This window comes from Aequorivita sp. CRS11 (assembly GCF_059693805.1).
Genome location: NZ_JCATIG010000003.1, coordinates 115,343 through 173,013 on the forward strand (window position 1 = coordinate 115,343; position 57,671 = coordinate 173,013).

A 57,671-nucleotide genomic window follows, 5' to 3' on the forward strand; every position below is an offset into this window, starting at 1 on the left:
ATTTACCATCACCCACTACATTTGCCGGTGTGCGCTTGGCAGCGGCCACCAAAACATTGTTTATAACCAACAAGCGATAATCTTCGCCAGTGATATATTTTTCAATAATTACTTTTGAAGAAACATTTTTTGCGGCGTGAAATGCCACTAAGGCATCCTCATAATTTTTAATGTTAACGGTAATTCCACGGCCATGGTTTCCACCCACTGGTTTAACCACCAAAGGAAAACCAACATATCTGCACGCTTCTTCCAAGCTACTTTCGCGACCAATAATATCACCACGCGGAACGAGTACTTCAGCCTGTTCCAAAAGGTATTTTGTGTCTTCCTTATCGCAGGCTAATTCAACGCCTATACTACTGGTCTCGGAAGTTACGGTAGCTTGAATTCTTTTTTGGTTTGCTCCGTAACCCAATTGGCAGAGCGAATATTTATTCAAGCGAATCCACGGAATGCCGCGGGCTTCGGCTTCTTCTACAATGGAACCTGTACTGGGCCCGAGGCGTTCATCCTCACGAATTTCACGCATTCGTTGTATATCGGCTTCTAAATCATAACTATCGCCAGAAATAAGTGCTTTACAAATATCAACCGATGCTTTAGCCGCATAACGCCCCACATTTTCTTCAATATAACTAAAGACCACATTGTAAACACCCTTTTCACCATAACCGCGCGTTCTTCCGAAACCCGTATCCATATCGGCCAAAGTCTGTATCTCCAAAGCTATATGCTCAATAACGTGGCCCATCCAAGTGCCCTCTTCCACACGCTGAAAAAATCCGCCCGGTTCACCCACGCTGCAACGATGGCTATACATGCTGGGGAACATCATTTTTAGTCGGTCACTAAAGCCTTCAATTTTATTGGAAGGAAGTTCTTCCATTTCCTCAAGATCAAGGACCATTACTATTAATTTATGACGACGTATAGACCAGTAATTTGGCCCTCGCATGGCGTTGATTTCTCTAATTCGCATAAGTTGACGGATTTGTTTGTTTGGTTCGAATTTGATAAATATATGATTAATTTTTATAACAATTAGCGTATTTTTGCCCGCAAATCAAATAAATTCATGAGCGTAAAAGGCACACTGATCCCCATAGGTGGAAATGAAGATAAGGGCATTGAACAAAGTGAAATATATACTCTGGAATATATTCAAGAAGGAATTTTATCCCGCGTGGTTCGTGAAAGCGGTGGCAAGGAAGCTTTAATAATAGTTATTCCAACTGCTTCCAGTATTCCGAATGAAGTGAGCGAAAACTACCTGCATGCGTTTGGAAAATTGGGCTGTAGCAACGTTCGCATTATGGATATCCGCAATCGTGAGGAAGCTGAAGATCCGCTGCATTTAACCTTGATGAAAAAAGCAGATTGCGTTATGTTTTCTGGAGGTGACCAATCTAAAATCGTACAATATATTGGTGGAACACTGCTCCACAAAATAATTCAAAAGCGTTACGAAAAAGATAACTTCGTAATTGCCGGAACCAGCGCTGGTGCGATGTGCATGAGCCAGGAAATGATAAAAGGCGGTGGCATCAAAGAAGCGTTTACAAAGGGTGCGGTTTTAATGGGAGAAGGCATGGGTTTTATTCCCAACTTGATAATCGATTCACACTTTATACGTCGCGGACGGTTTGGAAGACTTGCCGAAGCTGTAGCACGCTTTCCCAAACTTATAGGTATAGGTTTGGCGGAAGATACTGGCCTCGTTATCAAAAACTGTAATATAGTTGAGGTTATTGGTTCAGGGATGGTTATCCTTTTTGACCCGCGAAAATTAAAACATAACAATCAAGCCGTGGTTGCTGATGGTACGCCAATGTCCCTCAACAATTTGAAAACTCACATTTTAGCACATGGTGACCGTTTCGATATAAAGAAAAAGAAACTTAAAATTTCACCGCATCACATTCGGGTGATTGAATCTCAAACTTTGTGATTGTTGATTGTTGATTGTTGATTGTTGATTGAAAATACAATAGTATCCACAGAATCCATAGTATCATTCCCGATATATACCAATATCTTTTTTTCCTTCGGAAGTTTTAAAAGCGCGGTACATCCCTTCGGTATTGAAAGGCATTGCAATATTTCCTTCGGAATCGACGGCAATCAAACCGCCGTCGCCGCCAATTTCCAAAAGTCTTTTGTTGATTACTTCGGAAGCGGCTTCTTCCACGGTCATTTCTTTGTACTCCATTAAACAGGACACATCGTAGGCTACAACTCCTCGAATGAAGTATTCGCCACTGCCCGTGCAACTCACGGCACAGGTTTTATTATTTGCGTAATTTCCGGCTCCTATCATCGGACTGTCGCCTACGCGGCCCCATCGTTTATTGGTCATTCCGCCCGTTGAGGTTGCGGCGGCAATGTTTCCGTTTTTATCACAAGCAACAGCGCCAACTGTACCAAATTTACCTTCCTTTTTCATACTGTGGTCCAACTGAAATTTGTCACTGTCCTTTATGTTTTGCCACTGTTGATAACGATGCTCGTCATAAAAATACTCTGGGGTCTCTAGGGTGTAGCCCAAACTTTTTGCAAAGCGCATTGCACCTTCGCCCGCCAAAAAAACGTGATCTGTTTTTTCCATTATATCGCGAGCCAGTGAAATTGGGTTTTTAATTCCAGTGATCAATGAAACTGCGCCAGCATCCAATGTTGTTCCGTCCATAATAGCGGCATCCATTTCGTGGGTGCCATCATTGGTGAAGACACTTCCCCTACCAGCGTTGAAAAGCGGAGAATCTTCCAAATGTTTCACTGCAGTTTCCACTGCATCCATTGCATTTCCGTCTTTTTCCAAAACAGCATACCCTTTTTCCAAAGCTTCATTGAGCGCAGCTTTGTATTGTTCTTCCTTTTGGGGCGTCATAAGCCCTTTTACCAATGTTCCTGCACCGCCGTGGATTACTAAGGAGTATTTTTTCATCTGAAATATTTTAGGGCGGAAAAATACGAATTGCCTTTCACAATAAACTGCTTCATTTATAATTTTCTTTTTCACGGAAAACCCTTCGTATCTGAAGTGTTATTTTTATTTTTGATAACAAGATGAATCTCCGTTTGAGTGTCGTTGAATCGTTTTCAATTTATGAACTCGCTTCGGCCTTTGTCCCGATAGCTATCGGGAGCTCTCGCTGAGACATTTCCCAATAAAATAAAATTATGTCCACCCAAAAAAAACGCCTTTTCCTTCTTGATGCTTACGCCCTTATTTTTCGCGGGTATTACGCACTTATAAAAAATCCAACCATTAATTCCAAAGGGCAGGATACCTCTGCCATTATGGGGTTTCTCAATTCACTTTTTGACGTTATCCGTCGCGAGCGTCCCGACCATTTGGCCGTTTGTTTTGATAAAGACGGAAGCGCCGAACGCACCGAAATGTTTGCTGATTATAAAGCAAACCGTGACCAAACGCCCGACGTTATCCGCCAATCCATCCCTATAATTCAGGAAATAATCAAAGCCATGCACATTCCCTGCGTTGAACTTTCAGGTTTGGAAGCCGATGATATTATTGGAACGCTTGCGCAACAAGCAGAAAAGCAGGGCTACCAGGTTTTTATGGTTACGCCCGATAAGGATTTTGGACAATTGGTAACCGAAAATATTTTTATGTACCGTCCCGCGCGTATGGGCAACGCCATTGAAATCTGGGGAATTCCCGAGGTTCAAAAACGTTTCGGTGTGGAGCGCCCCGAACAGGTGATTGATTATCTGGGAATGATGGGCGATGCCAGTGATAACATTCCCGGACTACCCGGCGTGGGTGAAAAAACGGCTAAGAAATTTATTGCGGAATTCGGCTCGATGGAAAATCTTTTGGCAAATACAGATAAGCTGAAAGGCAAAATGAAGGAAAAGGTTGAGGAAAATGCCGAGCTCGGCCTGCTTTCCAAAAAACTCGCTACCATTTGCACCACCTGCGATGTTACCTTTAACGAAAAGGACTACGAACTCTCCATTCCCGACGGCGAAAAAGTACAGCAGATTTTTGAGGAACTTGAATTCCGTAGACTGAAAGACCAGTTTTTAAAGTTGTTTTCTGAAGAAGGCGCTTCGGAAAAAGTTACACAGATTTCAAATTCTGAAAGTGCAAAAAAAGCAACTTCTTCTTCTGCAGGAAGTGGACAGTTTTCACTTTTTGGCGGCGATGGTGAAGCTGCCGAAGAAATAAAAAACTACAATTCCCGCGCCACCATTGAAAACACGGAACATTTTTACCAAACCGTGCAACCAGGGATGGGTACGAAGTTGTTTCTTCAGAATTTAATGAAGCAAAAAAGTGTGTGTTTTGATACTGAAACCACCAGTTTGAATCCGTTGGAAGCCGAACTTGTTGGCATCGCTTTTTCCTGGGAAAAAGGAAAGGGTTTTTACATTCCTTTTTCTGAAAACAAAGAGGAAACCCAGCAACTTTTAGAGGAATTGCGTCCGTTTTTTGAAGATGAAAGCATCCAAAAAATTGGTCAGAATTTAAAATACGATATTAAAGTTTTGGCGAAATACAATATTTCCGTCAAAGGAAAATTGTTTGATACGATGCTCGCGCATTACCTGATTAATCCAGATATGCGCCACAATATGGACGTTCTCAGCGAAACATATCTTAATTACACGCCAGTTTCCATCACGGAATTAATTGGCAAAAAAGGCAAAAACCAGTTGAATATGCGCGATGTGGAAGTTGAAAAGCAGACCGAATACGCCGTGGAGGATGCCGATGTAACCTTTCAGCTGAAGGAACATTTTGAAAAAGAACTGGGCGAAGCCAATACCCAAAAACTGTTTGACGATATTGAAGTGCCATTGCTTCGGGTTTTGGCGGCTATGGAACTGGAAGGCATCAATTTGGACGAAGATTTCCTCAAAAAACTTTCCGAAGAATTGGACAAAGACATACTTCAGCTTGAAAAAAACATTTACGAAGAAGCCGGGGAAGAATTCAATATTGCTTCACCAAAGCAATTGGGTGATATTCTTTTCGGAAAAATGAAACTGATAGACAAGCCGAAAAAAACCAAAACGGGACAATATTCCACCGCTGAGGATGTGCTTTCCTATTTGGCAAAAGACCATAAAATAATCCGCGATGTTTTGGAATACCGAGGGCTCACCAAACTGAAAAGCACCTATGTGGATGCGCTTCCGGAGCAAGTTGAAAAATCTACCGGCCGTGTACATACCGATTATATGCAGACCGTTGCCGCCACTGGCCGATTGAGCAGCAACAATCCAAACCTTCAAAATATTCCGATCCGCACCGAACGCGGACGTGAAGTTCGAAAAGCGTTTATTCCGCGAAACGAAGATTACGTTTTGATGGCAGCGGATTATTCGCAAATAGAGCTACGAATAATTGCTGCTTTAAGTGAAGAAACCACGATGATCGAAGCTTTTAAAAATGGTGAGGATATTCACGCTTCCACTGCTTCAAAAGTTTTTAATGTTCCTTTAAGTGAGGTTACTCGCGAGCAAAGAAGCAATGCCAAAACCGTAAACTTTGGGATTATTTACGGCGTTTCAGCTTTCGGCTTGAGCAACCAAACTGACCTGTCCCGAACAGAGGCAAAGGTTTTGATTGACACCTATTATAAAACCTATCCAAAACTTCGGAATTACATAAGCGAGCAAATTCAATTTGCACGTGAAAATGGTTATGTGCAAACCGTTTTGGGACGAAGACGCTATTTAAAAGACATAAACGGAAGCAACCAAGTGGTGCGTGGCGCCGCAGAGCGAAATGCGGTGAACGCACCAATTCAAGGAAGTGCTGCGGATATTATTAAAATAGCGATGATAAACATCCACAAAAAACTGGAAGCTGAAAACTACAAAAGCAAGATGTTGCTTCAAGTGCATGATGAATTGGTCTTTGACGTCTATAAGCCTGAGCTCGAAAAACTAAAAACCATGGTTAAACACGAAATGGAAAATGCCTATACGCTGAGCGTGCCATTGGATGTTGACTTAGGCGTGGGTGAAAATTGGTTGGAGGCGCATTAATTTTGCTACAGTTTTCAAGGCTTTATGCCGTGAAGTAGATTGTGTATTAAGAATTTCTTAACTTTTTTATGTTATGGATTATGGGAAATCAGTATTTTGCTGCCAAAATATTGAAGCACTTACTATGAAAAACTCCTTTACACTTTTATCACTTTTCTTTTTTGTATTTACCATCCAAGCCCAAGACCCAAACATTCTTTGGCAGCGGACTATTGGGGGGAGTGATTGGGACCAACCATCTTTTATTTCCAAAACTAATGATGGGGGATTTGTGGTTGGTGGTTTTTCAGAATCTAACATTTCGGGAGAGAAAACCGAAAACTCAAGAGGTGGATATGACTATTGGGTGGTGAAATTTGATAACTCAGGCAATATTCAATGGCAAAAAACCTTAGGGGGCGATCAGGACGATTATTTAAGAAAAATTATCCAAATATCCGATGATGGCTACATTGTATTGGGATATTCCAGTTCCGGGATATCTGGTGATAAAACTGAAAATTCACAGGGAGGCACAGATTACTGGATACTAAAATTGGATGTGTCCGGAAATATAATGTGGCAAAAAACAATAGGAAGTGATGACAATGATACTGTTGCTGACGTTGAACAAGCGGCCGACGGAGGTTTTTTAATTGGCGGCACAGCTTCTTCAGGTGTATCTGGGGATAAAACAGTTGTTGGCGACGTATGGATATTAAAATTGGATGTAAATGGGAATATTCAATGGCAGAAGGGTTACGATTTTTTTGCCAATTCAAATCTAAGCAATGCTCGGTTAACCGATGACGGTGGTTTTATAATAGCTGGCTCGGGTACGGGCGGTATTTTTAGTGATTATGTTGTCTCAAAATTGAATATGAATGGAAACTCCGTGTGGGAAAAAATTTACGGAGGGGACGGAGAAGATTATTTAACAAATTTGATACTTACAGATGACGGTGGATATATGGTCATTGGGCAATCAAATTCTGATGCTTCTGGAGATAAGACGGAAGATTCACAAGGGTATCAGGATTATTGGGTATTAAAATTAGATTCAGCAGGCAATATTGTCTGGCAAAATACCATAGGGGGAGACTCTGGAGATATTCCTCTTACGGTTATAGAATCTTCTGATGGAGGATATTTTATTAGCGGTAGCTCTCTTTCAAATATTTCCGGCGATAAAACAGATAATACTTTTGAAGATTCCCAGAGCTTTTGGATAATGAAGCTTAATTCTGTGGGCATAATTGAATGGCAAAATGATATAGATGGCTCATTGGGGGAAAGACTGCCAAAAGCAATTCAGAATGACGATGGCAGCTTTATGATTTGTGGCCAATCCAGTTCCAATATTTCAGGCGATAAAACAGAAAACAGCAGAGGGGAAGCCGATTTCTGGATAATAAAACACGCTGCAACTTTAGGGTTGGAAGATAATTCATTCCTAAAAGCAATAAGCCTCTACCCCAATCCTACAAAAAACACATTACAACTAAACACCCAAGACAAAACCATAAACCAAATAAACATCTACACAATGACGGGCAGCAAAGTTTTGCAATTGGATGTTGAAACCGTTTCCCCAACCGTGGATGTTTCCAGCTTGGCTGCTGGCGTTTATTATGTGCAGTTTTACTCGGGAAAAAATGTGGCTTTGAAGAAGTTTGTAAAAGAATAAAATCATTTATTATGAAAAGAAATATACTTAGCAGTTTAGTTTTAGCATTTATTACAATTTCGTTGTACGCCCAGGATCTAAATATAATATGGCAAAACACCATAGGGGGAAGTGAGCAAGATATACTTTATGGAATGGACAAAACCCTTGATGGAGGATATATAATTGGGGGCAGGTCTGAATCCGAAATATCTGGTGATAAAACAATAGCCAATCACGGAAATGGAACTGGGGATTTTTGGGTTTTAAAACTTGATGCAAATGGAAATATCCTTTGGCAAAATTCCATCGGAGGAACATTGGACGATCATCTTTATTCCTTAACAAGTACAGCAGATGGAGGTTATTTATTAGGAGGGCTATCAAATTCTAATATCTCGGGAGATAAAACTGAAAATTGCATGGGAGATAGTGATTTCTGGGTAGTTAAAATTGATAATAATGGAAATGTGGTATGGGATAATACAATTGGAGGTGATGATTATGATAGTCTATCTTCGCTAAAACAAACTCCAGATGGAGGCTATATATTGGGGGGATTTTCAAATTCAAATATTTCAGGAGATAAAACAGAAAATTCTATGAATGGAGATATATGGATTGTTAAACTTAACTCAAACGGTATTGTGGAGTGGGATAATACTATTGGTGGTGACAGTGGTGACGGATTAAATCAAATTTCTATTACCAATGATGGTGGATATATAATTGGAGCAGAATCAAATTCAAACATTTCTGGTGATAAAACTGAAGATGCCTTTGACGCTTCTGGCGATTATTGGATTTTAAAACTTGACGCTTCGGGAAACATACAATGGCAAAACACAATAGGCGGCACAGGGTATGATTCTATAGAAAGTATTTCCCAAACTTCAGACGGTGGGTACATCCTTAGTGGATTTTCTGATTCTCCAATTTCAGGTGATAAAACAGAAAATTCAAACAGTTTTGATGCATGGGTTTTAAAACTTGATTCTTCTGGAGATATTGAATGGCAGAATACAATTGGTGGAAATGACTATGATTTAGGAGGTGAGATTATTGAAACAATTGATGGAGGCTATATACTAGGATGCACATCAAATTCAAATATTTCAGATGATAAAGACGAAAATTCTATTGGAGAAAATGATTTTTGGATTGTAAAGCTAAATATTAATGGCATTATTGAAGGACAAAATACAATTGGCGGCACAATTCAGGATAGCAGTTCTTCAGTTATACAAAATACTGACGGAACATATATTGTTTCTGGAATTTCAAATTCTAATATCTCGGGTGATAAAACAGAAAACTCCCAAGGTGATTATGATTATTGGGTATTGAAGCTAGATAATATATTAAGCATCAAAGAAAACCCCTGCTCCTCAGCAATAACCCTCTACCCCAACCCAACAAAAAACACATTACAACTCAACACCCAAGACAAAACCATAGACCAAATTAACATTTACACAGTAACGGGCAGCAAAGTTTTGCAATTGGATGTTGAAACCGTTTCCCCAACCGTGGATGTTTCCAGCTTGGCTGCTGGCGTTTATTACTTGCAGTTGTATTCTGGGAAAAATGTGGCGTTGAAGAAGTTTGTGAAAGAATGATTTAAATTCATAATTCTGAATTCAGAATTATGAATTATGAATTTTCCAGTCTTGGTTCTTGGCTCTTTATTCTTTCAGCAAAGCGATCTTTTTTCAAAGAAAATTTATTTCCCACCCCTTGCTTTTCAAATAAATAACATTACATTTGCACCCCTCTTAGACAAAATTTGTTTTGTTTGAGGGTGAGAAAACAATGATTTATTAACGATTGACAAAAAACTAAATGGATACATTAAGTTACAAAACAGTATCTGCTAACAAGAATACCGTTGTAAAAGAATGGTTGGTAGTAGATGCGGACGGGCAAGCATTGGGTCGTCTTGCAAGCGAAGTTGCTAAATTACTTCGCGGTAAGCACAAACCAAGTTTCACCCCGCACGTAGATTGCGGTGATAACGTGATTGTTATCAACGCCGGAAATGTAAACCTTTCCGGAAACAAATGGAATGACAAAACGTACATTCGCCACACAGGCTATCCTGGTGGACAACGTAGTCTTACCGCTACCGAAATGTACAAAAAAGACCCTGCAAGGCTTGTTGAAAAAGCTGTGAAAGGTATGCTCCCTAAAAACAAATTGGGCGCAGAAATGTTCAGAAACCTAAAAGTGTATGCAGATGCAAACCACGGACAGGAAGCACAGAAACCTAGAACTATTAACCTTAACGACAACAAGTAATGGAGACAATTCACAAAATAGGCAGAAGAAAAACCGCTGTTGCACGTGTATACCTTAAAGAAGGTAAAGGAAACATTACCATCAACAAGCGCGAGTTGGAAAACTACTTTCCAACTGGAACACTTCAGTATAAAGTAAAACAACCTTTGACACTTACAGATAACGAAAAGACTTTCGATATTTCGGTAAATGTATTTGGAGGTGGAATCACAGGACAGGCAGAAGCCATCCGTCTTGCAATTTCCCGCGCTATGTGCGAGCTTAACGATGAAAATCGCGGCATCCTGAAACCAGAAGGTTTGCTTACAAGAGACCCAAGAATGGTAGAGCGCAAGAAATTTGGACAGAAGAAAGCGCGTAAGAAATTCCAGTTCTCTAAACGTTAATATTACTCAACTAGATTGGGTATCTCTTTGGGGATACCCAATTAAAGTTGAAAAGTTCATATTCATTATTAATTAAAAAAGCTGTTATCCGTCTTTGGCGGAGTTAGTTTAGCATCTAAACCAAATCCATAATTTAGGAACAGGTTGCTATCCTTTCACAGAACGTAAACTAAAACAAAATGGCAAAAAAAGTAGAAGTAAAAGACTTACTTGAAGCTGGTGTGCACTTTGGCCACCTAACCCGCAAATGGAACCCAAACATGGCCCCGTATATCTATATGGAGCGCAACGGGATCCACATTATCAACCTTTACAAGACCGCTGCAAAAATCCAGGAGGCCAATGAAGCCCTAAAGAAAATTGCGGCCAGTGGACGCAAAATCCTTTTTGTAGCTACCAAAAAACAAGCAAAAGACATTGTTGCTGAAAAAGCAAAGAACGCAAACATGCCCTACATCACTGAAAGATGGCCAGGCGGTATGCTTACCAACTTTGTAACTATCCGTAAAGCCGTTAAGAAAATGGCTTCTATTGATAGAATGAAGCAGGACGGAACTTTCAACACCCTTTCAAAGAAGGAGCGTTTGGCCGTAGATCGTCTTCGTGCTAAATTGGAAAAGAACTTAGGTTCTATTTCTGATATGAGCCGCCTTCCGGCAGCACTTTTTGTAGTTGATACAACTCGCGAGCACATTGCAGTTGCAGAGGCTATGAAATTGAACATCCCGATCTTCGCAATGGTAGATACCAATAGCGACCCACGCGTTATTGATTACGTAATCCCATCTAATGATGATGCTTCAAAATCTATCGAAAGCATTATGAGTTTTGTTTCTGAAGCTATTATTGAAGGGCTTTCTGAAAGAAAAGCTGGTAGTGATGACGATAGCGATGATGAAGAAGGAATGGCAAAAAAAGCTAAAGCTCCCAAAAAAGAGAAAGAAGCTAAAAAAGTAAAAGCCGAAGTTCCTTCAACTGACGAAGAAGACGTAGAAGATATGAAAGAGGCAAAGAAGCCTGTGCGTCAAAAATCAAAGAAAGAAGTTCTTAACGAAGAAGAATAAATAACTTTATCTTAAAATCTAAAAGTCGTTTGGTTCTTTTCTTTGCTGAAATTAATTTGAACGACTTTTTTTAATATTAAACTTAAAAATTTATAAAAATGGCAAACATAACAGCCGCAGAAGTAAATAAACTAAGACAAGCCACCGGCGCCGGAATGATGGACTGTAAAAAGGCATTGGTTGAGGCAGACGGAAATATGGAAGAAGCAATCTCTATCCTTAGAAAGAAAGGACAGAAAATTGCAGAAAAAAGAGCAGACCGCGACTCTAGCGAGGGTGTGGCTACAGCAAAAGTGAACAGCGATAACACAAAAGGTGTGGCTATTTCATTAAACTGTGAAACTGACTTTGTTGCCAAAAACGATTCTTTCGTTGAAATGGCAAACAAAATGGCCGAGATTGCACTGAATACATCCTCAAAAGAAGAGTTTTTGGCAGCAGATTTTGGCGGAATGACCGTTGCTGAAAAATTGACTGAGCAAACTGGTGTTATAGGTGAGAAGATAGAAATAGGCGGTTACGAAATTTTGGAAGCTCCATTTGTAGGTTCTTATGTTCACGTAAACAAGATTGCTGCTTTAACCGGTCTTTCAAAAGCTGTGGATAATGCTGAGGAATTGACAAAAGATGTTTCTATGCAAGTGGCTTCTATGGGTGCTACTACCCTTTCTTACAAAGACTTTGATCCCGCTTTTGTAGAATCTGAAACTGAAGCGCGTATTGCAGCTATCGAGAAAGACAATATCGAGTTAGGCCGTTTGGGCAAGACACTTAAAAACGTTCCCAAATTCATTTCAAGAGCGCAATTGACTCCTGAAGTTTTGGCACAGGCCGAAGCTGATGCAAAAGCTGAATTGAAAGCTGAAGGCAAGCCAGAGCAAATCTGGGACAAAATCCTTCCGGGGAAATTGGAGCGCTTCATCAGCGATAACACTACGCTTGACCACGAAAAAGCGTTGCTTGACCAGAACTTTATTAAGGACGACAAAAAGAGCGTTGCAGAGTACGTAAAAACGTATGGCGATGTAGAAATTGTAGGCTTTAAGAGAGTTTCTTTGGCGTAAACTACAAGCATATTTTAAATGAAAAGAGGCTGATTGATTTCAGCCTCTTTTTTTTGTGAAATGCCCGACTGATTTCTTAGGCGGCGCTCAGGATAAACTGAAGTCGAAAACTTATCTATTCTTTAATAAATTTTTTGATTGTTGTATTCCCGCTTTCATCCTCAACATTCAAAAAATAGATGCCGCTTAGGAGTTGGGAGACATCTATTGCTTTTTGGTCTTGAAGCGTTATGCTTTGTGCGCTCAACAGTTTGCCTTCTATGTTGAAGATTTTGATTTTTAGATTTTGTGTGGTGTTTTGGGCAGTAATAAAGAGTTCGTTTTTGGCGGGGTTGGGGTGGATGGAATATGTAGAAGAGTTATTCTCAGAGACTCCTAAAATACAATCTTCGGAATAAACAAAATTTGCTGCCAAATACCAGCCATTGTATGGGGGTTCGTTATTGTTTGCGGCTAATTCATCATCTACTTTTACACAGTCAAGCTCTGTAAGTTGGCAGGGCTCTCCCTCAAACTCGCAGGGGAGCGTAATATTGAGTATGCCATTGTTTCCGTTTTTTGCATCAAGGGATTCCAAAAAGATTAAATTTTCACCATATAAAATTTCTAAATTGGTATTATTGGTTAAATCTAAAGAACTAACCGGCATATTAAACCCTGCCGAATCACTACTACAATAGAGTTCCTTTAACTGGAGATTATTGCTAACATCCAAAACCAATAGGTAGTTTCCGGTGACATCTAAAATTTCCAGTGCTGCAAAGTCTTCAATGCCTGTTATGTCATCTATACCTTTATGATTAAGATTAAGTGATATGACTGTTTCTACATCACTTGTAAGCACCTGGCCGTTAACGATGCCATCACTGTCGATACCAAGGTCAATAAGGGCCTGTTCAAAAACAGGATCTGGAATTTGGGTTATTTGTGCAAAAGCGTTTGTGCTAAGGGCCAGGATGAATATGGTTATAAAGGTTTTCACTGCTTTATGAATTTTTTGGTAGTGGTGTTGCCGTTTTCATCTTCTATGTTTAGAAAGTAGATGCCGCTTGTTAAGCTTGAAACATCTATGGAGGTTTTATTTGCAACTTCTAAAGTTTGGGTGCTTAATAGTTTGCCTTCAATGTTGAAGATTTTTAGGGTTAGGGTTCCTGATGTGTATTTTGAAGTTAAGAACAATTCGTTTTTAGCGGGGTTTGGAAGGATTGCGAATTGAGAACTGTAAAAATCTTGACTAGATAAAATGTGATCGCCGTAAATGGCTTGGTCGCCAGTATTTGATATTACTACCAAGGTTTTGTTTTCATTGGAATCTGTTGTTATAGTATAATTATATAGATTCCCTGGCCCACTATAATAGTAGTTAAAGTAAATAACTTCAAAATCTTCGTTAACTTGAAATTGGCAATCAATAAAAGTAGTTTCCAAAGGTTGTGGAAAACTGAAGCTATTAATTTCATATTCTATAAACCCCGTCAATTCATTGCATACAGAAGTAAAAAATCCATCTTGGCTAAATTCTGCGGGAACAGAGATTAATTCATCATTTGATGGAGGGAAATTATTCTGCCCGTTAATTATAACATTTTGGAGATACCAAGTATTTTCCAAAAGTTGAGGGTCTTGTGCAGAACTTGTTTGAAAAACAAGTATAGCTAGAAATAAAATTATGTGTTTCATATTGTGGGTTTTTATTATTGTTTTGCCAAAGTTCTTGATTGTTGAATCTGTCCGTTACAGACCAATGCTACTGAATATAGCCCCATGGGATAAGAGGAAATGTCCAAAGTTTGGATCTGGGATGTTCGTTACTTGTGCAAAAGCGGTTGTGCTAAGGGCCCATATGAGTATGGTTATAAGAGTTTTCATTGTTTAATAAACTTTTTGGTGGTGGTGTTGCCGTTTTCTTCTTCAATATTTAGAAAATAGATGCCGCTGACAAGTTGGGAGACATCTATTGCTTTTTGGTCTGGAAGCGTTATGTTTTGGGTGCTTACTAGTTTGTCTTCTATATTGAAGATTTTGATTTTTAGGTTTTGGGTGGTGTTTTGGGCAGTAATAAAGAGTTCGTTTTGGGTGGGGTTGGGGTGGATGGAGAATTTGGAAATTTCAAAATTATCCCTCGATAATAACTGATTACTATATATTGCTTCATCTCCACTTGAGGAAGTTATAACCAAAGTTTTACTGTTGCTCTCGTCAATAATATTATAATTGAAGGGATCGTCAACATTACCAACAAAAAAAGTGTCAAGATAAATACCCTGGAAAAGGGTGTTTTCTTGTGCAAATGGTCCAAAACAACCACCAAGAGTCATGCTCCAACCATTAACTAAAAATTCAGAATTAGTATAAATTACTGTGCCTTCTAATGCATCACATACATAAGTGCTAATAAAAAAATTATTTTGAATAAAGGTGATAGTAATAAAAGGCACATCATCATTTGAGGGTGGAAAATTATCTTGTCCGTCAATTATTACGTTTTGAAGATACCAGTCATTTTCAAAAAGTTGTGGGTCTTGGGCAAAAGCGTTTGTGCTAAGGGCCAGGATGAATATGGTTATAAAGGTTTTCATTGCTTTATGAAAATTCAATGACTGTAAGTGAAGCCTTGTGGCGTGTGGGCGTGTGGGCGTGTGGGCGTGTGGGCGTGTGGGCGTGTGGGCGTGTGTTTTCATACTTTGGTCGATTAAAGTTAGTTGAATTCCTAAAATTATCCTAAAATTATTACATATAAAACAGGATTTTCCCTGTTTATTACACAGGGTTTTCCTGTACTGTTGCATTATTTTTCCTACAAAAAAGAAAACCTTTGGAAGAAGTATCTACCAAAGGTTTTAATGTGTTTTAAAATAAAAAGGTCTCGACTCTAGTTTACCCTGAGCGAAGTGGAAGGACTCGACCGGACATTTTTTTCAGAAATTTATTCCTTCACGATTTTTCTAACCGTTTTTTTCCCTTCGGAAGAAATAATGGCTAGGTACATGCCCGTTTTTAGGGATGCTATGTTTAGCTCGGCATTTTTAGCTAAAGGAGCGGTTTCCACTACTTTTTTTCCCAAGAGGTCATAAAGAATAATACTTTCAATTTGTGAATTGGCTTTAATATATAATTGGTTGGCTGTAGGGTTTGGGTATATTGAAATATTTGAACGATCCAACTCTTCAATACCCAAATTTGTATTCACTCCAAAAATAGTTTCATAGGTGTTTCCTCCAAATTCAGCAGTAATGGTATAGACACCATCTGGCCAGCTGCCATCTACCGGGTATTCCCATTGGGCATAGGCCCCTGTGTAAAAAGGCCAAGGCGATGTAAATACATAATCATAAAGTACTGAATTATCCGGTCTTTTTACTATAATATGGGTATCGCTATCTGTTTGTAGGTCTCGGTAAAAAATTCGAAAATAAACCGTTTCTCCAGGTTCAAAATTAAGTTCTTCATAGGTATTCTCTACCACGCCACATTCATCATCAAAGTTGGTGGAATTATGGGTGGAAAGTTTATTAATTTCGGGAACGTAATAGTCTGGCTGGTCTACAAACCAACTCTCGGCATTCATACTGTTACAGGGACCTTCATAAGGGTCTATTAAGTTATTGTTTGCATCATAAATTTCAAAATGCAAATGTGGAATGGTACTGCTGCCGGAGCTACCCGCAGCGCCCAAATATTCACCTTCTGCAACGGTATCACCAATATTTTTAGAGGTGATGGCACCGTCCTTAAAGTGCCAATACCATGCTTGGGAACCATCGGAATGTTCTATGATGATGCCATTCCAGTTGGGGTTGCCGTTGTTTACACAGTTTAAGTCAAAATGCCCGTCGCGTTTATCGATAATGGTTCCCGGGGCGGCGGCCACTATTTCCATAATTTCTTCTTGCATCCGTTTCCAGGGGTAGGGCCAAAGTACATAGTCTGTACCTTCATGGTTACCGTTTCCCCAATCATACGTACGATCGCCACATTCATAATCCAATAGGTTTCCATTTGGGGTCAAATTGTGATCCACTTGGTTATTGATTATGTAATAACCATAATCATCAAATCCAGCTTTGGGCCTAATGGGCAGGATAAATAAAGGATGTCCACCCTGATGTTGAAATGCATTTGGGTTTTTCTGGAGTATTAATTGTTTATTTAGTGTGATTTTGTCGCGTAATTCTTGCCGTTGTGCATCTGTAATACACTCGTTTTTTTCAATATTGGCAAGGTGAAACGAAGGATTTGAGGGCGGTAGTATTTTTCCTGTGTTTTGGGAAATCATGAATGTAGAGATCCCAAGAAAAAAATAAAGTAATATTGCTTTCATAGTTTTGAAATTTTAAGGATTATATCTTTCTGAACATTCTTACATCGTATTGCAAAGCGTGATGTCATCACTAAACCGAAACTTTTTTTGCAGATGGATACTTATAAATAGAAAAACTACTTTTTTAATTCCTTCCATAGCATCAATAATTTTCTTTATTTTTGCCACAGCAAACCCAAACTATGCAGTACAAAAGAATTCTTTTAAAACTATCCGGCGAGGCCTTGATGGGCGAACAGCAATACGGAATAGATGCCGTTCGACTTAAGGAATACGCTCACGAAATAAAACAGATAACCGATAAGGGAGTGGAAGTGGCCATCGTTATTGGCGGCGGAAATATTTTTAGAGGTTTGGCCGGAGCCAGCAGCGGGATGGACCGCGTGCAGGGCGACCATATGGGGATGCTCGCTACCGTAATCAATGGTTTGGCATTGCAAAGCGCCCTTGAGAATGAAGATGTGCCCACACGCCTGCAGAGCGCCATTAACATTAATGAGGTTGCGGAGCCGTTTATCCGCAGGAAAGCAATAAGACATTTGGAGAAAGGCCGCGTGGTTATTTTTGGCGGCGGCACCGGGAATCCTTATTTTACTACAGATTCGGCGGCGGTTTTAAGAGCTATTGAGATAGGTGCCGATGTTATTTTGAAGGGAACCCGAGTAGATGGAATCTATACCAGCGACCCAGAAAAGGATAAGCTGGCAACAAAATTTGATTTTATCAGTTTTGAGGATGTATTGCAGAAAGGGCTGAAAGTGATGGATACAACGGCCTTTACCCTAAGCCAGGAGAATGAGCTGCCAATCATTGTTTTTGATATGAACACGAAAGGAAATCTACTAAAAGTTGTTTCCGGTGAAAAGATTGGAACTAAAGTGAATTTGTAAAAAACTGCCACGAATACACTAATAATTTATTCGTGCATTCGTGGTAAAAAAATATTGAATTTTGAATACTGAATCTTATGGAAGACGAAATAGATATTATAATTGAAGGCACAAAAGAAGCTATGGGCAAGGCGCTAAAGCATCTTGAAAAGGAATTGGTAAACATTCGTGCCGGCAAGGCTTCACCATCTATGGTGGGTAGCGTAATGGTAGATTATTATGGCAGCCCAACGCCATTGAGCCAAGTGGCAAACGTGAGCACGCCAGACGGGATGACCATTAGTATACAGCCTTGGGAAAAGCAAATGATTCCAGAAATAGAACGCGGAATCCATCTTGCCAATATAGGTTTCAATCCTATGAACAATGGAGAAAGTGTGATCATTAACGTACCACCACTGACCGAAGAGCGCAGAAGGGAGTTGGCAAAGCAAGCCAAAGCTGCTGCAGAAGAGGCAAAAATTGGTGTACGTAATGATAGAAAGGTAGCTAACCACGATTTAAAAGGGTTGGATATTTCGGAAGATTTGAAAAAAAGCCTTGAGGACGATATCCAGGAAATGACCGATGCGCACATCAAAAAAATTGATGAAATCTTGGCCAAGAAAGAAAAGGAAATAATGACGGTGTAATACACATTTCGTTAAACTAAATATAATAAAGCGGCATAATAGCCGCTTTCTCTTTACTTTTAAATGGTTACAAACCAAGCCTTCCGAATGCGAAAACTTCTTTTTCCTGTCTTTTTCAGTATTGCCTTTTTTGCCTTTGCGCAGGAGCCGGCAATAAAAACAGATAAGGACACCATCGCAGGAGTTGAGGACAAAAAAGACCATCCACTTTCCTCAGGATATTATCCTATAGGTTTTTTTGACATTGATCTAAAGACCCTAATTAAGCTAAATAATTATGAAGGCCTGCGTTTGGGCATTGGGGGATTGACCAATGACAGACTTTTTAAGAATTACAAATTTGGCGGGTACTATGCTTATGGTTTTAAGGACAAAACCTCTAAATATGGGGTAGGTGTTAGCGCTCGAGTTAACAAAGAAAAGAAGGCTTGGCTAAGTGTATATTATGCCGATGATGTAAAAGAAATTGGAACTTTTGATTATTTGACCGATGCGCGTGTTTATTCCATCTTTGAACCTCGCCTTGTTAACATCACCCAATTTTATAAATACCGAAAATGGTATACGAGTATTGCGAGTGAACTTTCACCCAAACTATTGGCAGAAGTTCGTTTGGAACACAGCAATGTGGAAAATATTGAAAACTATTATTACATACACGACGGTGTACCCTACAGAGATTACCAGTTGGCAGAGGCTACGGTTTCTGTCAGGATAAGTCCGAAGACAAATTTCTTTACTAATGAAGATGGCACCAAGGAATATTTTGATGGTTTTCCAAAGATAAGTGCGCAGATTACCCAAGGGGTTAAAGGTGTGGTGGAAAGCGATTTTAACTACACGAAATTTGGGCTAAAGTTGGATTATTACATTAAGCGCACCGATCTATCTTCTACCAACATTCTCTTGGAAGGATCGTTGGCAACGGGCGATGTTCCCCTTACGCATTTATTCCACTCATATCCCAACCAACCTACGAAGGACGAGGTGTTGCAGCGTTTTTCGGTGGCGGGCGTACAGAGTTTTGAAACGATGTATTTTGGTGAATTCTTTTCAGATAGACTTACAACCTTACAGGTAAAACACAGCTTGCGCAGGTTCAAGTTAACGGAAAAATGGAAGCCCGAACTGGTACTCATTACGCGCCACGCTTTGGGCGATATGCGTAATAGGGATCAACACTTTGGAATTCCTTTTAACACGCTGGATCAGCTTTATAACGAAACTGGTTTTGAAATAAATAAAATTCTCTTTGGGTTTGGGCTTAGCGGGGCTTACCGTTATGGGTACTACAACCTACCTAAATTCTCAGATAATATTTCTTTTAAGTTTACTTTTTATTTAAAGGTTTAACCTGTTTTTAGTTACCATTTGTGGGTTGTGTGATTTTTATGGACGGCATCATTTACTTCGAAGGACGGCATCTTTGGGTAAAAAAATGCCGTCCTTTGAAAACTGCGGTTCTTATAAAGGTTTTGAAAGACTTCATATAACATTTTCCTCCTCTTAAATTACCCTCAAAATAAATTCCTTACTTATTGCAAATACGTACCTTTGCCAAGTCTATAAAAAATTGCTTTGAACAAACTTTTCAGCATTGGGTTTTGGAGCTGGGTGGCCCGCTTTATTTTACGGAACCGTACCGGGATTTTAATAGTCATTGCAGGTCTTACGGTGCTGTTGGCCCTACAGTGGAAAAACATGCGCTTCACCTATACGGAGGCAAATTTACTTCCGGATGACCACCCCATTAACCTTGAATACGATCAGTTTCTTTCGCATTTTGGCGAGGAAGGCAACTTGATTGTTATGGGAGTGAAGGATTCTTCCATTTTTACACCTGAAAAGTTTAAGGCGTGGAACCAACTTTCCAAAGACATAAGTGAGTATAATGAGGTGGAGCTTACCCTATCGGTTGGCAACCTCCAAAAACTGGAAAAGAAAACCGATACTACCGGCTTTGCACTGGTGCCTTTTATGAAGGATTCGGTTTTTACGGATGCCAAGCTTGCTACGTATAAAGACGAGCTTTTTAACAGGCTTCCATTTTACGATGGGCTTATTTATAGCCCCGATAAACAGAGCATTCGTTCTGCTATTTACATGAAGAAAGATATTGTAAATACGCCTGCGCGAAAGGATTTTGTGATAAACGATTTAATCCCGCTCATTAAAAATTTTGAGGAAAAAACGGGCGTAACAGTATATACTTCGGGGATGCCGTATATACGCACCTTGAATTCACAGAGTATAATCGACGAGATCGGGTTGTTCATTGGCGCAGCGCTTTTTGTTACCTCTCTTATCTTTTTCTTCTTCTTCCGCTCTTGGCGTGCTACGTTTATATCTATGTGTACGGTAATTATCGGGGTGATGTGGGCTTTCGGCTTTTTGGGCCTGATGCATTATGAAATTACAGTGCTTACGGCCCTTATTCCACCTTTGATAATTGTAATCGGGATTCCGAACTGTATTTTCCTCATAAACAAATACCAGCAAGAGATAAAACTTCACGGAAACCAAGCAAAATCATTACAACGGGTAATTGCAAAAGTAGGGAACGCTACCCTAATGACAAACCTTACAACAGCATCGGGGTTTGCTACTTTTATTTTGGTGAAGAGCGAGCTGTTGAGCGAGTTTGGTATTGTGGCCTCCATTAATATTGTAGCCATCTTTTTACTGAGTTTGCTTATTATACCGATTATCTACAGTTATATGTCGGTACCCAAGGACAAGCACTTAAAACACTTAAACAAAACGTGGATAAATGGTTTTGTGAATTGGATTGAGCGTATGGTGAAGGAACGTCGCATCACCATTTATATTTCGGCGGTGCTATTGCTTTGCGGAAGCATCATTGGAATTTACAATATTAAAATTTCCGGTAGCCTTATTGAGGATATGCCGAAGAATACTGGTTTTTTTGAAGATATCCGCTTTTTTGAGAAAGAATACGAAGGCATTATGCCTTTGGAAATAATGGTGGACACAAAGAAGAAAAAGGGCGTTATGAGCCTTTCCACCTTAAAACGAATTGACCAACTTCAGGACCATATTAAGGAAATCCCTGAGTTTGCGAAGCCACTTTCCGTAGTTGAATTGGTGAAATATTCCAAACAAGCGTATTACAATGGCAACCCCGAATATTACCAATTGCCCAACAGCCAAGAAAAGAATTTTATACTCAGCTATGCGAAAAGCAGCAATACAGATACGAACCTCTTGAACAGTTATGTGGACAGCACAGGCCAGTTTGCGCGCATCACTACGTTTATGAAAGATACTGAGCCAGACAGGTTTGGACGCATTGAAGAGGATCTGCATCGGGAAATTGACAAAGTTTTTCCGCCGGAACGTTACGATGTTTCAGTAACTGGCAAAGCTTTGGTGTTCCAAAAAGGAACGCATTATTTGGTAAACAATTTGATACTTTCCCTTTCGCTCGCCATTTTCCTGATTGCCTTGTTTATGGCGTGGATGTTTCGCAGTTTTAAAATGATTTTGATTTCTCTGATCCCAAACCTGCTCCCATTGATAATAACGGCTGGAGTCATGGGCTTTGTGGGCGTTCCCATAAAACCCTCTACAATTTTGGTATTCAGTATTGCCTTTGGAATTTCGGTGGACGATACCATTCACTTTCTCGCAAAGTACAGACAAGAACTAATAGCAAACAATTGGAAGATCAAAAAATCTGTTTTTGCGGCTCTGCGCGAAACTGCGGTAAGTATGTTTTATACTTCCATTGTACTTTTCTTTGGTTTTTCAGTATTTACGATATCCAGTTTTGGGGGAACGGTGGCCTTGGGCGCGCTAGTTTCCATAACCTTACTTTTTGCTATGCTTTCCAATCTTTTGTTATTGCCCACGCTCCTACTTTCTTTGGAAAGAAGCATTGCAAACAAAGAAACGATGAAAAAACCTGCCATCGAGATTTTGACAGATGAAGAAGATGACCAATTCTGAACCTAGAATTCAGAATTCAGAATTAAAAAATTTATATTTGCTCCTCTTAAAATAAGACTATGCAATACAAAACTATAGTTGAGTTATTGAACAGCGACCCGACCCACCACGAAGTTATGGTGCGCGGATGGGTGCGCTCTTTTAGAAGTAATAGGTTTATCGCACTAAACGATGGTTCTACCATAAAAACACTACAATGTGTAGTGGATTTTGAAAATTTTGACGAAGAACTTCTCAAAAAAGTAACCGTGGGCGCCGCCATTGAAGTAAAGGGTGCGCTAGTAGAAAGCCAAGGGCAAGGGCAAACTGTGGAAATTCAAGTTTCAAAATTGACGGTTTTGGGTGAGGCCAATCCTGAAGATGTAAAGCTGACCATACTTTCACCAAAACGACACTCCCTGGAGACTTTGCGTGAACAGGCCCATTTGCGAATTAGGACCAACACATTTGGCGCAGTAATGCGTATGCGCTCCAAACTTGCGTTTGCAGTACACGAATATTTTCAGAAAAACGGTTTTTATTATATGCACTCTCCCGTAATCACTGGAAGCGATGCCGAAGGTGCGGGTGAAATGTTCCGCGTTTCCACTTTGGATGCCAAAAATCCGCCGCTTGATGAAAACGGAAATGTAAATTACAAAGAAGATTTCTTCGAAAAAGAATCAAATCTTACTGTGAGCGGACAATTGGAAGCCGAAACCTATGCGATGGCGCTTGGAAAGGTCTATACCTTTGGGCCAACATTTAGGGCTGAAAATTCAAATACCAGTCGCCACTTGGCGGAATTCTGGATGATAGAGCCAGAGGTTGCATTCAATGATCTGGATGCAAATATGGATTTGGCAGAAGATTTCATCAAGTATGTAATAAATTTTGCCTTGGAAAACTGTGCAGACGATCTTGAATTTCTTGAGAGCCGCTTGTTAGAGGAAGAAAAGAACAAGCCACAGGACGAGCGCAGCGAAATGAAACTTCGCGAGAAGCTTCGTTTTATTTTGGAGAACAATTTTAAAAGAGTAAGCTATACCGAAGCGATAGATATTCTGAAGCGTTCCAAGCCCAACCAGAAGAAAAAATTTAAATATATAATTGAAGAATGGGGAGCCGATCTGCAAAGTGAGCACGAGCGCTTTTTAGTTGAAAAACACTTTAAATGCCCTGTTATTCTGTTTGATTATCCTGCAAATATCAAGTCATTCTATATGCGTTTAAATGATGACGGCAAGACCGTTCGCGCAATGGATGTGCTTTTCCCTGGCATTGGTGAGATTGTGGGCGGATCGCAACGTGAGGAACGTTATGATGTTTTATTGGAAAAAATGAAGGCCATGAATATTGATGAAAAAGAACTATACTGGTATTTGGACCTTCGTAAGTTTGGAACCGCCGTGCACAGTGGCTTTGGCCTTGGTTTTGAGCGCTTGGTACAGTTTACCACGGGAATGGGAAACATTCGTGATGTGATTCCTTATCCACGTACTCCGGGCAATGCGGAATTCTAAGCAACAAAAACATAAGATTGTATTAAAACTGGCTACTTAATCATTTTAGTAGCTGGTTTTTTTTAACTTTATGAAGTAGTAAATAGATTTATGTTAAAGCAGCAATTAAATTTTAAACTTTCCCAAAAATTATCTCCCCAACAGATACAGTTGATGAAGATGATTCAACTGCCCACGCAGGCTTTTGAGCAACGTATTGCACAGGAACTTGAGGAAAATCCTGCTTTGGAAGGCGGAAAAGAGGAAAGCGAAAACTTTGATGATGAATTTAGCAATGATGAATTTGACGACAACTATGACGAAGGCAATGAAGTAATTGAAACGGACATAAACGTTGATGATTATTTAAGTGATGATGAGGTGCCAAGTTATAAACTCTCCGCAAACAATTACAGCGCAGATGATGAGGAACGGCAAATGCCTTATGCTGCCGGAACATCGTTTACACAATATTTAATGCAACAATTGAATACCTATAGGCTCGACGAAGAAGAAAAGGAGATTGCGCAGTTTTTGGTGGGCAGTGTGGACGAAAGCGGTTACATACGTCGTGAGCTTCAAGATATTGTGGATGATTTGGCATTTACTCAAAACGTTTATACATCGGAAGATAAGGTTGAAAAAGTTTTAAAAGTAGTTCAAGAGCTAGACCCCGCTGGAGTTGCGGCACGCGATCTTCAGGAATGTTTGTTGATTCAATTGGAGCGAAAGGAACAAACACCTTCTGTGGCGTTGGCCATTGATATTTTGGATGATTCTTTCGATCATTTCAGCAAAAAGCATTATAAAAAACTTATTCAGAAGTTTGATATTACCGAAGACCAACTTAGGGATGCGATTCACGAAATAGAAGGACTGAACCCCAAACCGGGCGGCACCTATTCTGGAAACAATAGAATTGTGGAGCATGTGGTGCCTGATTTTGCCATAAAGATTGTTGACGGAGAGCTTGATTTAACTCTAAACGGAAGAAATGCCCCAGAGCTTCACGTGAGTCATGATTACACAAATATGCTAAAGGGCTACAAAGAGTCTAAAGAAAAGTCAAAAGCGCAGAAAGACGCTGTTATGTTTATTAAGCAGAAGCTTGATGCCGCCAAATGGTTTATAGATGCCATAAAACAGCGTCAGCAAACCCTCTTTGTAACTATGAATGCCATTATGCACCATCAGGAGGAGTATTTTTTGACCGGGGACGAGCGCAAGCTAAAACCGATGATTTTGAAAGACATTGCTGATAAAATCAATATGGACGTTTCAACGGTTTCGCGTGTAGCAAATAGTAAATATGTTGATACGCCCTACGGAACAAAATTAATAAAGGAATTTTTCAGTGAATCGATGAAAAACGATCAAGGAGAAGATGTCTCTACAAGAGAGATAAAGAAAATTCTTGAGATAACCATTTCCGAAGAAAACAAAAGAAAACCCCTAACTGATGATAAACTGGCAAAAATATTATTGGAAAAAGGATACCCCATAGCACGCCGCACCATTGCCAAATATCGAGAACAGCTGGATTTGCCAGTAGCTCGCCTCCGAAAAGAAATTTAATGAGATTTTTCCTAAAAGCTGCATCTTATATATTTCATCCGCTGTTGATGCCGCTTTTGGGCACTCTGCTCTATTTTAATGTTACTCCGCGATACCTTGAGCCAGAATTGATGCGTGCCAATTTGTTCGCTATTGCCATAATAACCATTTTTATACCATTGGTTGTTTTTTTCCTTCTGAAAAATTTAAGAATAGTAGAAACTATTTATTTAAAAGATGTTAGGGAGCGTAAATTTCCTTTAATGATCCAGTGCATTCTATTATTGCTTATCATAAAAATGATATTTGATCCTTATGAGGATCCGGAACTGTATTATTTCTACGTCGGTATGTTATTCTCAGCCTTTAGCGCACTAGTAATGGTTCTTTTTAGAATAAAAGTGAGTTTACATCAAATGGGTGTAGCTGGTATTTTGATGTTTCTTGTGGGGCTTAGTGCTCACTTTAAAATAAACCTCTTGGTAACCATAAGCTTCTTCTTATTTGTAAATGGATGGGTAGCTTCATCGCGACTAAATAGTGATTCCCACACCTATTCTGAACTGGGTATTGGTCTATTGCTGGGCGCTATCCCACAGCTGATACTTTTCAATCTTTGGCTATAGGATATAAAACAGCAATCCAACCTTTAGTGCTCTAAAATCAACACTTTCCCCATCTACCGTAACAGCATCCTTAAAGAAAGGATTTATACTATAAGAAGCAAAGAAATTAAAGGAATTGTATCCTAGACTAATCGTAGCTGAGAGCCTTAAAGGGTCAAATTCTGGAATTTTAGTTTGATTTACATTATTATTGGTTTGTTTGAAAGTTGCCTTGTACCAATATGCATATCCTACTCTAAAACCTGTATACACTCTCCAAAACTTATAAGTTGATGGTGTTGATGTTCGCCATCTAAACTCTACAGGAGCTTCTATTATTGCCATATTAAAGCGGTTTCGGGTATAATCTACATTATCATCGAGAACCCTAAAAATGGTTTCATCATTGGCTGTTTCACCTATAAAAAGATTTTGCCCCAATTGATCAATTGCCAACCCTGCACCAATAGCAATTGCAAGGTTTCGTTGCTTATTAATGGGCATATCCCTTAAAAAGCCAAATTGTATTCCTCCCGAAAGACCACGAATATTGCCATCTGACGGAAGATTAAGGGGGAGATTATAGGTAACCCCTATATAAAACTGGTCCTCTCTATATAAAGAATCAACTGCGGGAGGTGGAATGGTGTCCTGCGCCATGGTTTCAAAAGAAACTAGAACCAAGAAAAGTGTGAAAAATATTTTTAACGCTCTTTGCATACGTATCAAAGATAATTGTATTTTAAAAATATGAAGAATAAAAAACGCCTTGAACCAAAATATTCGGCACAAGGCGTTTTTAAAATAAGTCGATTGTTATTATGGATTTATTTCATTTCCAGGGGTAGTAATGTAAATAATCTTAAGCATATTTAAATCACGTAATTCCTGTTTAATATCAGTTACCATTCCAGTATTTGTTTTTTCATCTACTTTAAGGGCCACCATTACTTTATCCTGAAGTTCAGGGAGTAATTTTTGTCGTGCTTCGGTCAAAGCGAATTTGATATTGGATAAATCTGTGTATTTATCGCCAATTTGAATTTTAGCTTCGGAACCATACTTGTCCTGATATCTTGAACTTGGCTTTCCTGCATAAATATATACAGAACGGTCTTTTTTCAATTTCTCAACCTGATCTGCTTTTGGCAATTTGTTCTGAACAAGCAAATTGTCGTCGCGCAGTACTGTTACAACCATAAAGAAGAACAGTAGCATAAATACAATATCCGGAAGGGATGCTGTAGAAATGGCTGGCAATCCGCCGTCTTTTTTCTTTTTAAATTTTGACATACTCTTTGTGTTATTGTCCAGATTTTTTTGGTTCCGCTTCTGAAAGTTTTAGTGGGAATAATTTTTGTACGTTCTCCAATTTTTCCTGTAATGCTTCCTTGGCAGCTTCCCCTTTTATCTTTCCTTCATCAAGATCTTTACTCTTTTCGGTAAATTTCCATCCGTATAATCTTTCTGATTCCCTATCTCTTAAAAAATTGTATGCTGCCACCAATTCATTTTGAACGGCAATGTACATTTTATAGGAGGTAAGTCTATCGTTCTGAACAGATATTACTGCCTTATCTGGGTTATCAGATGATTCTGGGTCACGTTTCCCTTTGCAATAATTGCAATATTCTGGGCTTCCGGAAGGAGCTCCGCCATTGTCAAGAAAAGCGATTGCGGCCTGACGGAGATCTTTAAGCTCCATCAATTTTTCTTCAACCAATAATTGATCGCTCCTGTTTACATTTACTATGAACAGGTTTTTTTCTTTAATTTTTGGCGGGTCAACAACATCTTCCTTAGGGGGCAGCTGTCGCGCAATTCCTTTATCTTTTTCAATGGTAGTGGTTACCAAGAAAAAGATAAGCAATAGGAAAGCGATGTCAGCCATCGACCCTGCGTTTACTTCGGGTGTTGCTCTTCTTGCCATTATTTTGTTACTTTTTTAATTCCGCTGAAAACCATGGAGCCTACAGCAAGTATTGCTAGTATATAAAAAGCATATAGTCCTGTTCCAACCCATTTTGAGCCGCTTTCTGAAAGCATTTCGCCTTCCTGCATTGGCATTGGGTTTCCGTCTGCCAGAACGTATGCAATTACTACTATAAGTAGAAAAGCTCCAACAGATATTAATGTGTTTTTTATGTTTCCTGCGAAAATTCCTTTTAGTACAAAGAATAAAACAAATACAATTGTTATAGCAAATGTAATATAAGCAACATACAAGAAACCATCAACGCCTTCGCCGGTTGCTGATACAGCCTCATCACCTTTGGCGATGATCATTGCAAGAAAAATAACTCCCGCAACGCCTAGAAGCAACGCTACTATTTTTAAAATTTTATGTAATGCCATCTTGTGGTTTGTTTAGATTTTGTTTTTTTGTTTGTAGTCGAACAACATATCGATCAATGTGATAGAAGCATCTTCCATACTGTTTACGATACTATCAATTTTAGCGATAATATAGTTGTAGAAAATTTGAAGTATAATAGCCACGATCAAACCAAATACGGTTGTTAAAAGCGCCACTTTAATACCTCCTGCCACAAGTGATGGGTTCATATCACCAGCTGCCTGAATTTTATCGAATGCAATAATCATCCCGATTACCGTACCCATGAAACCAAGCATAGGAGCCAAAGCGATGAAAAGTGAAATCCAAGATACATTCTTCTCCAATTGACCCATCTGTACGCCACCGTAGGCAACAACAGCTTTTTCAGCAATGTCAATACCTTCGTGGGCACGATCTAGACCTTGGTAATAAATGGAGGCAACAGGACCTTTTGTGTTTCTGCACACTTCTTTTGCAGCTTCAATTCCGCCACTGTTTAATGCGTCTTCCACATCCTGAGCCAATTTTTGAGTATTGGTGGTAGAAAGGTTAAGATAGATAATTCTTTCAATAGCAATTGCCAATCCAAGAATTAAACACAGCAATACGATTCCCATAAATCCAGGACCACCCTCTACAAAACGTTCTTTCAGTTCTTGGTGAAATCCTTTTTCAGGTTCTGCTGCAGTAGTAGTTTCATCTTGTATAAAAGAAACTGTGGCTGCTGTTACCAATGCTTGAGAGCTAGTTGGCATTGTTTGCGCTGTTGCAGCGTTCGCGTTTAATGTGCCTACAAATACCATTGCGGCAACCGCCATAATAGAAAATAATTTTTTCATTGCTATCGACTTAAAGTTTGTTTTTAGTTAAAGGTTTAAAGATATAAAATAATTTAGTTAATCTGCAAGAATATTAATTGACAGTACAAATGAGTTAATTAATACACTGTTACGTTTGTTGCAGAGAGGAAGGGATTCGAACCCTCGATACGCTTGTGGCGTATACACACTTTCCAGGCGTGCGCCTTCGACCACTCGGCCACCTCTCTCTATAATTTCAGCCATTTTTTTGAATGGAGTGCCAAATATCAAAAAAAAAACAACGCTATAAAATAATTTAAGCGGTTAATTTATTGCATTTCTCCACGTAAAGAGGTTTCAAAGATGGTTTTGAAGCTATTAGCCGAAATTTTCTGACCCAACAAATACATCAATTTTGCCAAGGATGCTTCTGTAGTACAATCTTTTGCGCTTATTACACCTATTTTTTTTAATTCAGTACTGGTTTCATATAGCCCCATATTCACGCTCCCGCCCGAACATTGGGTAACGTTTATAACGGGAATGCCCTTTTTTATTACGGCTTTTAGCGAATTAATAAACCAATCGGCGTTGGTAACATTGCCTGCTCCATAGGTTTCCAGCACCAATCCTTTCATATCTGGATAGTCAAAAAGATATTTAATTGTGGCCTCATCAATGCCTGGAAACATTTTAACAAGCAGAATGTTGCTCTCCAAACTTTTATGGACCTTCAGTTTTTTTCTTCTATTCGGCCTGTAAAGTGCTTCGTTGTTTACAACCAAATGTACACCGCTTTGCACCAGCTCAGGATAATTTAGCGAAGCAAATGCCTCAAAATGCTCGGCATTAATTTTTGTGGTCCTGTTTGCACGATATAATTTGTATTCAAAATAAAGACAGACCTCAGCAATTTTTGAAACTCCTTTTTCTTGAAGCGATGCAATTTGAATAGAAGTTATCAAATTCTCCTTTGCATCTGTGCGAAGATCGCCAATGGGAAGCTGAGATCCTGTAAAAATCACAGGTTTTCCCAAATTTTCTAACATAAAACTTAAAGCCGAAGCGGTGTAACTCATCGTATCGCTCCCGTGTAGTACCACAAACCCATCCATCTTTTCATAATTCTCTTCAATGATAGTTGCAATATCCACCCAGTATTCGGGATTCATATTTGAACTGTCAATTGGTTTTTTAAAAGAAGTAGTTGTAATACTGCAATCCAAGAGTTTCAGTTCGGGAATATGGTTCAGCAGTTCATCAAAATTGAAGTTGCGCAACGCACCGGTTTCAAAATCCTTTATCATCCCGATGGTTCCACCTGTATATATAAGGAGTATGTTGGGTTGGGTTTTCATTTTGGCATACAATTTATATTTATGAAATTCCAAATGTTAAAATTCCAAATTCCAAAGTTCAACTTTTTTGGAATTTGGTACTTGTTTTTTGGAATTTAAATTTTAAATACCACTTTAGAATTTTCAGTGGTGATTTTTGCTATCTCTTCTTCCGAAACATTATAAATCTCCGAAAGTTTTTTACAGACCAATGTCAAATAGCTACTTTCGTTACGCTTTCCGCGAAAGGGTGCGGGGGCAAGATAAGGCGAATCGGTCTCCAAAACGATATGCTTTAAAGGGATTTGATCCAAAAAAGTATCCATTTTTCCGTTTTTAAAAGTAACCACTCCCCCAATACCCAGTTTCATATTAAAAGACAATGCACGTTGCGCCTGTTCAAAAGTTCCGGTAAAGCAATGAAAAATTCCGAAGAGATCATCGCCCTTTTCGGTTTCCAAAACTTCAAAAATTTCATCAAAAGCATCTCGGCAATGGATTACAATGGGCAGCTTGTATTTTTTGGCCAATTGTATTTGCCTTTTGAAAGCAATCTGCTGTATTCCCAAAGTAGATTTATCCCAATAAAGATCAATGCCTATTTCGCCCACGGCGTAAAAATTTCTTTTTTTAAATTGTTCTTCAACGTGCGCCAATTCTTCTTCAAAATTCTCTTTCACCGAAGTGGGATGCAGCCCCATCATCAAATAGACATTTTCAGGATATTGTTTTTCCAGTGCATACATCGCTTCCGTATAACCAGAATCAATTGCCGGGATGAAAAAACGTTTTATGCCAGCATCAAAGGCACGTTGCATTATTCTCTTTCGGTCCTCGGCAAAGGCATCGCTGTATAAATGGGTATGGGTATCTGTAAGCATAACTGCAAAGCTACTTATTTTGTTTGCTATCTTTACACAAAAAAGCTGATGCAGTTACGCAAATTTATTGAAGCCGAGGGTTTTTACCGTATACCGTTAAAAAGGCTTGCCACCGGCCATTATCTTTTTTCGGCAAAAATCAATGGTGTTTCGGGCAACTTTATTTTGGACACCGGTGCTTCCACGAGCTGTGTTGGCTTTACCGATAGCGCCCATTTTTTATTGATAAGCGAGGAGAGTATTATTAAAGCTGCCGGGGCCGGGGCCATAAATATGGAAACCATGCTCTCTCGCGGAAATAAATTTAACATTAAGGACTGGAACGTTAATAACATGGATTTTGTACTCTTTGATCTTTCACACGTAAACGCCGCACTTCAGCAAGTAAATGAAAACGCCATTCACGGGATAATTGGCGCAGATTTTTTAAAACAGCACAGAGCGGTAATTGATTATGGCAGAAATTGTTTTTACGTTAAATAGAATGATTGCCGATATGTTTATTTCCAATAATTTAAGTACTTTTATCTTTCCTCTGAAATAATCTTTTTTGTGCTGAAAAAAATTTTTGCATTACTTTTTCTTTTTACGCTTTACTCAATTTTAGGGTATGGCCAGAATATTTCACATTATGAAAAGATTGTAAATACGACACCTGACAAACAGAAGAAGCTTACAGCGCTGGACAGTTTATTAAAACGTACTTACTCAAAAGACACAGATGCCTTCATTAAATACAGCCTACAATATATAGATCTTGCCCAAGAATTGGACAGCATAGAACTGGCGGCAAAAAAAGCAATGAACCTTCAGTATCCGCTTACCAATTATGCGAATGATCCACTAAACGCAATTACCGTTATAAACAGCGTTTTGGCCCGAAAATATAAAATAGAGGACAGCCTTTTATTAGGTGGATTATATATGAAACGCGGTAGCGCCAATACTAAGGTAGACTTTAAAAGAGCCATTGAAGACTATAACGTGGCATTAGAAAATTTTTCATCAAAAGATACTATGAATATTGCGGATACTTATCTTTTTAGAGGGCAGGCATATTCACAGATGGGGAAATTTGTACTTGCCGGTGAAGACTTCACCCGAGCCTATACCTTGTATGAGCTTAAACAGGAATACGATTATATGGTTTATGCCCAACAGGGCATCATCAGCATGTTCAGTATGAATGGTTTTCACCAAAAAGCCAAGATAGAGCGCGATGCATTAATTGAGAAAATGAAGAGCTTGGGGCTCAATCGATTTTTATCCTATGAATATTACAATCAAGCCCTTGATTATAAAAAAATGGGCAATCGCGATTTGGAGCATAAGGCACTACTGATGGCCGAAAAGAGCTTTGAGCGTGACAATTCAAATAAATCTACCTATATAGGAATTCATTCTCGGCTTATTGAATATTATTGCGAACAAAATCAAATCATTGAAGCCAAAAAACATCTGGATCAATTGGAAGCCTTAGATTTTGACCTTTCAGGAAATCCCGCTGCCGAACTGAACTTTTTGGGTGGAAAAGCCAAATATCTACAGACCATCGGCAACTATGAAGTTGCATTAGCGCTGGCAAAGAAAAAACTAGAGATTGCCAAAAGTTTGGGAGTGGAGGATGAAATTATGGGAACGTATTCCTTTTTGTCAGAAATCTATTATGATATGGGAGAATACAAAAAAAGCATTGAAAACAACCAAGCTTCCGCCGCCATAAAAGATTCCATTTACAACCGAAGTACCGCAAATGCCCTCGCATATTACCAAACGCTTTATGAAACTGAAAAAAAAGAAAAAGAACTGGTAGAAAAAACAACCAGCATAAGCCTTTTGGAAAAAGATAATGAAAGTTTCAAAAAAGCGATGCTTTTCGGGGGTATTGCCATTCTTCTGGGTTTTGGACTTATTCTTTTGTACAGAAACCAAAGACACTTAAAAAGCAATAAAGTTCTTCAGGAAAAATTTAGCCAGGAGCTTCTCATTTCGCAGGAAGGCGAAAGAAGAAGAATTTCAAAAGACCTCCACGATGGCATTGGCCAACAATTGTTGGTGATAAAAAACAAGTTGATGAGCAGTGGCGATGCAGACACCAAAAAAATGGTTGACCACACCATTGAGGAAGTTCGGGCCATCTCGCGCGATCTGCATCCTTTTCAGTTACAGGAACTCGGCATCACCAAGGCAATTGAGTATACCATAAACCAAATAGATGAAAACACAACACTTTTCATTTCTGCTGAAATTGACAACATAGATGATATATTCTCAAAAGAAGACGAAGTGAATATTTATAGAATCATTCAAGAAAGCCTGAGCAATATCCTTAAACACGCAAATGCAGAGGCAGGCAAGGTTTCAATAAAAAAGTTTGCCAACAATATCCTGATATCCATACGTGACAATGGTGTAGGTTTTGATTTTGCCGAAAAATATCAGGATGTAAAATCTTTAGGTTTAAAAACACTTTTGGAACGTACAAAATTCTTAAAAGGCCAAATGAAGGTAACTTCTAAAAAAGACACCGGCACTGTGCTGGAATTTCAATTTCCATTATGAGCGAAACTACACCATCCATCATTATTGCAGACGACCATCCCCTTTTATTAAAAGGACTAAGCGACTTTTTGATAGAAAAGGGTTATAATCTATTGGGAAGCGGAAACGATGGAAGAGAAGCTTACAATTTAATCACCCAGAAAAAACCAGACATAGCCATCTTGGATATTCAGATGCCGTACATGTCTGGACTGGAGATTGCCCAACAATGCAAGGGAACCGACATTCAGACCAAAATTGTATTGATAACACTTCATAAAGAAAAGGACCTATACCAAAAGGCGCAAGAGCTTAATATCTTTGGATACATCTTAAAAGAATTCGCGCTTGAAGAAATTGAAAACTGCATTAAAACCGTTAAAGAAGGTGTTCCTTTTTTTAGCGAAAAGATAAAAGAACTTATTGGCGTGGTACTTGTGGAAGATAGCGAACTCTCCACACTTACTCCTTCAGAAAAAAAGATTTTAAAACTAATTGCCCAGGATAAAACAAATAAGGAAATAGCCTCACAACTTTTTATTTCATACAGAACGGTTGAAAAACACCGTAGCAATATCATCACAAAACTCAATATTGAACCAAAGACCAACAGCTTGCTTATCTGGGCAAAAGAGCATCATGACAAGCTGTTATAGAAACAATTATATTCTAATTGACAAAAATTACGTGTTACCACGTATTTTATTTTCCTCAGAAATTTTGGATATTTACACTATGAAAGATACAGTTTATATAAAGGATGAAGAAAAGGATTTTTCTACTACGGAAACTTCAAAAAAACCTTTAGTCGTCGCGCTGACTATCTCAATAGTATTGATTCTTTTATTAAACTTAATTACAACTATTATTTTTTATTGAGAAGATGTTTCCTAACTAACCAAAAAAATCCGGCTCTACAGGCCGGATTTTTTATTTTCATCCTTTGGTTGGAATTATAATTCCAAAGCACGCTTAACGTCATTGTCCATTAAAAGTTCTTCGGGACTTTCCAAAGCTTCTTTTATTGCCACAAGGAATCCTACAGACTCACGGCCATCAATAATTCTGTGATCATAAGAAAGTGCCACATACATTACTGGCGCTACAACAATTCCACCATCACGCACAATAGCACGCTCAACAATATTGTGCATCCCCAAAATTGCAGATTGCGGTGGATTAATAATTGGAGTTGAAAGCATACTTCCGAAAACACCTCCGTTAGAGATTGTAAAAGTACCGCCGGTCATTTCATCAACAGTAATCTGTCCATCTCGAGCTCTAATTGCAAGTCTTTTCACTTCATTTTCAACACCTCTAAAGCTTAGATTTTCAGCATTTCTTATTACAGGGACCATCAATCCTTTTGGTCCTGAAACAGCAATTGATATATCTTTAAAATCATAGGTGATCATATAATCACCATCAATCATTGAGTTTACGTCTGGATAAAGCTCCAGCGCGCGAACCACTGCTAACGTAAAGAATGACATAAAGCCAAGGCCTACCCCATGCTTTTCTTTAAACTGCTCTTTGTATTGGTTTCGCAATTCAAAAATAGCAGTCATATCTACTTCGTTAAAAGTAGTAAGCATAGCGGTTTCATTTTTTGCTGAAACCAAACGCTCGGCAACTTTTCTACGTAGCATAGAGAGTTTTTTACGTTCACTGCCACGGCTACCAGTACCTGGAGTTCCCATAGAAGGTGTAGCATTTGAAGCGTCGTCTTTAGTTATTCGTCCATCGCGGCCACTTCCTTTTACATCTTTTGAAGAAATCCCTTTTTCATCAAGAATTTTCTTAGCTGCAGGCGAAGGCGACCCTGTTGCATACGTTTTTTTATCTTGCTCTTGGTTGGGAGTTGATGGTTTTGAAGGAGTCTCCTTTTTGGCTTCTGCTTTTTCTGGAGATTCTTCCTTTTTCTCAGATTTTTTATCAGCATCATCGCCGCCGGGCTTTTTCGCATCTGTGTCGATTAGGCAAACTACATCGCCTACAGCAACTGTGTCACCCTCTTCAGCTTTTAAAGTGATGATTCCGCTGGCTTCTGCCGGAAGTTCAAGTGTTGCTTTGTCACTGTCTACTTCAGCGATTGCTTGATCTTTTTCAACATAATCGCCATCTTTTACTAGCCAAGATGCTATTTCAACTTCGGTGATGGATTCTCCCGGGGATGGGACTTTCATTTCTAATGCCATACGTTCTATAATTTATATAAACCCTGGGTTTACAATTCTTTAAATTTAATTTCTTTTTTTCTTTCTGTAAAAATTTTCAGAAAAACTATTCCATATTTTTATCAAACACGTTTTCAATCACTTTAGCGTGACGTGCTTTTGATCTCACGGTACTGCCCGCTGCAGGAGCTGCATACATTTTTCTGCTGCAAACCCTGAAATTCCTCGCTTCTTCAAAATGCATTAAAATATGAGAATAGGCACCCATATTTTTAGGTTCTTCCTGCGCCCATACTACATCGTCTGCATTTTTATACTTTTTAAGGATTTTTTTCATTTGGTCTGTTGGCAATGGGAATAATTGCTCAACACGTACCAAAGCCACATCGTCTCTTTTCAATTCTTCTCGTTTTTCAAGCAGATCGTAATAGAATTTACCGGTAAGGAATACCAATGTTTTCACTTTCGCAACTTTTGCCTCGGCATCGTCAATCACCATTTGAAAACTTCCGTTGGCTAATTCTTCTTTAGTGGAAACCACTTTTGGGTGGCGCAGCAAACTCTTGGGCGTAAATACGATCAACGGCTTGCGATAATTTACTTTTAATTGTCGTCTGAAAAGGTGAAAAAGATTAGCTGGCGTTGTTACGTCTGCCACAAACATATTATCGGTTGCACATAATTGAAGGTAGCGCTCCATTCTGGCTGAAGAGTGTTCTGCTCCCTGTCCCTCATAGCCGTGTGGCAAAAGCATTACCAAACCGTTCTGCAGTTTCCACTTGTCTTCAGCCGCAGAAATATATTGATCTATCATTATCTGCGCCCCATTACTGAAATCGCCAAACTGTGCCTCCCAAAGCGTTAACGTTTTCGGGCTTGCCATTGCGTAACCGTAATCAAATCCAACTACGCCATATTCCGAAAGAAGGGAATTGTATATGTAAAAATCGCCTTGGTCGCCTTTCAAATGGTTTAAAAGAACTACCTCTTCTTCACTGTCTTCTACTTTTATAACGGCGTGGCGATGTGAAAAAGTTCCGCGTTCCACATCCTGCCCGCTCATGCGCACATCGTGGCCCTCTTTTAAAAGGGTTCCGTACGCAAGCAATTCTCCCATCGCCCAATCCAACTTGTTGTCTTCAAAATACATTTGGTGTCTTGCATCAACAAGTTTGGCTATTTTTTTTAGGAATTTTTTGTCTTCTGGCAATTTGGTAATGACTTCGGCAATTTCATCCAACTTTTTCAAATCAAAAGTTGTATCAACATCTTCCATCATTTTATCTTCTTCGGCATAATCATATCCATCCCATTCATCCTGCATAAAGGGAGTGATGGTGGTTTTATCTTCTTTTCTGGAATCTTCAAGATTTTCTTCCAGCTTGTCTTTAAATTCCTGCTCCAGTTTATCGGTATATCCCTTGTCAATTACACCTTCGGCAATAAGTTTTTCGGCATAAATGTCTCTTGGATTGTTATGCTTGGCAATAGCCTTATAGAGTTTGGGCTGTGTAAAACGCGGTTCATCGCCTTCATTGTGACCATATTTTCTGTAGCCCAACAAATCGATGAATACATCGCGTCCAAATTCCATTCTGAAATCCAAAGCAAAATTCATAGCGTGTACCACAGCTTCCACATCATCGGCATTTACGTGCAATATTGGTGAAAGTGTAACCTTTCCAACATCGGTACAGTAAATTGAGGAGCGCGCATCCAGATAATTTGTGGTGAAACCTATTTGGTTGTTAACGACAATATGAATAGTTCCCTGGGTCTTGTAGCCATCCAGCTGCGCCATTTGTACAATTTCATACACAATACCCTGTCCTGCAATTGCCGCATCGCCGTGGACGATGATAGGCAAAACCTTGTTTGGATTGTCTTTGTGATGGTCGTCCTGTTTGGCCCTTGTTATTCCTTCAACCACCGCGCCCACGGTCTCCAGATGTGAAGGATTTGGAGCAATATTTAAATTTATTTCTTTTCCAGATTCAGTTTTTCTTTTGGAGGTCCAACCCAAGTGATATTTTACGTCGCCATCAAAAATATCCTGCGCATAATCCTTTCCATCAAATTCGCTGAAAATATCCTTTGCGCTTTTGCCGAAGATATTCGTCAGTGTGCTCAAACGGCCGCGGTGAGCCATACCCATAACAAATTCCTCCACTCCTTTTTCAGCGGCATTTTCAATTAGGGTGTCTAAAGCAGGAATCAAGCTTTCGCCCCCTTCCAGTGAAAACCTTTTTTGCCCCACGTATTTTGTATGAAGAAAACTCTCAAAAGCTACAGCCTCGTTGAGTTTTTTTAAGATGTGTTTTTTATGCTCCGTAGAAAAGTTGGGCTGATTATCATTTACATTCAGTTTCTGTTGTATCCATTGAATCTCGTCCGGTTTGCGAATGTACATATATTCAATTCCAATAGAATCGCAATAAATGCTTTCAAGATGATTTATGATTTCTTCCAGCGTAGTTTCGCCTATTCCTAAAATTTCACCTGCTTTAAAAGTAGCTTTTAGATCGTGCTGTGAAAGCCCGAAATTTTCTAAAGCAAGCGTTGGCGCATATTTTCTACGTTCACGAACGGGATTTGTTTTTGTAAAAAGATGCCCGCGGGTTCTGTAACCATCAATAAGTTTCACAACCTGAAATTCCTTTACAACATCCTCGCAATTATCACCCTCTGCAAGTCGTGGTGCTTCCGATGCTTCGTCTATACCGAAAAAATCGTGTGCACTATTTTCCGAACCAAAATCAAAACCTTGGAAAAAGGCTCTCCAACTAGGTTCAACGCTGTCGGGGTATTGTAAATATTTTTCGTAAAGTTCCGCGATGTAGGATGGGTGAACCGCGTTTAAGAAGGAAAATTTATCCATGATAAATATACAAATGGGTCTTTTTGATAAAACGGTACAAAAATACAATAATTAAAGTAACTAGCTGACTGTATTGCCCAGATTTATACGGTTTGAAATCTTAAAATATTCCCAAATGGATTCTAGGGTAAATTTGCTTTTGTGAATGGATTTTAAACGTTTCGTTGCATTAAATTGTGGCCAAACTCACGAAACATTTCTTTCTTTTCTTCAGAAATATTAATGCCATCTAGTAATGAGTAAGCGTGATTACTGTATTTTTCAATCTCTTTTCGGGTGGCTTCAGCTGCACCGGAGTTTAAAAAGATTTCTTTTACAGTCAGAATTTTATCCGTTGGGTCTTTGGGGTTTATGCTGAAAAGATGATCCAGTTCTTCCGCTTGCGCCAAAGTTCCCTGCCCTACAGCCATTATGTAAAGAAAGGTTTTTTTATTTGAAATAATGTCGCCGCCTACTTGCTTTCCGAAAGTTTCCGGATTGCCGAAGACATCCAGATAATCATCCTGCAACTGAAAGGCGACACCTAAATTTCTTCCGAATTGATAGATTTTTTCTTTATCACTTTCTGCAGCTGCTGCAACAATAGCCCCCATTTTCATTGCTGCGCCCAATAAAACCGCAGTTTTGTGATCTATCATTTGTATATATTCCACGAGCGTAACATCGTCACGGGTTTCAAAATCCATGTCGTGCTGTTGGCCTTCGCAAACTTGCAGCGCTGTTTCACCGAAGAGTTTTGCAAGCTCTTGGAACATTTTCGGTTCATAATTCTCAAAAAATTGATAGGCCAAAATAAGCATTGCATCTCCCGAAAGTATCGCTGTGTTCACGTCCCATTTTTCGTGAACTGTTCTCTTCCCCCTTCGCAGTGGGGCGTTATCCATAATATCATCGTGGATTAGCGAAAAATTATGAAACAACTCAACGGCAAGCGCAGCGCTCATTGCTTTTTTATATTCTGTCCCAAAAAAATCGCACACCATTAATGTCAATGCGGGACGAATACGCTTGCCTCCTAACGAAAGAATATATTTTATGGGGTCATAGAGCTGGTGCGGCTCTTTATGCGAAACGGCTTTGGCAAGATATTCTTGGAGGTCGCCGTTGTACTTTTTTAGAATTTCCATGGTTGAAGAAAATTTTGGCTAAAGTAAAATAAGCATTTTAAAGCACACAATTTATAGCTGCAAAATACCCTTGGTGTTAAGCTTCTGTTAAATAAGATAAAACTATGGAAACTATTTTTGTTTTAAAAGTTTCCCGACATATCTTTGCGCCCGCTATGAGAAATAAAATAATTCAAAAGTCGACAGACTTATTCCTAAAGCTTGGCTTTAAAAGCGTAACCATGGACGATATTGCCAATGAAATGGGCATTTCGAAAAAAACCATTTATACGCATTTTAAAAACAAAACGGCTCTTGTTAAGGAATGTACCCGTAATGTACTTCACAATATTACTACAGGTATTGATGAAATTTGCTCGCTAGAACAAAACCCAATCGAAGAACTTTTCGAAATTAAAAAATTTGTAATGGGAACAATTGAAGCAGAGCAATCATCGCCGCAATATCAGCTTCAAAAGTATTATCCTGAAATTTTTGAAGGTATAAAAGAAAGCCATTTTGAAAAAATGATGGAATGTACCCGGAAAAATCTTCGCAGAGGCATTGACCAAGGTTTATACCGAAGCAACCTGAACATAGATTTTATTGCAAGGCTTTATTTTTTAGGCATTCATGGAATAAAAGACCAAAACCTGTTTCCCTTGGAAAAATTTTCAACGCAATTCCTTACCGAAGAATATCTTGAATATCATATCCGCGGAATTGTAACGCCGGAAGGTTTTCTAACACTAAAAAAATTCATCAAAGAGCACCAGACCAATGACTAAGAAACTTTTAATTTTCAGTTTATTACTATCTGTATCTTCAGGTTTTTCGCAACAACAGAAAGAATACAGTTTCAGCTTGCAAGAAGCCGTTACCTTTGCGCTGGACAGCAATTATACGTCTATAAATGCACGCCGCGATATTGCAAGGGCCATAAAGCAAAAGTGGGAAACCACGGCAAGTGGACTTCCACAGATAGACGCAAGTGTGTCTTATAACAACAACTTGAAACAACCTGTCACGCTTCTGCCCGCCGAAATTACTGGAGGCGAACCAGGCACTTTTGTACCAGTAACTTTTGGGACCAAACAAAACGCCAACGCTGTAGTAACATTAAATCAGCTAATCTTTGACGGCAGCTATCTTGTAGGCCTTAAAGCCGCCAAATCTTTTTTGAGATATTCCGAAAACATCAATGAAAAGACCCGATTGGAAGTTCGCAAAGGGGTTATCAATGCCTATGGAAGTGTTTTATTGGCGCAGGAATTGGTAGCTATTTTTGAAAAAAACAAATTCAATCTTGAGGAAAACCTCAACGAAACCCGCAAAATATTTGAGAACGGGTTAGCCGAAGAAGAAAGCGTCGAGCAATTGGAAATAACACTTTTAGATATTGAAACCCAGCTTAACAACGCCCGCAGAAGTCAGGCTATTGCTAAGCAAATGTTTAATCTAGCCTTGGGAATAGATGTGGAGGCGCCCGTAACTTTAACCGACGATTTGGACGAGCTTGCCGACCAAAACATCAGTCTTGCCCTTTTGGATGCTTCACTAAATATAGAAGACAACGTAGATTTTAAAATTGCACAAAATCTAATTGAACAACGTTATTTCGAAAACCGTTTGGAAAAAAGCAAATTCCTGCCCAGTCTATCGGCTTTTGTTAATTACGGAACTTCCGCAAACAGTGATGATTTTACTTTTTTTAATGGTGACCAAAAGTGGTATCAGTCATCAGTTTTGGGAGTAAGCCTTAACATTCCCATATTCAGCAGTGGTATGCGAAGTGCCGCCAACCAACGAACCAAAATAGCACTCGATCAAGCAAAGACCGATTTTGAACAGACCCAGCAACAGATAAAATTAGATCTAACTACGGCTCAAAGCAATTATCAATTCGCCATAGAGAATTATGAAAATTCCAAGAAAAACCTTGCTTTGTCCGAACGTATTGAAAACAAAAACCAAATAAAATTCACGGAAGGACTATCTACCAGTTTTGATTTGCGCCAGGCACAAACGCAGTTATATACTGCCCAACAACAATATTTTCAAGCTATGCTTGAGGTTATTAATGAAAAGGCAAATCTTGAAACCGTGTTGAATATTCCGAAACTGCGAATAAATTCAGAAGAAATAAAAGGAAAATATTAAAAAACTTCAACTAAATAGCTTAAAAAATCAACAAATGAAAAAAGCAATCCTATTCCTAATTACCCTAATCACCATGGCTTCCTGCGGAGGTGATAACCAATCTGTTGATGCAGTAATTAATTCTGGCGACATGACTGCTGTAAAAGCGAAGCGTGCAGAAATGAACAAACAGCAACGTGAGTTAAAAGCCGAAATTGACAAACTCAATCAATACATTGAAACGCACGAAAAAAAGGACCGCCCAGCTTTAGTTACTGCCGAAGTTATAAAAGATACGCTTTTCAAGCATTTTGTGGAAGTACAAGGCAATGTTGAAACAGACCAAAACGTAGTGCTTAATGCTGAGTACTCTGGAGTACTAACCAATGTGTATGTAAAGGAAGGGCAACGCGTCTCCAAAGGACAACGACTGGCAAAAATTGACGATGGCGGCCTTTCAAGCCAAGTTGCACAGCAGGAAGCCCAAATGGCTTTGGCACAGACTACCTTTGAGCGTCAGCAAAGGCTTTGGGAACAAAAGATAGGTTCTGAAATTCAGTATTTACAAGCCAAGACCAATTATGAATCGGCTAAAAATGTTACACAGCAATTGCGTTCCCAATTATCAAAAACCGTAATCACGGCACCTTTTAGCGGCGTTGTTGATGAGATTATTTCAGATCCCGGCCAAGTTGTTGTTCCTGGACAAACACCAGTATTACGTTTAGTAAATTTGAGCGATATGTATGTAAAGGCTTCCATCCCGGAAACCTATCTTAAAAACATTAAAAAAGGAACCCAAGTAAAAGTAAATTTAGCTTCTATTAATGAAGAATTTACAGGAACTGTCCGTCAGGTAAGCAATTACATAAACCCAAACAACCGAAGTTTTGATATTCAGGTAGAAATTCCAAACAAAGACGGTTTGGTGAAACCCAACCTCATCGCAACCGTAAAGGTTAACGACTATAGCGCGGAAAATACCATTACCGTTCCCGAGAATATTTTACAGGAAAATGCCGCCGGGGAAACCATTGCTTACTTGTACCAACCCATTAATGATTCAATTGGTGTAGCAAAGCGTGTGCTCCTTGAAACAGGACTTTCCTATGAAAACCATACAGAGGTAAAATCTGGAATTAAAAAAGGCGACACAATCATAAAGGAAGGCGCTAAAACCCTTCGCGACGGCCAGAAAGTAACCATCAAAAACTAAGAAACCAATTGCACCATGAGCAAAAATCCCTATAAAGAATTTAGCATATCGTCTTGGGCCATTGACAATAAAATGACGGTCTATGTAATTATGGCCATCATCCTGTTTTTGGGTGCTTACGCATATTATAGTATGCCCCGCGAGGCTTTCCCCGAAATTATCGAGACCAAAATCTACGTTAGCTCAGTAAACCCTGGTAACTCTGCTGAAGATGTTGAAAAATTCATCACTGAACCTTTGGAGGAAGAATTTAAGGACGTTGGTGGTGTAAAGGAAATCACCTCAACAACCCTTCAGGATTACTCTATTATAATTGTAGAATTTGAGGAAACGGTAGAAATCCCCGTTGCAAAGCAATTGGTAAAAGACAAGGTAGATCAAGTGAAAGCTGAAACCACCTGGCCCACACTCACCAATGGCGCCAAGGTAGAGCCCAATGTTTTTGACCTTAACTTTTCAGAAGAAATGCCCATCCTCAACATAAATCTTACGGGCGATTACCCTGTGCAGCAGTTGAAGGAATACGGCGAATATCTTCAGGATAAAATAGAACTGCTTCCACAAATAAAGGAAGCCACCATTCGTGGGGCCGAGGAAAAAGAGGTGGAAATAGCTGTTGATATTTATAAAATGACCGCTTCACAGGTAAGTTTTGACAATATTATTAATGCTGTAAAAGGTGAAAATAGCACCATTTCCGGTGGAAATATCATTACCAACGGCGTTCAGAAAAACATACGGATTACTGGTGAAATTGAAGATCCAAAGGAGCTGGAAAAGGTTGTTGTTAAAAAAGATGATGGAATTATCTTCCTAAAAGACATTGCGACTATAAATTTCCAAGAAAAAGACCCAACTACCTACGCTCGTGAATATGGTGATCCTGTAGTGATGCTGGATGTAAAAAAGCGTGCTGGTAAAAATATGATTGAGGCCGTTGAGCAAATAAAAGAAATAGTAGCCCAGGAGCAGGAAAATTATCTTCCTAAAAGTCTTCACATAAGCCTTTCCAACGATCAATCCATAAAGACCGAAAACCAAGTGAATGATTTGGTTAACAACATCATCTTCGGGGTGCTTTTGGTGGTAATTGTATTGATGTTTTTCCTTGGTTTCCGCAACGCACTTTTTGTAGGTTTCGCCATTCCGCTTTCTATGTTGATGTCACTGTTTATCCTTTCATCATTGGGCTTCACGCTAAATACAATGGTGCTTTTTGGGCTTGTTATGGGTCTGGGAATGCTAGTAGACAACGGTATTGTGGTAGTCGAGAACGTTTACACCTTAATGAGCGAGGGGATGTCTCCACGAAAAGCAGCCAAACAAGGTATGGGCGAGATTGCTTGGCCTATTATTGCTTCTACAGCCACCACACTTGCAGCATTTTTCCCGCTTGGGCTATGGCCGGGAATGATTGGTAAGTTTATGATTTATTTCCCCATCACGCTTTCGGTGGTGCTGTCATCTTCGCTTTTTGTGGCATTGATAATTAACTCCATGCTTACTTCAGAATTTATGAAAACTGAAGAGGAACCGTTAACAAAAAAGAAACTCGTACGCTGGAGCTTGATTTTAGTGGGAGTGGGTGTTTTGCTGTTGGTTGCCGGTTTTGCAATGGATGTAGCTGCTTTCCGAGGGTTTGGAAATTTGGCGATACTTGCGGCATTGCTGCTTTGGCTTTATAAATATGTGTTGGCAGGTGCAGTAGATTATTTTCAGTACAAATCCCTCAAAAAACTGGAGAATTTTTACGAAAGAACCCTAAAGTACGCTTTGCGCGGAAGAAAAGCTTATGTATTCTTCTTCGGAACCATCGGACTTTTAATTTTCTCTTTTATTTTAGTGGGAATTGCACAACCAAAAGTACTTTTCTTTCCAGAAAATGAGCCGAACCAGATTATTACCTATATTGAATATCCACAGGGAACCGACATTGAAAAAACCAATGAACTTACCAAGCAGGTAGAACAACAGGTTTTTGATGCAATTGCAAAATATGATGACAATGGGTATAATTATATGGTAGAATCTGCCATTTCACAGGTAGGCCAAGGCGCCGGAAACCCACAGACCGATGGCGGACAGAGCAATGATATGCCTCAAAAGGGAAAGATTACGCTCTCCATGCGCGACTTCCAATTACGCCGTGGCGTAAAGAGTAGCACGGTTCTGGAAGAAGTGCGCGAGTCGGTAAAAGGTTTCCCAGGAGCTTCCATTATTGTTGAAAAAGATGCCGCCGGCCCGCCCGTTGGCTACCCAATAAACATTGAATTGAGCGGAGAGGATTACGAACAAATGCTTCGCGAAGCTGAAAATCTGCGTTCTTATATTGAAGGTTTGGGCATCAGCGGTATCGAAGAACTGAAAATAGACGTAAACAAAAGCAAACCCGAAATGGACGTGACCGTGGACCGTGAAAAAGCGGGGCAGTTGGGCATTTCCACAGGACAGATTGGACAGACCTTGCGTCGCGCTATTTTTGGCGAAGAAGCCTCAACCTATAAAGAAGGTGATGACGATTACGAAATAAACGTTCGCCTTTCCGAGAAATCCCGCTATGACGAAAGCGCACTTTTCAACCAACCAATTACCTTTAGGAACAACCAAGGCAATATTGTTCAAGTACCTATTTCAGCTATGGTAACAAAGAACAACACAGCTTCTTTCAGTTCCATAAAAAGAAAGGATTTAAAAAGGACCATAACGGTATATTCCAACGTACTTGGAGGTTATAACGGTACCGAAATTGTAAATGACCTAAAAACAGAACTGCAGAATTACGAGCTTCCAAAGGATATAAATCTTGCCTTTACCGGTGAGCAGGAAGAACAGGCAGACAATATGGGTTTTCTCTTGTTAGCACTGTTTTATGCTATGGGCGGTATTATGCTTATTCTGGTAGCGCAGTTTAATTCTTTGAGCAAGCCTTTAATCATTTTAATGGCTATTGTACTCAGCCTGGCAGGGGTATTCCTCGGTCTCGTGGTTTTCCAGATGGATTTTGTAATAATTATGACCATGATGGGTATTATATCGCTAGCAGGTATTGTGGTTAACAACGCCATCGTTCTTATAGATTACACCCAGATTCTTATAGACCGAAAAATGCACGACCTGGAAATGGACGATGACGATATGCTTACAAAAAGGCAATATTTTGAAATAATTGTTGCCGGCGGAAAATCGCGTTTGCGTCCTGTATTGCTAACTGCCATTACAACCGTGCTGGGGCTTATTCCCTTAGCCATTGGTCTAAACATAGATTTCTTTGGTTTTTTTACTGATTACAAACCAAACATTTATATAGGTGGTGACAACGTAATCTTCTGGGGCCCGCTGGCGTGGACGGTAATCTTCGGCTTGATCTTCGCTACCTTCCTAACCTTGATTGTGGTTCCCGTAATGTTTTATTTGGTGAACCGCGCAAAGATTAGATTCAGAAAAAAGCGAAGGTTAAAGGAATTAAAGAAACAGAAGGCGAAAGAACAACTAAGGTTGAAAAATCAATAGAGCTTCTACCTTATCTAGTGTATTACACTGAGCGCAGTCTAAGTCTGGTCGAACATTAAATTATTTCAAGGACCTGTCAATTTTAAATAATTGGCAGGTCTTTTCTTATTTAAAAAGTTAGTGTACTGATGTGGACCCATGCTCTAAATAATAATCCCTTCAAAACCACAACAATTCATTTAATACTTATTAAATTTGCCGTCTCAATTTTTTTCAGAATAAAATGTACAGAACGCACAACAACGGCCAGCTTCGCGCGGCAGATATCAATAAAACAGTAACCCTCGCGGGATGGGTACAAAAAACCCGCGACAAGGGCTTTATGGTCTGGGTGGATCTCCGCGATCGCTACGGCATTACCCAACTTATTTTTGATGAGGAAAGAACGCCCAAAAAAGTAATGGAAAAAGCCACAAAACTTGGACGCGAGTTCGTTATTCAAGTAAAAGGAACCGTTATTGAGCGCGAATCCAAAAACCCAAATATGCCAACAGGCGATGTGGAGATTTTGGTTTCTGAATTAACTATTTTGAATCAATCCGAAACGCCACCTTTCACTATTGAAGATGAAACCGATGGCGGTGAGGATTTAAGAATGAAATATCGTTACCTCGATATCCGCAGAAAACCTGTTCGTGAAAATCTTATTTTCCGATCAAAGGTTGCAATGGCGGTTCGCAATTATCTTTCAAAAGAAGGATTTATTGAAGTGGAAACTCCTTATTTAATAAAATCAACTCCCGAAGGCGCGCGCGATTTCGTAGTTCCAAGCAGAATGAACGAAGGGCAGTTTTATGCGCTTCCGCAGAGCCCGCAAACTTTTAAGCAATTGCTAATGGTGGGCGGATTGGACAAATATTTCCAAATAGTGAAGTGTTTCCGCGATGAGGATTTGCGTGCAGACCGCCAGCCGGAATTCACACAGATTGACTGCGAAATGGCTTTCGTGGAGCAGGAAGATATTCTGAATGCTTTTGAAGGTTTGACCAAACATTTGCTGAAAGAAATAAACGGCGTTGAAATTTCCGAATTCCCAAGAATGACCTATGATGAAGCAATGAAAAAATACGGAAACGACAAACCGGACATCCGCTTTGGGATGGAATTTGGCGAACTGAACTCAGTGGCGCAGCATAAAGATTTCGGTGTTTTCAACCAAGCTGAATTGGTTGTTGGCATATCCGTTCCCGGAGGAAATAATTTTACCAGAAAAGAAATAGACAATTTAATCGATTGGCTAAAACGTCCGCAAATTGGAGCTCTGGGAATGGTTTACGTTCGCTGCAATGAGGATGGAACTTATAAATCTTCCGTAGATAAATTTTATACTGAAGAAGATTTAGCAAAATGGGCAGAGGTTACTGGGGCAAAATCTGGCGACTTAATCTGTGTGGTTTCCGGAGCAAAAAACAAAGCACGAACCCAGTTGAGCGCATTGCGAATGCATTTGGCGGAACAGCTTGGATTGCGCAAGATTGATGAATTCGCCCCGCTGTGGGTCGTGGATTTTCCGCTGTTGGAATGGGACGAGGAGACTGAGCGCTACCACGCCATGCACCACCCATTCACTTCCCCAAAACCGGGACAGCTTGACCTTTTGGCCACAAAACCAGGTGAGGTAAAAGCAAACGCATACGATTTGGTTTTAAACGGAAACGAGATAGGCGGTGGTTCCATCCGTATCCACGACAAAAGGACACAAGCGTTGATGTTTGATTATTTAGGCTTCACCCCAGAAGAAGCCAAGGCGCAGTTTGGCTTTTTAATGGACGCCTTTCAATACGGCGCGCCTCCGCACGGTGGTATTGCCTTCGGTTTGGATAGATTGGTTGCCATTTTGGGCGGTCAGGAAACCATCCGCGACTTTATTGCTTTCCCAAAAAACAACGCGGGCCGCGATGTGATGATTGACGCCCCTGCGCCAATTGACGAAAAGCAGTTGGAGGAACTTCATCTAAAGGTTCAAATAAATTCATAATAAAAAATCCTGCACTTGCAGGATTTTTTGATAGCTTTAAGGATGCCAAAACAAAAACGAAACTTACTAACCCGCTTTCTTATTTGGCGAATTAAATACATCTCGCAAACGCAGTTTGTGTATTTAATAGCTATAGTTGTGGGATTTTTATCTGGCGTTGGCGCGGTTATTCTTAAAAACCTTACGCACTTTATCCAGCATTTGTTAGAAGGAAACCTAATACAATATTACCATACGGCTTTTTATTTTGTGTTTCCCATCCTTGGACTGACCCTTGTTTATTTTATAATAAAATATGTAATTCGAAAGAAGGTAAGCCATGGTATTCCTTCCACGCTATTTGCAATTTCAAAGAAGAAAGGGTTTATAAAGCGCTACCAAATGTTCGGCAGTATTTTAACGGCACCCATAACTGTCGGTTTTGGAGGATCGGTTGGTCTTGAAGGCCCCACTGTTGCAACGGGGGCGGCATTAAGTTCAAACCTATCTCGCGTTTTGCACCTTAACCAGGCAAACAGAACCCTATTAATTGGTTGCGCTGCAGCGGGAGCCATGGCTTCAATTTTTAAAGCGCCCATCGCAGCACTAATTTTTGCAATAGAAGTTTTCAGTCTGGATTTAACATTGGCTTCTATGCTTCCGCTCTTGTTGGCTTCCATTTCGGGTATTCTCACATCGTATTTTTTCTTCGGAAATGATATTCTTCTTCCCTTTAAGAATACCGACGCATTTTATTTAAGCGATGTGCCATTTTATATGATTCTGGGACTTGCCGCAGGATTTACCTCTGTTTATTTTACAAAGGTATATGCCTATTTTCAAACGGTTTTCGAAAAAATAAATTCTCCCGCAAAGCGCCTACTTGCAGGCGGTGTAGGACTGGGGATACTTGTATATTTTATCCCTCCACTCTATGGTGAAGGGTTTGATGTAATAAACAATCTTGTAAAAGGAAACCCCGAAATAGCTTTACAGAACAACATCTTTAATCTAGACTTAACTAGTATTTGGGTGGTAATCGCACTTTTGGCAGGTCTGGTTTTTTTCAAGATTATTGCCAGTGCACTTACTTTTGGTGCCGGTGGCGTAGGTGGTATTTTTGCTCCCGTATTGTTTATGGGAAGTATCATGGGCAACGTGGTTGCAAAAATTCTGAACAACTGCGGTCTATTTCCCAACGGTGTTTCTGAAAGCAATTTTACATTGGTGGGAATGACGGGCCTAATGGCTGGCGTGCTTTACGCGCCACTTACCGCAATATTTTTAATTGCAGAAGTAACTGGCGGGTACGAACTCTTCATTCCATTGATGATTACGGCGGCTATTAGTTTTTCCATTACCAAATACTTCATTCCACATTCTGTTTATGCAATGGAGTTGGGCAGAAAGGGTGAACTCATAACACACGATAAGGATCACGCCGTACTTACCTTGATGGATATACGGTCTGTTATTGAACGTGATTTCATATCAATTTACCCACAGATGAATCTTGGTGAAATTGTGCATCAAGCCGTTGTAAAATCCAAAAGAAATCTTTTTCCTGTGCTTGACAAAGATACAAATGCACTTGAGGGAATTATCCTTCTTGATGATTTAAGACCGGTTATGTTTGACCAAAACCTCTATGAAGAATTAAAAGCCCAGGAGCTTATGCACAGCCCTCCAAATATTATAAATTTGGAAGAAGATAAAATGACCGATGTTATGAAAAAATTTCAGGACACAGGCGCTTGGAACCTTCCGGTGATAAGCCACGGAAGATACTATGGTTTCGTTTCAAAATCAAAACTACTTACTGCCTATCGCAGAAAATTGATTGATTTTTCAGGTAAATAAGCGAAGTTGGAATTAATAAAAAATAAAAATGAAATACATTATTGGCATCCTCTTTATTTCTGTACTTATTGCTTTAGGCATCGGGTTTTACCTCAAGCCTGATGATGAAGCCACGGGCAATTTAATCATTGGTCTATCCTTAATGATCGGATTTCTCGTACTCATGCCGCTGTTTATTTATTACCGCTGGAAAAACAGAAGTGTGAAAGACTATATGCTTACCAAAGAAAATATTAAAAAAATGCAAGATTATCAGAAGGAAAAAAAGATTTAAAAGACAATCCGTTTTCAAAAAATTTTCATTTTCTTAACAACTAAAATCATAAATATTATACATTTGTAACTTATTATTAATTTATTTTTTATTTAAAATGGAAGGAACAGTAAAATTTTTTAACGAATCAAAAGGTTTTGGTTTTATCACCAATGATGAAACTGGAAAAGACATTTTTGTACACGTAACCGGCTTAAACGGCGAAGCCCTTAACGAAGGTGACAAAGTAGAATATGTTGAAGAAGAAGGTAGAAAAGGAATGGTTGCGGCTCAAGTTCGCGTAATCCACGACTAAAAAGATATACGTTTCGAGTTGTAAAAGCCTTTCATTTTTGAAAGGCTTTTTATTTTAGTTTAAGTTCCTTTTTTCGATAAAGAACCGTTTTAGCAGTTGTGATGCTTCATCTGCCATCACTCCTCCCCTAAATTCGGTTTTAGGGTGAAGTTTAGTATTTAAGGCAATACACCCACGCTGCTCATCTCTAGCGCCATATACAATTTTTGAAATCTGGCTCCAAAACAATGCTCCTGCGCACATTTGGCAAGGCTCAATCGTTACATAAAGCGTACAGTCTATTAAATACTTTCCTCCCAGATAGTTAGCAGCAGCGGTAATTGCCTGCATTTCGGCATGTGCCGTAACGTCATTAAGTGTTTCAGTAAGGTTATGCGAACGGGCAATAATCTGGTTGTTTATAACTATTACGGCACCAATGGGCACTTCGCCTTTATCATAGGCCATTTCAGCTTCTTGCATGGCTCTTTTCATAAAATAGGTATCGTCGTAAGGATTTATTATACTCAAGTTTCTTGGAATTTTATAATCATAGTTAAAAACGAAATTACGAATTAACAAATTAACGAATTCATCAATTAACAAATTCGCAATAACTGTATCTTTACACCGTGCCACAAGATGTACTAAATACAATAAATTATCCTGCCGACCTTCGGAAAATTCCAAAGGAAAAATTGCCGCAATTAGCGCAGGAACTTCGTGAATTTATTATAAATATTGTGGCAACAAAAGAAGGTCATTTGGGCGCGAGTCTAGGTGTAGTTGAACTTACCATCGCCTTACACTACGTTTTTAATACCCCTGATGATATTTTGGTGTGGGACGTTGGTCATCAAGCCTACGGACATAAAATCTTAACTGGCAGAAAGCACATTTTTCACACAAATAGGCAGTTAAATGGCATCAGTGGTTTTCCAAAACGGGCCGAAAGTATCTATGATACTTTTGGGGTTGGGCATAGCAGTACCGCAATATCTGCAGCTCTGGGAATGGCAATTGCTTCAAAATTAAAAGGTGAAATAGAAAAGCAACATATTGCTGTAGTGGGCGACGCTTCCATTGCCAGCGGAATGGCCTTTGAAGCATTGAACCACGCAGGAGTTACGGACACAAACCTTTTGATTATTCTAAATGATAATGCCATTGGCATTGACCCCAGTGTGGGCGCGCTGAAAAATTATTTCACCAAAGTAAAACTAAACGGCGCAAAAGAGTCTGATAATATTTTTGAAGCATTAAACTTTAATTATTCCGGACCAATCGATGGACATAATCTGGATTTGGTAATTTCAGAATTGGAACGGCTTAAAAATGTTTCGGGACCAAAAGTATTTCACGTAATTACAACCAAGGGAAAAGGGTTACGGCAAGCTGAAGAAAACCAAGTTGTTTATCATGCCCCTGGAAAATTTGATGCCCTTACGGGAGATCTTGCTCCGAAAAACAACGACATGCAGCCCCCCAAATTTCAGGATGTATTTGGAAGAACATTGGTTGAATTAGCTTCAGAAAATGAAAAAATTATAGGCATTACCCCTGCAATGCCTACGGGAAGTTCCTTAAAATTTATGATGGATACTTTTCCCCAACGTGCTTTTGACGTAGGGATTGCTGAACAACACGCAGTAACTTTTTCAGCGGGAATGGCTACGCGAGGTTTTACCGTTTTCTGCAATATATATTCTACTTTTTTACAACGGGCTTTCGATCAGGTAATCCACGATGTGTGCCTTCAAAAAATACCTGTAATTTTTTGTTTGGATCGCGCCGGAATTGTAGGTGAAGATGGGGCAACACACCACGGTATTTTCGATTTAGCATATTTAAACTGCATTCCAAACCTTATTATTTTTGCACCCCGTAACGAAACGGAACTGCGGAATATAATGTTCACGGCCCAAAAGGGACTTGATTTGCCGATCTTTATCCGTTATCCGCGTGGGAGAGGCAATATACTCGAGTGGCAAAAACCATTCAATTTAATTGATATTGGAAAGGGTGAAACTCTAAAGGAAGGGAATAGAATTCTCATATTAACTATTGGCACTATAAATCATAATGCGTTGAAAGCAATTGACTTGCTTTCCGCTTCCGAAAGGGAAAAAGTGGGCTGCGTTGATGTTCGCTTTTTAAAACCTCTGGATGAAAATCTACTGCACGAAGTTTTTCAGAAATACGAAACTATAATTACTGTGGAAGATGGTACTACCGTAGGTGGTTTGGGAGGGAGTATTGCTTCTTTCGCCGCTATTCATAATTATCAGCGGAAAACTAAACAATTGGGCGTTCCCGATGTTTTTCTAGAACATGGCACTGTTGAGGAGCTTCAGAAACAAGCAGGTATTTCTTCAGAAGAAATCTATAAAACCATTCAAAAATATTTATAAAAAAAGAGGCTCTTCTGAGCCTCTTTTCTATTTAAAACTATTTCAGTTTTAGTTAATTATCAGCTTAGATGTTTGAGAACGGTTATCTCCCTCTATCTGTATTAAATAAATTCCAGCGTTAAGACCGCTTGCATTTACATTTGCAGTAGTATGAAGTTCAAGTTGCTGCGTGAACACCTTTCTTCCGTTCATATCAAAAATTGATATAGTTGCTTCTCCAACATCCACACGAGATTTGATTGTAATCTCTCCATTTGATGGGTTTGGATAAACTATAAAGTTATTTTCTAGGTTACCATTGTCAGAAACTCCTAGTTCGCATCCGGCAGGCACATCAAAAGCTTCAGTACCGTCAGATCTACTACCTGAACTTCCCTGGCTTGCACTCTCACCAAGACCACGCTTAGCAAAAGCTCTCCAGATCAAACATCTGTTTGCTCCGCCATAGGCAATTTGATCTGCTTCAAGTATTGCATCACGACCGTCTACAAAACCTGGACTACAAGGCTGTAATTTCATACCGTCAAGAACAAGTTGCAATGCAACATTGTTACCCCCTGTACCATTATATAGATCTGCATCAAAACCATATACATCTATTAAATCCCAAGTTAAATCCCATAACATTGTGGCCCAAACTGATCCCACTCCATGTGGAACTGACTGTGTTTTAATATCATCATAGGTAAAATCATTAACAGCAAAATCTGAGCTATAGGCTTTGGCCCTTAAACCAATACCTGAAATACCTTGTCCTAAAGCATAAGTTCCTGTTCCACGAGGGTCATTTCGAGTATCACCAGGTTTCATTGTAAGTACAAATCCTAGATAATCACTCCATCCTTCTCCCATTTGTTCTTGGTTTTGCAAGCATCCAGCTTGTAAGCGTCCACCAGTTAAACGGTTTGAAACACCATGACCGTATTCGTGAGCAACTATTACATTGTCTAGATCTCCATCGCGTTGAAAGTTATCAGTTCCCGATCCATCATCTACTAAAGTTGCATTAATTGTATCTCCATTTAAAAGTGAAGTAATTAAAGCTTCTCCATCAGATTGATAAATCATCACAGCAGGAATATTAATTTGAGCCCCATTTCCGCCCATAACAATTGGCTCTAAAGGCACATCGTTCACAATTATTACAGCTATTGCGCCTTCATTTTGTGCATTTAATACTTTAACGGTGAAGTTACACTCACCTCTCCTTACAACAGCTATTTTTCCTGAAATACTTGATCCGTTTGTAATATTATCACAACCGTCATAAGTATCTGTGGAAGGACCTGAGTTATCGTCTTCAACCACTACAAGATCTGCTGTTATTGGGGTATTGGTCAACGGCTCTGCGAAGTTGGAATCCATAGCGTAATATTGTCCAGCTAATGGTCCGTTGTTAACAGTCAGATAGGTTCCCAATACTGTGCCAGGAGCAGTCCAAAGGTACATTTGCATTCTTGGCGCTCCACCATCTGGAGGAGTTCCAAAGTTTGCATTATTTATTCCACTACCATCTTGTGCATCGGCAAAAACATAATCACCAGCACCTGGGGCTCCAGTATAATTAGTTACTTGGAAGTTTCCGCTTTCCTCGTCAAAACCATAATGGAACATAACATCATGCATCATATTGTTCATATAAAACAAATTGGTGATGGCTCCATCGGTAAATGAATTTGGATTCTGAGGTAAGTTAAATGGAAAATCGAATGTAAGTGTTGGACCACCTTCGGCTTTTGCACCCACTCCGTTGTTTCCATTTTTGTCTTCTTGTGCAATAACATTGTTACCACGAGTGTATGTGTACTCTGGTCCTGGAACTCCATCATTATCATGCCATCCAAATGGAGAGGCAACAGGGTCTGATGGATCATTCACTAATTGATCTGCACCATCATTGGGTCCAACCAATGGCAATGGGAATACACGATAGGCCGCAGCGGCGCTTGTTACAAGAGAGCTGGCTTCACTTTTATTGGCAAACAAAACACTTTGTTCGTTTGAGTGCGAATGAGCTTCTTCGCCAAAATTACAGCTTACAACCCAGTCCATTGTTTCTAATAATTCACCAGTCATAGCATCAATTCGAACACTGTAATAATGTGATGCATCTAAAAGATAAATGCTCAAGTTCCAAGCTAATCTCAGGTTGCCCGTATTTTCCATTTTTTGGTACACAAGCTCTACCGGAATGTTTTCTAAAGAAATATTTCCATTAGAAAAAATGTAGTCGTGGTCTGAAAGTGTTTCAATCAAATTTAAATTTGTGGGACTTTGCAGGCCAAGTGCATTGGCTGCCTTCCCAATAGCGCCCACTGCCGATATTGATAGAGCAGTACTATTAACCTTTGCGGAAACATTTTCAGTGAAAGAAATTTTAGCACTGTACACAGCTCCATCTTTAATAACGAATGGAGATGTTGAATTAAAAATCTCAATGCCTTGATAACGTTGTTCTACATATACGTTATGAACCTGCATACTTTTTGAAAAACTCTGCGAGGTAATAGATACATCTGTTATATCCTGTGGCTGCAAAGAATGCAGCGTTCGGTTTTGCTGAAGATACGTTTTTACCAAATTGCTGTAATCCTGCGCAAAGGAAACATTTACAGCAAAAATGATAATTAAGTAAAGAACTTTTTTCATAAGCTTTAAATTAAGTTTTTAGGTGATTAATGGTAGATAAGATCTATCTATAAATTATTGATTTTCTATTCCCAAATAAAGGATTGCTAAAAATATCATAAAATTGACAATATAACCCTCTAAAATTCAATTTTTAACATTTTTAAACCATATAAACATGATTTTGCTACAAATTGCCTTTTATTTTTTGAAAATTCTGAAGTGCATTCCCATCTGTTAAGCGTGAGATATAATTGCAACACTCCATTAAATATTCATAGACAGATTGGTTTTTATGAGAATGGGAATCAATAAGTTGCAGCAAAATTTTGTCATAATGTCGCGCTATTCCATTTTGATAATTTTCAAAAGCAGAAGTAAATGTTTCCAGCAAAGTTGATAATATAGTATAGCCAGCTATTTCCTTTTCCATCACCTCTGTACTTTGGTAAACTTTTTCAATGCTAATCTTTATTATATCAGCAATTTGGGCCTTGTATTGACTTCTGTCTAACAATGCTTCAGAAAAAGTTCCTTTCAGAATTTCTTCTTCGTTTTCAATAAAAATAGAAGCTGCTTCGGCAATCAAAGTATTAATGGCGAGTGATCGCAAATAAGCCAACCTGTCCTGCACCGTTTGCAGGCGTGAGTAGATGTCTTTTTTCAAACTATCTCGAACCAAATTAATTAAATATTCCAGCGCAATGTCTTCTTCAATCAAACCCAAGTTTATACCGTCTTCAAAGTCAATAATAGTATAGCAAATATCATCTGCAGCTTCTACAAGAAATGTAAGTGGGTGGCGCGAATAACCGTTATTTCCCCTACTTAAAAGGCCAAGTTCTGTGACCACTTCATTGAAAAATCCAGTGTCACTTTGAAAAACGCCGAATTTTTTATCGGCAACGTGAGAAGTAGATTTTTTGGGAAGCGATTGTTTTGGGTATTTCATAAATGCACCAAGCGTTGCGTACGTTAATCGTAGTCCACCCTCAACGCCATTTTTGGATTCGGTTAAAATTTTAAAACCGTTTGCATTTCCTTCAAAAGCAACCAAATCCTGATATTCCTTCTCGGAAAGTTGATTTTTAAAACGTTTTCCATTTCCGTTCAGAAAATAATCGCCAATCGCCTTTTCGCCACTGTGACCGAACGGAGGATTGCCAATATCGTGCGCCAAAGCAGCGGCGGCAACAATGGCTCCAAAATCATTGAATTGATAGCCATGCGTATTCTGTAACTGCGGGTGTTTTTTCAAAATTTCCTTCCCAACAATTCTTCCCAAGGAGCGCCCCACCACCGAAACTTCCAAGCTATGCGTCAAACGCGTATGCACAAATGATGTTTTTGACAATGGAATAACCTGGGTTTTATCCTGCAAGCTTCGAAAAGCAGACGAAAAAATTAC

The 57,671-nt window shown here is 39.3% G+C and carries 46 protein-coding genes and 1 tRNA gene (2 of these 47 running past the window's edge); 27 read left to right on the forward strand and 20 right to left on the reverse strand.

Features of this window, described 5'->3' with window-relative positions; genetic code table 11:
* A protein-coding gene (gene cphA, locus AC58DT_RS06505; protein ID WP_497216059.1) for a cyanophycin synthetase crosses the window boundary here: on the reverse strand, positions 1 to 982 show its beginning. The gene continues 1,655 nt to the left of window position 1, outside the view; only the first 982 of its 2,637 coding nucleotides appear in the window; the start codon lies at positions 980 to 982; its stop codon lies beyond the left edge, outside the window.
* A gap of 96 nt (positions 983 to 1,078) precedes the next feature.
* On the opposite strand from cphA, the gene AC58DT_RS06510 reads away from it, so the two are divergent.
* Positions 1,079 to 1,951, forward strand: coding sequence for a cyanophycinase (locus tag AC58DT_RS06510; protein WP_497216060.1), 873 nt, complete (start codon positions 1,079 to 1,081; stop codon positions 1,949 to 1,951).
* Between the two features lie 63 nt (positions 1,952 to 2,014).
* On the opposite strand, the gene AC58DT_RS06515 is transcribed toward AC58DT_RS06510, so the two are convergent.
* Positions 2,015 to 2,947, reverse strand: coding sequence for an isoaspartyl peptidase/L-asparaginase family protein (locus tag AC58DT_RS06515; RefSeq protein WP_497216062.1), 933 nt, complete (start codon positions 2,945 to 2,947; stop codon positions 2,015 to 2,017).
* A gap of 236 nt (positions 2,948 to 3,183) precedes the next feature.
* On the opposite strand from AC58DT_RS06515, the gene polA reads away from it, so the two are divergent.
* The 7 genes from polA to tsf all read left to right on the forward strand — a co-directional run bounded on the left by polA (position 3,184) and on the right by tsf (position 12,484).
* Positions 3,184 to 6,027, forward strand: a complete 2,844-nt coding sequence (gene polA, locus AC58DT_RS06520) for a DNA polymerase I (protein WP_497216064.1) — start codon at positions 3,184 to 3,186, stop codon at positions 6,025 to 6,027.
* A gap of 124 nt (positions 6,028 to 6,151) precedes the next feature.
* Positions 6,152 to 7,693 (forward strand): T9SS type A sorting domain-containing protein, encoded by a 1,542-nt coding sequence (locus AC58DT_RS06525; RefSeq protein ID WP_497216066.1) that lies wholly within the window; start codon positions 6,152 to 6,154, stop codon positions 7,691 to 7,693.
* Positions 7,694 to 7,704: 11 nt separating this feature from the next.
* Positions 7,705 to 9,291, forward strand: a complete 1,587-nt coding sequence (locus AC58DT_RS06530; protein ID WP_497216067.1) for a T9SS type A sorting domain-containing protein — start codon at positions 7,705 to 7,707, stop codon at positions 9,289 to 9,291.
* Between the two features lie 223 nt (positions 9,292 to 9,514).
* The gene (gene rplM / locus AC58DT_RS06535; protein ID WP_497216069.1) at positions 9,515 to 9,970 is read left to right on the forward strand and encodes a 50S ribosomal protein L13; all 456 of its coding nucleotides are present in this window, start codon (positions 9,515 to 9,517) and stop codon (positions 9,968 to 9,970) included.
* Complete coding sequence (rpsI, locus tag AC58DT_RS06540; RefSeq protein WP_045078935.1) at positions 9,970 to 10,356, forward strand: 30S ribosomal protein S9; 387 nt, start codon at positions 9,970 to 9,972, stop codon at positions 10,354 to 10,356. The genes rplM and rpsI overlap by 1 nt, the downstream gene beginning before the upstream one ends.
* 179 nt (positions 10,357 to 10,535) lie before the next feature.
* Positions 10,536 to 11,420, forward strand: a complete 885-nt coding sequence (rpsB, locus tag AC58DT_RS06545) for a 30S ribosomal protein S2 (RefSeq protein ID WP_497216072.1) — start codon at positions 10,536 to 10,538, stop codon at positions 11,418 to 11,420.
* A 98-nt stretch (positions 11,421 to 11,518) separates the two neighbouring features.
* The gene (gene tsf / locus AC58DT_RS06550) at positions 11,519 to 12,484 is read left to right on the forward strand and encodes a translation elongation factor Ts (protein ID WP_497216074.1); all 966 of its coding nucleotides are present in this window, start codon (positions 11,519 to 11,521) and stop codon (positions 12,482 to 12,484) included.
* Between the two features lie 115 nt (positions 12,485 to 12,599).
* Here tsf and AC58DT_RS06555 read toward each other — a convergent pair whose 3' ends face one another.
* The 4 genes from AC58DT_RS06555 to AC58DT_RS06570 all read right to left on the reverse strand — a co-directional run bounded on the left by AC58DT_RS06555 (position 12,600) and on the right by AC58DT_RS06570 (position 16,805).
* Positions 12,600 to 13,466 (reverse strand): T9SS type A sorting domain-containing protein, encoded by an 867-nt coding sequence (locus AC58DT_RS06555; protein ID WP_497216076.1) that lies wholly within the window; start codon positions 13,464 to 13,466, stop codon positions 12,600 to 12,602.
* The gene (locus tag AC58DT_RS06560) at positions 13,463 to 14,164 is read right to left on the reverse strand and encodes a T9SS type A sorting domain-containing protein (protein WP_497216077.1); all 702 of its coding nucleotides are present in this window, start codon (positions 14,162 to 14,164) and stop codon (positions 13,463 to 13,465) included. The genes AC58DT_RS06555 and AC58DT_RS06560 overlap by 4 nt, the downstream gene beginning before the upstream one ends.
* A 185-nt stretch (positions 14,165 to 14,349) precedes the next feature.
* Positions 14,350 to 15,165 (reverse strand): T9SS type A sorting domain-containing protein, encoded by an 816-nt coding sequence (locus AC58DT_RS06565; protein ID WP_497216079.1) that lies wholly within the window; start codon positions 15,163 to 15,165, stop codon positions 14,350 to 14,352.
* 245 nt (positions 15,166 to 15,410) lie between these two features.
* Positions 15,411 to 16,805, reverse strand: a complete 1,395-nt coding sequence (locus AC58DT_RS06570) for a T9SS type A sorting domain-containing protein (protein ID WP_497216080.1) — start codon at positions 16,803 to 16,805, stop codon at positions 15,411 to 15,413.
* Positions 16,806 to 16,987: 182 nt separating this feature from the next.
* Between AC58DT_RS06570 and pyrH the strand changes: the two genes are divergently transcribed.
* The 7 genes from pyrH to AC58DT_RS06605 all read left to right on the forward strand — a co-directional run bounded on the left by pyrH (position 16,988) and on the right by AC58DT_RS06605 (position 25,957).
* Complete coding sequence (gene pyrH, locus AC58DT_RS06575; protein WP_062619974.1) at positions 16,988 to 17,695, forward strand: UMP kinase; 708 nt, start codon at positions 16,988 to 16,990, stop codon at positions 17,693 to 17,695.
* 77 nt (positions 17,696 to 17,772) lie between these two features.
* On the forward strand, positions 17,773 to 18,327 hold the full coding sequence (frr, locus tag AC58DT_RS06580) for a ribosome recycling factor (protein WP_497216081.1): 555 nt from the start codon (positions 17,773 to 17,775) through the stop codon (positions 18,325 to 18,327).
* An 87-nt stretch (positions 18,328 to 18,414) separates the two neighbouring features.
* Positions 18,415 to 19,680 carry a DUF5686 family C-terminal domain-containing protein gene (locus AC58DT_RS06585; protein ID WP_497216082.1) on the forward strand — a complete coding sequence of 422 codons (1,266 nt, stop codon included), beginning with the start codon at positions 18,415 to 18,417 and terminating at the stop codon, positions 19,678 to 19,680.
* A 225-nt stretch (positions 19,681 to 19,905) separates the two neighbouring features.
* The gene (locus AC58DT_RS06590) at positions 19,906 to 22,296 is read left to right on the forward strand and encodes an efflux RND transporter permease subunit (protein ID WP_497216084.1); all 2,391 of its coding nucleotides are present in this window, start codon (positions 19,906 to 19,908) and stop codon (positions 22,294 to 22,296) included.
* Between the two features lie 59 nt (positions 22,297 to 22,355).
* Positions 22,356 to 23,798 carry an asparagine--tRNA ligase gene (gene asnS, locus AC58DT_RS06595; protein ID WP_497216085.1) on the forward strand — a complete coding sequence of 481 codons (1,443 nt, stop codon included), beginning with the start codon at positions 22,356 to 22,358 and terminating at the stop codon, positions 23,796 to 23,798.
* Between the two features lie 90 nt (positions 23,799 to 23,888).
* The gene (gene rpoN, locus AC58DT_RS06600; protein ID WP_497216087.1) at positions 23,889 to 25,352 is read left to right on the forward strand and encodes an RNA polymerase factor sigma-54; all 1,464 of its coding nucleotides are present in this window, start codon (positions 23,889 to 23,891) and stop codon (positions 25,350 to 25,352) included.
* The gene (locus AC58DT_RS06605) at positions 25,352 to 25,957 is read left to right on the forward strand and encodes a hypothetical protein (RefSeq protein WP_497216088.1); all 606 of its coding nucleotides are present in this window, start codon (positions 25,352 to 25,354) and stop codon (positions 25,955 to 25,957) included. Before rpoN ends, AC58DT_RS06605 begins: the two co-directional genes overlap by 1 nt.
* On the opposite strand, the gene AC58DT_RS06610 is transcribed toward AC58DT_RS06605, so the two are convergent.
* The 8 genes from AC58DT_RS06610 to AC58DT_RS06645 all read right to left on the reverse strand — a co-directional run bounded on the left by AC58DT_RS06610 (position 25,952) and on the right by AC58DT_RS06645 (position 31,292).
* Positions 25,952 to 26,656, reverse strand: coding sequence for an outer membrane beta-barrel protein (locus tag AC58DT_RS06610; RefSeq protein WP_497216090.1), 705 nt, complete (start codon positions 26,654 to 26,656; stop codon positions 25,952 to 25,954). The genes AC58DT_RS06605 and AC58DT_RS06610 overlap by 6 nt on opposite strands.
* 99 nt (positions 26,657 to 26,755) lie before the next feature.
* A complete protein-coding gene (locus AC58DT_RS06615) occupies positions 26,756 to 27,229 on the reverse strand; it encodes an ExbD/TolR family protein (RefSeq protein WP_497216091.1) in 474 nt (157 codons plus the stop codon).
* 10 nt (positions 27,230 to 27,239) lie between these two features.
* Positions 27,240 to 27,866: an ExbD/TolR family protein gene (locus AC58DT_RS06620; protein WP_497216093.1), complete on the reverse strand. Its 627-nt coding sequence runs from the start codon at positions 27,864 to 27,866 to the stop codon at positions 27,240 to 27,242.
* Positions 27,866 to 28,291, reverse strand: coding sequence for a hypothetical protein (locus AC58DT_RS06625; protein ID WP_497216094.1), 426 nt, complete (start codon positions 28,289 to 28,291; stop codon positions 27,866 to 27,868). Before AC58DT_RS06625 ends, AC58DT_RS06620 begins: the two co-directional genes overlap by 1 nt.
* A gap of 12 nt (positions 28,292 to 28,303) precedes the next feature.
* A complete protein-coding gene (locus tag AC58DT_RS06630) occupies positions 28,304 to 29,113 on the reverse strand; it encodes a MotA/TolQ/ExbB proton channel family protein (RefSeq protein ID WP_497216095.1) in 810 nt (269 codons plus the stop codon).
* A gap of 121 nt (positions 29,114 to 29,234) precedes the next feature.
* Positions 29,235 to 29,322: transfer RNA gene (locus AC58DT_RS06635), tRNA-Ser, on the reverse strand.
* Between the two features lie 81 nt (positions 29,323 to 29,403).
* A complete protein-coding gene (locus tag AC58DT_RS06640; RefSeq protein WP_497216096.1) occupies positions 29,404 to 30,432 on the reverse strand; it encodes an asparaginase in 1,029 nt (342 codons plus the stop codon).
* A gap of 95 nt (positions 30,433 to 30,527) precedes the next feature.
* A complete protein-coding gene (locus AC58DT_RS06645) occupies positions 30,528 to 31,292 on the reverse strand; it encodes a TatD family hydrolase (RefSeq protein WP_497216097.1) in 765 nt (254 codons plus the stop codon).
* 48 nt (positions 31,293 to 31,340) lie between these two features.
* Here AC58DT_RS06645 and AC58DT_RS06650 point away from each other — a divergent pair, with 48 nt between their 5' ends.
* The 3 genes from AC58DT_RS06650 to AC58DT_RS06660 all read left to right on the forward strand — a co-directional run bounded on the left by AC58DT_RS06650 (position 31,341) and on the right by AC58DT_RS06660 (position 34,489).
* Positions 31,341 to 31,775, forward strand: a complete 435-nt coding sequence (locus tag AC58DT_RS06650; protein ID WP_497216099.1) for a retropepsin-like aspartic protease family protein — start codon at positions 31,341 to 31,343, stop codon at positions 31,773 to 31,775.
* Between the two features lie 69 nt (positions 31,776 to 31,844).
* On the forward strand, positions 31,845 to 33,854 hold the full coding sequence (locus AC58DT_RS06655) for a tetratricopeptide repeat-containing sensor histidine kinase (protein ID WP_497216101.1): 2,010 nt from the start codon (positions 31,845 to 31,847) through the stop codon (positions 33,852 to 33,854).
* Positions 33,851 to 34,489: a response regulator gene (locus AC58DT_RS06660; protein ID WP_062619999.1), complete on the forward strand. Its 639-nt coding sequence runs from the start codon at positions 33,851 to 33,853 to the stop codon at positions 34,487 to 34,489. The genes AC58DT_RS06655 and AC58DT_RS06660 overlap by 4 nt, the downstream gene beginning before the upstream one ends.
* A 297-nt stretch (positions 34,490 to 34,786) precedes the next feature.
* On the opposite strand, the gene odhB is transcribed toward AC58DT_RS06660, so the two are convergent.
* The 3 genes from odhB to AC58DT_RS06675 all read right to left on the reverse strand — a co-directional run bounded on the left by odhB (position 34,787) and on the right by AC58DT_RS06675 (position 40,015).
* A complete protein-coding gene (gene odhB / locus AC58DT_RS06665) occupies positions 34,787 to 36,031 on the reverse strand; it encodes a 2-oxoglutarate dehydrogenase complex dihydrolipoyllysine-residue succinyltransferase (protein ID WP_497216103.1) in 1,245 nt (414 codons plus the stop codon).
* 85 nt (positions 36,032 to 36,116) lie between these two features.
* A complete protein-coding gene (locus tag AC58DT_RS06670) occupies positions 36,117 to 38,888 on the reverse strand; it encodes a 2-oxoglutarate dehydrogenase E1 component (protein ID WP_497216104.1) in 2,772 nt (923 codons plus the stop codon).
* A 152-nt stretch (positions 38,889 to 39,040) separates the two neighbouring features.
* Entirely contained in the window at positions 39,041 to 40,015 is a 975-nt protein-coding gene (locus tag AC58DT_RS06675) for a polyprenyl synthetase family protein (protein WP_497216106.1), read from the reverse strand.
* A gap of 104 nt (positions 40,016 to 40,119) precedes the next feature.
* Here AC58DT_RS06675 and AC58DT_RS06680 point away from each other — a divergent pair, with 104 nt between their 5' ends.
* The 8 genes from AC58DT_RS06680 (at position 40,120) to AC58DT_RS06715 (ending at position 51,245) form a co-directional block, all read left to right on the forward strand.
* Positions 40,120 to 40,782: a TetR/AcrR family transcriptional regulator gene (locus tag AC58DT_RS06680; RefSeq protein ID WP_497216107.1), complete on the forward strand. Its 663-nt coding sequence runs from the start codon at positions 40,120 to 40,122 to the stop codon at positions 40,780 to 40,782.
* Complete coding sequence (locus tag AC58DT_RS06685) at positions 40,775 to 42,154, forward strand: TolC family protein (protein ID WP_497216109.1); 1,380 nt, start codon at positions 40,775 to 40,777, stop codon at positions 42,152 to 42,154. The genes AC58DT_RS06680 and AC58DT_RS06685 overlap by 8 nt, the downstream gene beginning before the upstream one ends.
* 34 nt (positions 42,155 to 42,188) lie before the next feature.
* Complete coding sequence (locus AC58DT_RS06690) at positions 42,189 to 43,349, forward strand: efflux RND transporter periplasmic adaptor subunit (protein WP_497216110.1); 1,161 nt, start codon at positions 42,189 to 42,191, stop codon at positions 43,347 to 43,349.
* A 15-nt stretch (positions 43,350 to 43,364) separates the two neighbouring features.
* Positions 43,365 to 46,859: an efflux RND transporter permease subunit gene (locus AC58DT_RS06695; RefSeq protein WP_497216111.1), complete on the forward strand. Its 3,495-nt coding sequence runs from the start codon at positions 43,365 to 43,367 to the stop codon at positions 46,857 to 46,859.
* 223 nt (positions 46,860 to 47,082) lie between these two features.
* Positions 47,083 to 48,837, forward strand: a complete 1,755-nt coding sequence (aspS, locus tag AC58DT_RS06700; RefSeq protein WP_497216112.1) for an aspartate--tRNA ligase — start codon at positions 47,083 to 47,085, stop codon at positions 48,835 to 48,837.
* Between the two features lie 42 nt (positions 48,838 to 48,879).
* Entirely contained in the window at positions 48,880 to 50,676 is a 1,797-nt protein-coding gene (locus AC58DT_RS06705; RefSeq protein WP_497216113.1) for a chloride channel protein, read from the forward strand.
* A 28-nt stretch (positions 50,677 to 50,704) separates the two neighbouring features.
* Positions 50,705 to 50,950 (forward strand): hypothetical protein, encoded by a 246-nt coding sequence (locus AC58DT_RS06710; protein ID WP_062620021.1) that lies wholly within the window; start codon positions 50,705 to 50,707, stop codon positions 50,948 to 50,950.
* A 97-nt stretch (positions 50,951 to 51,047) separates the two neighbouring features.
* Complete coding sequence (locus AC58DT_RS06715) at positions 51,048 to 51,245, forward strand: cold-shock protein (RefSeq protein WP_045078898.1); 198 nt, start codon at positions 51,048 to 51,050, stop codon at positions 51,243 to 51,245.
* 54 nt (positions 51,246 to 51,299) lie between these two features.
* Here the strand turns inward: AC58DT_RS06715 and AC58DT_RS06720 are convergent, their stop codons facing one another.
* Positions 51,300 to 51,749, reverse strand: coding sequence for a nucleoside deaminase (locus AC58DT_RS06720; RefSeq protein ID WP_497216454.1), 450 nt, complete (start codon positions 51,747 to 51,749; stop codon positions 51,300 to 51,302).
* Between the two features lie 107 nt (positions 51,750 to 51,856).
* On the opposite strand from AC58DT_RS06720, the gene AC58DT_RS06725 reads away from it, so the two are divergent.
* Entirely contained in the window at positions 51,857 to 53,635 is a 1,779-nt protein-coding gene (locus AC58DT_RS06725) for a 1-deoxy-D-xylulose-5-phosphate synthase (protein ID WP_497216114.1), read from the forward strand.
* Between the two features lie 48 nt (positions 53,636 to 53,683).
* On the opposite strand, the gene AC58DT_RS06730 is transcribed toward AC58DT_RS06725, so the two are convergent.
* Both AC58DT_RS06730 and AC58DT_RS06735 read right to left on the reverse strand, forming a co-directional pair.
* Positions 53,684 to 56,284 (reverse strand): T9SS-dependent M36 family metallopeptidase, encoded by a 2,601-nt coding sequence (locus AC58DT_RS06730; protein ID WP_497216115.1) that lies wholly within the window; start codon positions 56,282 to 56,284, stop codon positions 53,684 to 53,686.
* A 166-nt stretch (positions 56,285 to 56,450) separates the two neighbouring features.
* Positions 56,451 to 57,671, reverse strand: partial view of a deoxyguanosinetriphosphate triphosphohydrolase gene (locus AC58DT_RS06735; protein ID WP_497216455.1) — the 3' portion only. 108 nt of this gene lie beyond the right edge of the window; the window shows 1,221 of its 1,329 coding nt (coding positions 109-1,329); the start codon falls outside the window, past its right edge; its stop codon occupies positions 56,451 to 56,453.

Bases quoted from the DNA above. Each gene is read 5' to 3' on its own strand.
- AC58DT_RS06690 (WP_497216110.1), top strand. From the start codon at position 42,189: ATGAAAAAAGCAATCCTATTCCTAATTACCCTAATCACCATGGCTTCC.
- rpsI (WP_045078935.1), top strand. From the start codon at position 9,970: ATGGAGACAATTCACAAAATAGGCAGAAGAAAAACCGCTGTTGCACGT.
- AC58DT_RS06710 (WP_062620021.1), top strand. From the start codon at position 50,705: ATGAAATACATTATTGGCATCCTCTTTATTTCTGTACTTATTGCTTTA.
- AC58DT_RS06685 (WP_497216109.1), top strand. From the start codon at position 40,775: ATGACTAAGAAACTTTTAATTTTCAGTTTATTACTATCTGTATCTTCA.
- AC58DT_RS06640 (WP_497216096.1), bottom strand. From the start codon at position 30,432: ATGAAAACCCAACCCAACATACTCCTTATATATACAGGTGGAACCATC.
- AC58DT_RS06650 (WP_497216099.1), top strand. From the start codon at position 31,341: ATGCAGTTACGCAAATTTATTGAAGCCGAGGGTTTTTACCGTATACCG.
- AC58DT_RS06630 (WP_497216095.1), bottom strand. From the start codon at position 29,113: ATGAAAAAATTATTTTCTATTATGGCGGTTGCCGCAATGGTATTTGTA.
- rpsB (WP_497216072.1), top strand. From the start codon at position 10,536: ATGGCAAAAAAAGTAGAAGTAAAAGACTTACTTGAAGCTGGTGTGCAC.
- AC58DT_RS06610 (WP_497216090.1), bottom strand. From the start codon at position 26,656: ATGCAAAGAGCGTTAAAAATATTTTTCACACTTTTCTTGGTTCTAGTT.
- odhB (WP_497216103.1), bottom strand. From the start codon at position 36,031: ATGGCATTAGAAATGAAAGTCCCATCCCCGGGAGAATCCATCACCGAA.
- AC58DT_RS06645 (WP_497216097.1), bottom strand. From the start codon at position 31,292: ATGCTTACAGATACCCATACCCATTTATACAGCGATGCCTTTGCCGAG.
- rpoN (WP_497216087.1), top strand. From the start codon at position 23,889: ATGTTAAAGCAGCAATTAAATTTTAAACTTTCCCAAAAATTATCTCCC.
- AC58DT_RS06675 (WP_497216106.1), bottom strand. From the start codon at position 40,015: ATGGAAATTCTAAAAAAGTACAACGGCGACCTCCAAGAATATCTTGCC.
- AC58DT_RS06695 (WP_497216111.1), top strand. From the start codon at position 43,365: ATGAGCAAAAATCCCTATAAAGAATTTAGCATATCGTCTTGGGCCATT.
- AC58DT_RS06705 (WP_497216113.1), top strand. From the start codon at position 48,880: ATGCCAAAACAAAAACGAAACTTACTAACCCGCTTTCTTATTTGGCGA.
- AC58DT_RS06570 (WP_497216080.1), bottom strand. From the start codon at position 16,805: ATGAAAGCAATATTACTTTATTTTTTTCTTGGGATCTCTACATTCATG.
- AC58DT_RS06605 (WP_497216088.1), top strand. From the start codon at position 25,352: ATGAGATTTTTCCTAAAAGCTGCATCTTATATATTTCATCCGCTGTTG.
- pyrH (WP_062619974.1), top strand. From the start codon at position 16,988: ATGCAGTACAAAAGAATTCTTTTAAAACTATCCGGCGAGGCCTTGATG.
- rplM (WP_497216069.1), top strand. From the start codon at position 9,515: ATGGATACATTAAGTTACAAAACAGTATCTGCTAACAAGAATACCGTT.
- aspS (WP_497216112.1), top strand. From the start codon at position 47,083: ATGTACAGAACGCACAACAACGGCCAGCTTCGCGCGGCAGATATCAAT.
- asnS (WP_497216085.1), top strand. From the start codon at position 22,356: ATGCAATACAAAACTATAGTTGAGTTATTGAACAGCGACCCGACCCAC.
- frr (WP_497216081.1), top strand. From the start codon at position 17,773: ATGGAAGACGAAATAGATATTATAATTGAAGGCACAAAAGAAGCTATG.
- AC58DT_RS06510 (WP_497216060.1), top strand. From the start codon at position 1,079: ATGAGCGTAAAAGGCACACTGATCCCCATAGGTGGAAATGAAGATAAG.
- tsf (WP_497216074.1), top strand. From the start codon at position 11,519: ATGGCAAACATAACAGCCGCAGAAGTAAATAAACTAAGACAAGCCACC.
- AC58DT_RS06680 (WP_497216107.1), top strand. From the start codon at position 40,120: ATGGAAACTATTTTTGTTTTAAAAGTTTCCCGACATATCTTTGCGCCC.
- AC58DT_RS06585 (WP_497216082.1), top strand. From the start codon at position 18,415: ATGCGAAAACTTCTTTTTCCTGTCTTTTTCAGTATTGCCTTTTTTGCC.
- AC58DT_RS06515 (WP_497216062.1), bottom strand. From the start codon at position 2,947: ATGAAAAAATACTCCTTAGTAATCCACGGCGGTGCAGGAACATTGGTA.
- AC58DT_RS06565 (WP_497216079.1), bottom strand. From the start codon at position 15,165: ATGAAAACACACGCCCACACGCCCACACGCCCACACGCCCACACGCCC.
- AC58DT_RS06560 (WP_497216077.1), bottom strand. From the start codon at position 14,164: ATGAAACACATAATTTTATTTCTAGCTATACTTGTTTTTCAAACAAGT.
- AC58DT_RS06670 (WP_497216104.1), bottom strand. From the start codon at position 38,888: ATGGATAAATTTTCCTTCTTAAACGCGGTTCACCCATCCTACATCGCG.
- AC58DT_RS06715 (WP_045078898.1), top strand. From the start codon at position 51,048: ATGGAAGGAACAGTAAAATTTTTTAACGAATCAAAAGGTTTTGGTTTT.
- AC58DT_RS06525 (WP_497216066.1), top strand. From the start codon at position 6,152: ATGAAAAACTCCTTTACACTTTTATCACTTTTCTTTTTTGTATTTACC.
- AC58DT_RS06625 (WP_497216094.1), bottom strand. From the start codon at position 28,291: ATGGCATTACATAAAATTTTAAAAATAGTAGCGTTGCTTCTAGGCGTT.
- AC58DT_RS06730 (WP_497216115.1), bottom strand. From the start codon at position 56,284: ATGAAAAAAGTTCTTTACTTAATTATCATTTTTGCTGTAAATGTTTCC.
- polA (WP_497216064.1), top strand. From the start codon at position 3,184: ATGTCCACCCAAAAAAAACGCCTTTTCCTTCTTGATGCTTACGCCCTT.
- AC58DT_RS06620 (WP_497216093.1), bottom strand. From the start codon at position 27,866: ATGGCAAGAAGAGCAACACCCGAAGTAAACGCAGGGTCGATGGCTGAC.
- AC58DT_RS06615 (WP_497216091.1), bottom strand. From the start codon at position 27,229: ATGTCAAAATTTAAAAAGAAAAAAGACGGCGGATTGCCAGCCATTTCT.
- AC58DT_RS06660 (WP_062619999.1), top strand. From the start codon at position 33,851: ATGAGCGAAACTACACCATCCATCATTATTGCAGACGACCATCCCCTT.
- AC58DT_RS06530 (WP_497216067.1), top strand. From the start codon at position 7,705: ATGAAAAGAAATATACTTAGCAGTTTAGTTTTAGCATTTATTACAATT.